Here is a 56,462-nt window from a genome sequence, read left to right on the forward strand (position 1 = left end):
GGCACAGAGAATCGCGTCCAGCCTTCAGGCCGGCCTGCTGTTCCGCTGCGATGCCCAGACAGGAGCAGTCCCGCCCGCCCGGGCGGATCATTGAGCGTCACCTACGGGAGCTTCCCAAATGACACGTTCGCATGCGTACTCCGATCCGGCGGCACCCGCCGCCGGAGGGGCTTTCACCTGCCGTCTCCACGGCCGGTGGGGGCTCGCCAGTCTTGCCGCTCTCGCCCCGACCATCTGGGCGACCACGGCGGAGGCCCACGTCAAGTGGTTCGCGCCCTACATCGTCAACGCCTCGCCAGCGCCCATCGGACGTACGCTGGCGGACATCTGGTTCTGGACCGCGATCGTTCTCGTCCTCGCGTTTTTCCTGGCGACACGCGCCGTGGAGAAAAGCCCGACGGGCGAGGCCATCCTCTCTGGTCTCGACAGGGTGACGGAACCGCTCTGGACGCGGCTTGACGATTTTGTGCGTGCGGTGATCGGCGCCTTCTTCGTGGCCGTCTTCGCCGTGGGCGGGGTCTATCTCACGCCCGATCTGCAGACCCCGGCGGAGTGGGTGTCCTGGCTGCAGCTCCTCATCGCCTTCGGCGTGTTCTCCCGGCGCACCATGCCGCTGTCGGCGGCGGGCATCATCCTACTGTGGGTGCTGGCGCTCAGGGACTACGATCTCTTCCACCTGCTCGACTATCTCGCCCTTGGCGTCGCCGTGGCGGCCTATCTCGTGCTCGCCGCCTCCAGCAACGAGGACTGGCGCAAGCACAGGTTCGAGGTGTTGCGGTGGGGTGTTGCCATCGCCCTGATGTGGTCGAGCCTGGAGAAGTTCGCCTATCCCGACTGGTTCTATCCGCTGGTCGAGGAGAAGCCCTTCCTGACCTTCGGCATGCCGCGTGATGTGTTCATTCCCATGGCGGGCGTGGCCGAATTCACCATGGGCTTCGGCCTCCTGTGGACGCCTCTGGTGCGGCGGCTTTCGGCGATCGCGCTGTTCATCATCTTCAACGCCGCGGTCTATCCCTTCGGCCGGATCGACTTGGTCGGCCATGCGCTGATCATGGCCATCATCGTGGCGATCGCTGCCGATCACACCCGGGAGATGCGTGTGCTGCCGGCGCTGCGGCGGGCTTTTGTGGGCGTTCCGGCGGGGCTTGTCGCGGCGCTGGTGCTCTTCTCCTCCGCCTACTGGGGCCTGCATCTGGCCTTCTATGGTGCGAACTCAGGAGGCGAGCAGGCGGCGCTGATGACCACCCATACGCCCAATGCCGAACATCCGCATGCGACCGACGCAGGCGCGAGCGTGGTGCCCAATCCGTCGGCCATGGCAGCCTATGCCAAGACCATGAGCACCATGCACGGCCCGATGATGGAAGGCATGCAGCATCCGGATCCTGATGTCGCCTTCATCAAGGGCATGATCCCGCACCATCAGGGCGCGATCGACATGTCCGAGGTGGTGCTGCAATACGGCCGCGACCCCACGACCCACGCGCTGGCGCGGCACTTCATCGCGGAGCAGAAGGCGGAGATCGCCGAGATGCAGAACTGGCTGAAGAGCCGGGGCATCGCGGTCGACTGAGGCTCGACCAAAAAATTGAGGATGCCGGCTCAACGCCAGCATCCTTTTCTTTGCCGGGCGCTGCCCTTCGGCAGCGGGCCCGTGGCGGCTCAGATGTTGGATCCGCGAATGGCCTCGCAGACGGCGCGGGTGACCTCCTCGGTGGTGGCCCTTCCGCCCACGTCGGGTGTCAGCACGCCGTCCGCCGTCACGGCCTCCACCGCGCGCATCAGCCGGGTCGCGGCGCTCGCCTCACCAAGGTGGTCGAGCATCTGCGCGGCGGTCCAGAAGGTGGCGACGGGATTGGCGATGCCCTTGCCGGTGATGTCGAAGGCCGAACCGTGGATGGGCTCGAACATCGAGGGGTAGCGGCGCTCCGGGTCGATGTTGGCAGTCGGGGCGACGCCGAGGCTGCCGGCGAGAGCTCCGGCAAGGTCTGACAGGATGTCGGCGTGCAGATTGGTGGCGACGATGGTGTCGAGGCTCTGCGGCTTCAGGGTCATGCGCACGGTCATGGCGTCGACCAGCATCTTGTCCCAGGTGACGTCGGGGAATTCCGCCGCCACCTCGGCCGCGATTTCGTCCCACATCACCATGCCGTGGCGCTGGGCGTTGGACTTGGTGACGACGGTCAGGAGCTTGCGCGGGCGCGACTGCGCCAGACGGAAGGCATAGCGCATGATGCGGGTGACGCCGACGCGGGTGAAGATGGCGACCTCGGTGCCCACCTCCTCCGGCAGGCCGCGGTGTGCTCGGCCGCCGTGGCCGGAATATTCGCCCTCCGAATTCTCGCGCACGATGACCCAGTCGAGATCACCGGGGCCGACGCCCGCCAGCGGCGAGGCGATGCCCGGCAGGATGCGGGTCGGCCGTACATTGGCATATTGATCGAAGCCCTGGCAGATGGGCAGGCGCAGGCCCCAGAGGGTGATGTGGTCGGGCACATCGGGCGCGCCGACGGCGCCGAAGAAGATCGCGTCGAAGGGCTTCAGCTGCTGGATTCCGTCCTCCGGCATCATGCGGCCGTGCTTCTTGTAATAGTCGGAGCCCCAGTCGAACTCCTGGACGCTGAGGCTGAAATCGCCCGAGCGCTGCTGCAGGGCCTCCAGGGCCTGGAGCCCGGCGGCGATGACTTCGGGGCCGATGCCGTCGGCGGGAATGGCGGCGATCTTGTGGGTGCGCATGATGCTTTATCCATTGGTCTGGCGCGGGGCGATGAGCGCGCTGCCGCCGCCCCGCGTAAGGCGTGAAGAGGGAGTTATTGTTTGGCCGAACCGGCGAGCAGCTTGCTCCAGCGTTTGATCTCGGACTGGAAGTGTTCGTCCAGGGCAGCAGGGGTGGCCATCTCGGAGGAGACCGGCTCGGTGCCGAGTGCGGCGAAACGCTCGATGACGGTCGGATTCTTGAGCGCCTTTGCCAGCGATTCCGCCAGCTTCTGCCGGATCGGCTCGGGCGTGCCTTTCGGCGCCCAGATGGCGTGCCAGGCCGAGATCTCGAAATCCTTCAATCCGCTTTCAGCCAGAGTGGGCGTGTCGGGCAGGATCGAGATCCGCTCCCGCGTCGTCACGGCATAGGGCTTGATGTCGCCGCCCTTGATCTGGTTGGCGGTGTTGGTGGTCTGGTCGCACATGAGGTCGATCTGGCCGCCAAGAAGGTCGTTCATGGCAGGGCCGGTGCCCTTGTAGGGAACCACATTCATCTTGATGCCAGTGGCGTTCACGAGCAGCTTGCCGCAGAGGTCGGACACGGCACCGACACCGGCGGTGCCAAAGGTCGCGTTGGCGCCTTCGCCCTTCAGCCAGGTGAAGAGCGCCGCCACGTCACTGGGGGCGAGATCCTTGCGGCCCACCAGCGTCATCGGCACCTCGGTGACCAGGCCGACCGAGGCCAGATCCTCGCCGGGGTTGTAGGGCAGTGTGGGGTAGAGCGCACCGAAGGTGGCAACGCCGATGTGGTAGAGCAGCAGCGTGTAGCCATCGGCTTCGGCCTTGGCGACACGCCCGGTGCCGAGCGAGCCTCCCGCGCCGCCCGCGTTCTCGATCAGCACCTGCTGGCCAAGGTCGGCCTGCATGGCGTCCGCCACCAGCCGCGCCACCGTGTCGCTCGGTCCGCCAGCAGCGGCGGGCACCACGATGGTGATGGGGCGCTCGGGATATTTGTCCTGCGCGGCCGATACGGTGGGCAGGGCGATGGCTGCTGTCATCACTGCAGCCGCAAACAATCGCTTCATGTCTTCCTCCTGGGATCATCTCTCTTTGCGGCAGCCTTCTCGGGGGCTGTTGTCTTGCATGGTATCTTGCATGCAAGATGGAATGCAAGTGGACATGGCCTGCGTCTTTTGTCAAAGCTCACATCTGTGAAGGCGAAAGGAATGGCATGAGCAACGGCAGGCAGCCGGCGGCATCGCGCTGGGACGTGACGGAGGGCAGGGTGGCCGGGCGAGCGGAAGCCGGCGCTCCGGAGGGGCGAGCGGAAGCCGCCTACCGCTATCTCAGGGACGCCATTCTCTCCGATGTTCTGCCGGCTGGTTTTCAGGCCGCGGAAAATGAGATCGCGTCAAAGCTCGGGATGAGCCGCACGCCGGTCCATGAGGCCATGGCCCGCCTGCAGGAGGAGGGGCTGGTCCAGATCCTGCCGCGCAAGGGCATTCTGGTGCGCGCCCTCACGCCATCGGACCTTCTGGAGATCTATGATGTGCTGATCGCGCTGGAGGGCGCGGCCGCTGAACTTCTGGCGGAGCAGGGCGACAAGGCGCCCGTCCACGCGGAGCTGCAGGCGGACACCGATGCCATGGCCGCGGCTCTCAAGGCCGGCGATCTCGAAGCCTGGCGCGCCGCAGACGAGCGCTTCCACGATGTGCTGGTCGATGGCTGCGGCAACCGCCGCATCAAACGCATGGCGGCAACGGTCACGGTCCAGTCGCACCGTGCGCGGCGGCTGACGCTGCATCTGCGTCCGACGCCTGCCGCTTCAACTGCGGAGCATCAGGCCATCATCGATGCCATCGGCGCGGGGAATGTCACCGCCGCCGGAGAAGCCGCGCGCGCCCACCGCCGGCACGCGCGCAGCCAGTTGGTCCCCATCCTAAAGCGCATCAACTTCCAGCAGTTCTGAGGAGAGACCGTCCGCTCAGTTTCGGCTGCCGGCCTCGATCAGAGCGGTGAACGCGCGGACCGAGCTGAGGTTCTCAAGGTCCATCAGCATGTCGAAGGCGCGGTCGGCCGTGGCGGCGTCGAGGCTGCGGGCGGCGCAGTCGGTGAACTTGGCGCGTAGCATGCCCGGCGGCAGCGGCGCCTTCGGGCCCATGCCCAGCGGCAGCGGCACCTCCTTGTGGAGGCTTGTTCCATCGGCTCGCGTCACCGTCACCTCTGCACCATAGTCGTTGCTGTCGTCGTCATGCGGCTCGGTCTCGACGAGGCCCACCAGCCGCCGCACCTCTTCGTCTCTCAAGGCACTCTCCTCGAAATGATCCAGCCGCACCGCGCCGTCCTTGAGCGCCCGGGCCATGGCATAGGCCAGCGAAAACTTGGCGCTGAGCGCGCTGTCGGGGCGCTGGAGCACATGGGGCAGCAGCCGTCGGCGGTACATGCGCACCTTGATGCCGGTGATGTCGCCGGCCGCGCCTAGTCCCTCGCCATGGAGCGCGATGGCGGCGTCGATGGCGGCATGGACGCTGTAGACGCAAGGGTATTTCTTGATGGACATGCCGGGATCAAGCAGGTCGAGCGGCTCGCCCCAGCCCTCCATCATCCGCGCGGCGTCATGGGTGCCGGGGCCATTGAAGACCTCCAGGAAGCCCTGGCCATGCTCGAAGGCGACGGGCGAGCCCACGATGCCTTTTTCCGCCATGAGCGCGGCAAAGAGGCCGTTGCGGGCGGCAAGGCCGGCGTGGAGCGGCTTCACCGGCGTGCCGAAGTTGGCCTTGATGCCCGACGCCATGGAGGCGGCGATGGCGAGCGCGTGACCGATCTTCTCCGGGGGCAGATCGAGCAGGCGGGTGGCCGCCGCGGTGGCGCCGAAGATGCCGAGCGTCGCCGTCGGATGCCAGCCCTTCTCGTAGTGATGGAAGTTGACGCCGCGCGCGATGCGCGTCGCTGCCTCCAGCCCCACGATATAGGCCTCCAGCATGCGCGCGCCGGAAAGATCCAGCGCCTCGCTCAGTGCCAGGATGCCGGGCACGATGATGACGCTGGGGTGGCCGGCCATGGATTTCGAGGTATCGTCATAGTCGAGCGCATGGCCTGCCGTGCCATTGGCGAGCGCGGCCTCGAGCCGGTTCACCCGCCTGCGGTGGCCCAGCACCAGGCAAGGGCCGGGCGCCGGCTCCTCGACCGTCAGCACCGCGCGGGTGATCTCGGCATCGGCGCCCAAGAGGGCGCAGCCGATGGTGTCGGCGATGGCATCTTTCGCCCAGCGGAGGGCTTCCGGCGGAAACGAGGGGTAGTGAAGCGCGGCGATACGGCCGGCAAGGTCTGCGGCGACAGGCATGGTTCCTCCCGTTGGCGGCCTTCTGGTGGGCCGATGCTGCGGACAATCTACAATGTGGAGACGAACCGCAAGCCTGCGGATTTATGACAGGACATCGAACAGGCGCAGGATCCAGGTGATCTGATAGATGATGCCGACGCTGACGAAGATGGCCTGGAAGGTCTTGCCCGGCATGAAGATGGCGATGACCGCGCAGAGTGCGAAGGCGGCCTGGCGGATGGGATATTCGATGCCGAGCGCCTCGAAATGCGCGATGCCTTTGATGCGCGTGTCGATGACATCGAAGATGAACATGAGGCCGAGCAGGCCATAGAACCAGCGACGGCGGGACTGGAAGTAATCCTCAAAGCCCTTGTATTCGTCCATGCGATCAGGAAACAGCAGCGCCGCCAGCATGACGAAGATCATCGCGTAGAGGATCAGGAACAGATAGATCTCGAAGGTCCAGTGGCGCAGTCCGGACAGGCCGAATTCAAACCACCAAAAATGGACGATCGCCAGCAGCAGGAACAGCACCCAGCCGAGATGGATGAGGTAGATGCGTTCCCGTTTGGGATGCTGCAGGAAACGCGTCAGCCCGGTGACGAGCCGCGCCAGGCTAAGACCCAGCACCATGCCGATGATGATGCGGACATGGACGAAGACATCCGAATGCGGGAGCGGATTTTCCATCTCGAAAGCTCATGCCAGATTCGCGCTGCGGCGGGTGGGCAGACACACCTTCGCTCGTGTCGGTTGTCGAAAGATCAACAGACAGGCCCCGGCGCTGTTTGAAGGAACATAATCCACCTCAGGAACTGCACGCGTGAGCCTCGCGTTGCGCTGGATGTGGTTTCTAGCTGGGCGGGAAAAGCGCGCCAGCGGATGAGAGGGAGGCAGGAGCATGCGGGCGCTGGTCTGGCACGGCAAGGAAGACATTCGCTGCGATACGGTCTCCGACCCGGAGATCGAAGATCCGCGCGATGCCATCATCAAGGTGACGAGCTGCGCCATCTGCGGCTCCGACCTGCATCTCTTTCACAACATCATCCCCGCCATGCTGCCCGGCGACATCATGGGCCATGAGACCATGGGCGAGGTGGTGGAGGTCGGCAGCGGCGTCAACGGCAAGCTGAAGAAGGGCGACCGCATCGTGGTGCCCTTCACCATCTGGTGCGGCGACTGCGACCAGTGCAAGCGCGGCAACTATTCGGTCTGCGAGCGCTCCAACCGCAAGAAGGAACTGGCCGACACGGCCTTCGGTCATTCCACCGGCGGCCTCTTCGGCTACACCCATCTCACCGGCGGCTATCCCGGCGGCCAGGCGGAATATCTGCGCGTGCCCTTCGCCGACACCACGCACATCAAGGTGCCGGACAGCCTGACCGACGAGCAGGTGCTGTTCCTCAGCGACATCTTCCCCACCGGCTGGCAAGCCGCCGTGCAATGCGACATCCAGCCGACGGACACGGTCGCCATCTGGGGCTGCGGCCCGGTGGGACAGATGGCGATCCGCAGTGCCGTCCTTCTCGGTGCGAAACAGGTGGTGGCCATCGACTGTCTGCCCGAGCGGCTTTCCATGGCCGAGGCGGGCGGCGCCATCACCCTCAACTTCAAGGAAGACAGCATCATCGAGCGGTTGAACGAACTGACCGATGGCAAAGGGCCTGAGAAGTGCATTGACTGTGTCGGCACCGAAAGCCACGTCTCCTTCGCCCAGCCGGATACGCTCTACGACCGCGCCAAGCAGATGATGATGATGGAGAACGACCGACCGCATGTGCTGCGCGAGATGATCTATGTCTGCCGTCCGGCAGGGGTCCTGTCCATCCCCGGCGTCTACACCGGCCTCATCGACAAGCTGCCCATGGGCCTTGCCATGAACAAGGGGCTGACCTTCCGCATGGGCCAGACCCATGTGAACCGCTGGACCGAGGATCTCCTGCGCCGCATCGAGGAAGGCCAGATCGATCCCTCCTTCGTCATCACGCACACCGTCGGCCTCGAGGATGGGCCCGAGATGTACAAGGTGTTCCGCGACAAGCAGGACAGCTGCATCAAGGTCGTCCTGAAACCATGAGCCCGGAAAGGCGAGACCCATGACCTATATGACCAACATCGCCCGCTCCGAAGGAGACCCTGAGGTTCTGGAGACGGGACACAGTTCTCTCGGCGCATCGGACCGGCTGGCGCGCGGGCTCGGCTGGTTCAGCATCGCGCTCGGCGTCGCCGAGCTGGTCGCTCCGCATAGGTTGGCCGACATGCTCGGCATGCAGGGCAAGGAAAGCCTCATCCGCGCCTATGGCGTTCGCGAGATCGGCGCCGGCATCCTGACGCTGTCGGTGGACAAGCAACTGGGCCTGTGGAGCCGGGTGGCTGGCGACGGGCTCGATGCCGCAACGCTCATCGCTGCTGCGGGGGAGGATAATCCGAAGCGTGACAATGTGGGCCTCGCCCTCGCCGTCGTGCTTGGTATCGGCCTGCTCGACCTCATCTGCGCCCAGGCGGTGACGTCGCAACACAGCCGCAGCTACCAGCCACGGATCGCCCGCGTCGAGGGCCGTCGGCGCCGAGGTCACGGCGAGGTCCGCAACTATGGCGACCGCAGCGGCTTTCCCGGCGGCATCGATGCCGCGCGGGGGCGAGCCAAGGACCTGCAGACGCCGCGCGACATGCGGGCGGGATTTCCTGATGTTGGACGTGAGGCACAGGCCTAGGGGCAGCCTTCGCGGTCGAAGATATTGCAGTTCTTCCGGGTTCTTGGGATAAACGGCCCCTGAACATTCGAGAAGATGGAAAAGTTGAGCAATCCCGGCACGCCCACCTTCGACCAGCTGCGCATCTTTCTCACCATTGTCGACACCGGCAGCTTTGCGGCTGCCGGCCGCAGGCTGAACCGTGCTGTGTCGGTCATCAGCTATGGCATCGCCAACCTTGAAGCGCAGCTCGGGCTGACCCTGTTCGAGCGGGAGGGCACGCGCAAGCCGAAGCTGACGGCGGCGGGCCGGGCGGTGTTGGCAGAGGTCCGCTCCGTCTCCATGGGCATCGATGGCCTGCGGGCGAAGGTGAAGGGGCTTCTCGACGGGCTGGAGGCGGAAGTCGATCTGGCGGTGGACGTCATGCTGCCGGCGGAACGGCTGGGGCGGGTGCTGCGTGCCTTTGCGCAGGAATTCCCCACGGTGCAGCTCAAGCTCCATATGGAGGCGCTCGGTTCCATCACCGCCATGGTGCTGGAGGGCGGCGCAGGCCTCGGCATTTCCGGGCCGCTCGCCGCCGGCGTCGAAGGTGTCGAATGCGTCGCCGCCGGCTCCGTCGCCATGGTTCCCGTTGCCGCGCCCCATCATCCGCTGGGGCAGATGGAGAGGATCGCGCCGGGGGCGGGGCGCGATTACACCCAGTTGGTGCTGACCGACCGGTCACGCTTTACCGACGGCCGCGACTTCTCGGTCATGAGCCCGCGCACCTGGCGCCTGGCCGATCTCGGCGCCAAACATGCGCTGCTGCGCGAAGGCATCGGCTGGGGAAACATGCCGCTGCCGATGATCGCACAGGATCTGACTGCAGGCACCCTGGTGCGCCTTGCCATGCCGGATCATCCCGGCGGCACCTACCGCTTCGCCGGGGTGTGGCGGCGGGATGCGCCTCCCGGCCCCGCAGCCTCCTGGCTGCTGGATCAGTTCGTCGCGCTGGGGCGCGACGATGTGGAGGAGGTCGGCCTCATCGACATCTAGGCTGGCCGCAGCCGTGTGGCGGGGCTGATGAGGTGGCGCACCAGCGGCACGTCCTTGCCCATGTGGAAGGCGCGCGCGGCGTCCTGTACCGCCCGATCGTCCTTGGTGATGCGGTGGTGCTGGCGCAGATGTTCCAGCCAACTTTCGACGACAAAGCTTTCGACGACGACGCCGGGTGCTGCGGCATCCTCGTAGAGGCCCCAGTGGATCGCGCCATCACGCCGGCGGATGCGCTGCATGGGCTTCATCGCGCGCTGGAAGTCGGCCATGCGCGCGGGATCGATGCGATATTCCACCGTCACCATGACAGGCCCGGCATCCGGCGCCGCTTCGCCCTCCACTACCGGCATCGGCCAGTGCATGGAAGGGCTGAGATCAGGCGAGGCACTGCGCCCGAGAGGAAAGAGCCAGGCCAGCAGCGGCGTGGCTATGGCAAGAGCCAGCGCCGCAAGCTCCAGCGCCGGTGCGACGCCGATCCGTCCCGCCAGCGCACCCCAGAGGGTGGAGCCCGCTGTCATGGCGCCCTGGAAGACAAGAAGGTAGATGGCCAGCGCCCGCGCCTTGACCCAGCCGGGAGAGGCCGCCTGCGCGCCGCCGTTCAGCGCGGACATCATGGCGATCCAGGAGAGGCCGGCAATGGCGAGCGCCGCCGCGGCCGGCCAGAAGCTGGCCGAAAGCGCCAGCGCCACCATGGAAAAGGCGAGGAGGAGGGAAGCTGCAAGCGTGAGGGCATTGCCGGAGAGCCGGCCGCGCAGATGCGGCAGAAGCAGCGCTCCGGCGATGGCGCCAAGGCCCATGGCGGTGAGGAGCGCGCCGTAACCGGCGGGCCCGAGGCCAAGGTCACGCCGCGCGACGATGGGGAGCAGTGCCCAGAGTGCGCTGGCGAAGAGAAAGAAGCCGATTGAGCGGATCAGCACCATCTGCAGGTCCGGGGCTCGCAGGGCATAGCGCAGCCCGGCCCTCAGCGCGCCGACGAAATGTTCGGGCGGCAGGTGCTGCTCCGGCGTCTCGCGCTGCCAGCGCAGGAGCACCCAGAGGACGGCGACGACCGAAAGCGAATTGAGCGCGAAAACCGCGGCGGGGCCGGCCGCGGCGATGACGACACCGCCGAGCGCCGGGCCGATGGCACGGGAGATGTTGACGCCAAGGCTGTTGAGGGCAACAGCCTGCTGCAGGGCCGGTGCGGGTACGAGTTCCGGAACGATGGCCTGAAACGCCGGTGCGGAGAGGGCCGCGCCGATGGCGATGATCGCAGTGAAGCCCAGCAGGATCAGCGGGCTTGTGAGGCCGAGAAGCGTGGTTGCCGCCAGAAGCGCGGCCCCGATCAGGCTGAGCACCTGCGCGCCCAGCAGCAGCTTGCGGCGGTCCACGATGTCGGCCAGCGCTCCGCCGGGAAGCGCCAGAAGAAACATGGGCAAGGTCGTCGCCGCCTGCACGAGCGCCACCATGAGCGGCTCCGCCGAGAGCGAGGTCATGAGCCAACCCGCGCCCACGTCATGCATCCAGGTACCGACGTTGGAGATGATGGTGGCGACCCAAAGGGCGCGGAAAACAGGAAGCGACAGCGGCTTGGGCGCGGGTGGCAATGTCATGGGCGGATCCTCGATGCTTGGTCAGACGGCCCAGCAGCCGCAGCCGAAAGCGCCCCAGAAGCTGCGGGCATCGGCGGCGGGCGCGGAGCGGCCGTAGGCGGCGGCATGGTTGTGGCCGTGCACGGCGCAGGCCGACTGACAGCCGCAGGCCGAGGCGAGGCGATAGGCGCCGTCGCTCCTGCGGGCGATGCCGCCGAAGGTGGCAACGGGCGACCAGTCGGGCATGGCCTTGGGCAGTGCGGGAGCCAGCGGGGCGAAACTGCCGTCGCCGTGCACGATCCTGCCGCCCAGCATGGTCAGGATCGAGCGCAGATGCGCGATCTCCACCTCCGGCACGCTGAAGTAGTCGTCGGAGAGAATGGCGAGATCGGCAAGTTGGCCGGCCTTGATCTGCCCCTTCTTGCCCTCCTCGCTGGAAAACCAGGTGTTGGCATGCGTCCACAGGCGCAGGGCCGTCTCCCGGTCAAGACGATTGCGCGGTGGATAGAGCGTGGTGCCGCCCACGGTGCGGCCCGTCACCAGCCACGACAGGGAGACCCAGGGATTGTAGCTGGCAACGCGGGTGGCGTCGGTGCCGGCGCCCACGGGCACGCCGGCTTCCATCATGCGGCGGATCGGCGGGGTCGCCTCGGCGGCACTGGCGCCATAGCGCTCGACGAAATATTCGCCCTGGAAGGCCATGCGATGCTGGACCGCGATGCCGCCGCCAAGCTCCGCGATGCGGTCGATGTTGCGATGGCTGATGGTTTCGGCATGGTCGAAGAACCAGTTGAGGCCGCTGAGCGGGATGTCCCGGTTCACCTTCTCGAAGACATCGAGCGCGCGGCCGATGGTTTCGTCATAGGTGGCGTGGAGCCGCCAGGGCCAGCGCCGTTCGGCGAGGAGGCGGATGACGGGCTCGAGATCGGCCTCCATGTTCGGCGGCATCTCCGGACGCGCCACGCGGAAGTCCTCGAAATCGGCGGCGGAATAGACCAGCATCTCGCCGGCGCCGTTGTGGCGGTAGCTGTCGTCGCCATCGCCGGGCTTCACCTGGGTCGCCCAGGTGGTGAAGTCCTTCAGCTCTTCCTTCGGCTTTTGCGTGAAGAGATTGTAGGCGATGCGTAGCGTGAGCTCGCCGTCGCGGTGCAGCTTCTCGACGATCTCGTAATCGTCGGGATAGTTCTGCGCACCACCTCCCGCATCGATCACGCTGGTGACGCCGAGCGCGTTGAGCTCGCGCATGAAGTGCCGCGTCGAGTTGAGCTGATACTCCGGCGGCAGCTTCGGCCCCTTGGCCAGCGTCGCATAGAGAATGGTCGCATTCGGCTGGGCAAGGAGAAGCCCGGTTGGATTGCCGGCGGCGTCACGCACGATCTCACCGCCGGGAGGGTTCGGCGTGTCTCTTGTGTAGCCGACAGCGCGCAGGGCGGCGGCGTTGAGCAGGGCCCGGTCATAGAGGTGCAGGATGAAGACCGGCGTCTCCGGCGCCACGGCATTGATTTCGTCCAGCGTTGGCAGGCGCTTTTCAGCGAACTGGTGCTCGGTGAAGCCGCCCACCACGCGCACCCACTGCGGCGGCGGCGTGATCGCCGCCTGGCGCTTCAGCATGCTCATGGCGTCGGCGAGGGTAGGGACGCCCTCCCAGCGCAGCTCCATGTTGTAGTTGAGACCGCCGCGGATGACGTGGATGTGGCTGTCGATGAGCCCTGGAATGAGGCGGCGGCCACCGGCATCGATGACCTCGGCATCGGGTGCCGAGGCTGCCCGGACCTCCTGCTCGGTGCCGACGCTCAGGAAGGTGCCGCCGCGGGTAGCGACGGCGGCGGCGACGGGGTTCTCGCGATCCAGCGTCGTGATCTTCGCATTGGTGATGATGATGTCCCGGGGGTTCATTGCGCGCCTTTCCCTCGAAGAGCTAAAGCGGAGCCGGCGACAAAACCGACCCCGCATCGCGTTCTATTAGTGACCGCCTTCCGAGGCGTTGAACATGGTCTTGGCGTAGGTGATGCCGAGGCCATAGGCGCCGCCCCACTTGCGGGCGATGCCCGTCGTCATGTCGTACGTCTCGGTGCGGGCCCAGTCGCGCTGCAGCTCCAGGAGATATTGCAGCGAGGTGATGGGACGGGCACCGGCTTGGATCATGCGTTCAACCGCCCGCTCATGCGCCTCTTCGGAGATGTCGCCGCTGGCATCGGTGATGACGTAGACCTCGAAACCCTGCTCGATGGCGGAGAGCACCGGGCCGACGATGCAGACCGAGGTCCAGAGCCCGGCGAACACCAGCCGTTCCTTGCCGATGCGGCTCACCTCTTCGATGACGGCGTCGTCTTCCCAGGTGTTCATGGAGGTGCGGTCGAGCAGCGGCTGGCCGGGGAAGGCGTCCGTGATCTCGCTGAACATGGGGCCGGAGAAGCTCTTTTCCGCAACGGTGGTCAGGATGGTCGGCACCTTGAAACCGGCGGCGGCATTGGAGATGAGAGCCGCGTTGTTGCGCAGGAGCTCCGGCGCGATGGACTTGGTGGCAAAGGCCATCTGCGACTGGAAGTCGATCAGGATCAGGCTGTGGTTGGAGGGTGAGAGAAGAGCCTCGGCGGGGGTGGCGGTGGCGGTGATGGTCATGACTGCTTTCCTTCCTGAGCGAGTGATCCGGCGCCGATGCGCTCGGCGTGAGAGAAGGATTACGCCCGTCTCGCTTTGCGAAACAGAAGGATAAAATCGCACTGAACGTTCTATTTTTTAGAAAAGCGTCGAGACGTCAGCTTTTCAGCGAAGGAACAAGCCGAAGCTTCGTCCGTTGACGCTGGACATACGAACAGGAGCGATGAAATGGCCTATGTGGAGACCAAGGATGGCGTGCAGCTGCATGTGAAGGATGTGGGAGAGGGGCGGCCCGTCGTTCTCATCCATGGTTGGCCTCTGACAGGCGATATGTTCGAATATCAGAGCCTCGCCCTTCTTGAGGCAGGCTACCGGGTCATCACCTATGACCGGCGGGGCTTCGGCCAGTCGGGTCATCCCGCGCGCGGCTATGACTATGACACTTTTGCCGACGATCTGGCGGCGGTGCTGGAGGACCTCGACCTCTCCGGAGTAACCCTCGTCGGCTTTTCCATGGGCGGCGGCGAGATCGCCCGCTATCTCACGCGTCATGGCGCGAGCCGCGTTTCAAAGGTGGCGCTGGTGAGTTCGGTGGTGCCTTACCTTCTGAAGGATGACAGCAATCCCGATGGTGTCGACCAGAGCGTGTTCGAGGAGATGAAGGCCGATATCCGCAAGGACCGGTTCGACTTCCTGCAGACCTTCGGCAAGCAGTTCTATGGCGTCGGCTTTGTGACCAAGCCCGTCAGCCAGGCGCTGATGGACTGGACCTTCACGCTTGCCCTGATGGCGAGCCCCAAGGCCACGCTCGACTGTGTGGACGCGTTCGGCAAGACCGACTTCCGGTCAGACCTTGCCTCCTTCACCATGCCGACGCTGATCATCCACGGCACGGATGACAAGACGGTGCCCATCGACCCCGCGGGCAGGACTGCGGCCAAGGGCATCGCCGGCGCGCAGTTCATCGAATATGACGGCGAGCCGCACGGCCTCTTCGCCACAGATCCCGAGCGGCTGAACCGGGACCTGCTGGCCTTCATCGGGTGAGGTGAGGTCTGCTCTTTAGCAGAAGGTTCGATAGTTATTCCTCCGCTCCTTCGGCGGACTCCGCCGAGGGGGTATGTCTTGTGGAACCTTTTGCTGCCTTCTAGAGTCTGAGGACCGGGACAACAGGAACTTAGAAGGTCGGATAACGTCTGTGGCGAGTGATGGGATGGATCAGGCGCAAACGAGCGTCGAAGGTTTAGATGATGTTCTGGGGGGCGGGTTTGAACGGGGGCGGGTGTTCCTGCTGGAAGGGCAACCCGGCGCGGGCAAGACCACGATCGCGACCCAGTTCCTGATTGCCGGCGCAGAGGCTGGCGAACGTGGCCTCTACATCACTCTTTCCGAGACCGAGAGCGAATTTCGATCCAGCGCCCGCGCCCACGGGTGGGATCTGTCGGGCATCGAGGTCTTCGAACTGGTGCCGCCGGAAAGCCTCATGGACGAAGAGCAGCAGCAAAGCTTGCTCTACTCTTCCGATCTGGAACTGGGCGAGGCCACGAAACGCATCTTCGAGATATTCGAAAGCGTGAAGCCGCACCGGGTGGTGCTGGACAGCCTGTCCGAAATCAGGCTGCTCGCGCAAGGTTCGCTGCGCTACCGCCGCCAGATCCTCAGTCTTAAACATTACTTCGCGCGCCAGAGTGCGACGGTTCTCCTGCTCGACGATCTGACGTCGGAGCTCAGCGACAAGACCGTCCACAGCATTGCCCATGGTGTGATCCGGCTGGAGGAGGTCGCTCCGGAGTATGGGGCTGAGCGACGACGGCTGCGCGTGGTCAAGTATCGCGGTCGGCGCTTCCGGGGCGGGTTTCATGATTTCAAGATCGTGACGGGAGGAGTCCGCGTGTTTCCCAGGCTCGTGTCCGCCGAGCACAAGGCCGGATTTACCCGCAACGTGCTTCCTAGCGGAACGCCGGAGTTGGATACCCTGCTGGGCGGTGGTGTCGATCGGGGGTCGAGCGTTCTCATTCTGGGGCCGGCCGGCACCGGAAAGTCCCTGCTCACCCTCACCTTTGTGCAAAGTGCGATCAACCGTGGCGAGCGGGCGGCGATGTTTGTCTTCGACGAAGAGATCGGGCTTTTGTTCGAGCGCGCCAAAGGGCTCGGCATCGATCTCCAGGCCATGGTCGAATCCGATCGCCTCGTCATCGAACAGGTCGACGCCGCCGAGCTTACGCCGGGCGAATTCTCCGAGCGCGTGCGCCGATGCGTCGAAACCTATCGGGCACAATCGGTCGTCATCGACAGTCTCAATGGCTATCAGGCCGCCATGACGGGCGAGCATGCGCTGGTGCTGCACATGCACGAACTGCTGCAATATCTCAATCGAAAGGGTGCGACCACATTCCTGACGGTGGCACAGCACGGTCTCGTCGGCGACATGAAGTCGCCGGTGGACGTCACCTATCTGGCCGATACGGTGGTGCTGCTGCGTTACTTTGAGGCGGCGGGCCGTGTGCGCCGCGCCATCTCGGTGATCAAGAAGCGCACCGGCGCTCATGAGGAGACGATCCGCGAATATCGGATCGGCAGTCGCGGCATCACCTTGGGCGAACCGCTCACCAACTTCCAAGGCGTGCTGCGCGGTGTGCCCACCCTGGTAGGCTCGGGGGCGGCCCTACTTCGTGCGGAGGACGCGTGAAGCGGACAACCCTGTCGGAGCGGGCGCTTGTCCTCGCGCCGCGCGGGCGGGATTCGGCAATCGCGACGGCCATGCTTCAAGAGGCCGGCATCGAGGCCGCGATCTGCTCTTCGCTGCCTGTCTTGATCGACAAATTGAATGAAGGGGCAGCTCTTGTCATCGTCACCGAGGAAGCGCTGACCACCAGTGATCTCGGTCCCCTGTCCAAGTGGCTCGGCGACCAGGAGGAGTGGTCGGATCTGCCCTTCGTGCTTCTGACGAACCGCGGCGGCGGACTGGAGCGCAATCCGGCCGCGCATCGCTTTCTAGAAGTACTTGGCAACGTCACCTTTCTGGAGCGCCCGTTCCATCCCACGACGCTTGTCAGCCTTGCCCGCTCGGCGCTCCGCAACCGGCGCCGCCAGTATGATGCGAGAGCCCGCCTGCACGAGCTTCAAGCCGGCGAGGAGCGCTACCGCTCGCTATTCGAGGCCATAGACTCCGGTTTCTGCATCGTGGAACTGCGCTTCGACGATACCGGCGAAAAGGCGCAGGATCTTCGCTTTGTCGAGGTCAATCCCGCCTTCGCGGAACAGACCGGCTATGTCGATGCCAAGGGCCGATGGATGAGTGAGGTGAACCCCGATTTCGAGCAGAAGTGGCTCGACCTTTATGGGGATGTGGCGCGGACGGGCGGCTCCGTCAGATTCGAGCGATCCTACCTGCACCTCGGCCGCCTTTTCGATGTCCACGCCTATCGTGTCGGAGGTCCGGCGCAGCGCCGCGTGGCCATTCTCTTCAACGACATCACGGCACGGCGCCATGTGGAGAAACGCCTGCGCGAGAGCGAGGAGCGCCTGCGTCTTGCAACCGAGTCGGCCGAGGTCGGCTTCTGGGACGTCGATGTGATCAACGACATCCTGTTCTGGCCGCGACAGGTCAAGGCGATGTTCGGCATCTCGGCGAATGTGCCGGTCTCCATGGCGGACTTCCACACCGGCCTTCATCCGGAAGACCGCGAGCCGACGAGAGCTGCCTTCGCCGCGGCCTGCGATCCCGATGTCCGCGCCCTTTACGACGTCGAATATCGCACCATCGGGAAGGAGGACGGCGCGATCCGCTGGGTGGCCGCAAAAGGGCGGGGCATATTCGATGATGACGGGCGCTGTGTTCGTGTGCTCGGCACCGCCATCGACATCACGGCGCGCAAGCGCACGGAACAGGCTCTCAAGGAGCTGAACGAGACGCTGGAGCGCCGCGTGGCCGAGCGCACCGCCGAGCTGGTGGAAAGCCAGCGCCGTTTCCGGGGTATCTTCGATTCCGCGCTGCAGTTCATGGCGCTGCTGACCCCGCGGGGAACGGTAGTCGAGGTCAACCAGACGGCGCTCGACTGGAGCCAGATCGGGCTTCGCGACATTGTCGGCAAGCCATTCTGGCAAACCGCTCCCATGCGCGGCAACACCAGGCTCCAGGAGGCGATCCGGTCCGGCATCCGCCGTGCGGCGGCGGGCGAGATCGTGCGCGAGGAGCACGAGATGCGGGGTGCCGGTGAGGTGCGCGCCATCGTCGACTTCTCGCTCAAACCGGTCATCGGCGAGCGCGGCGAGACCACATGGCTGGTGGCGGAGGGGCGCGATATCACCGACCTCAAACGCGCTCAGGACGCCTTGCGCCAGGCGCAGAAGCTGGAGGCCGTGGGGCAGCTCACCGGAGGTGTTGCCCATGACTTCAACAATCTCCTGACCATCATCCGCTCCTCCACCGACCTCTTGCGCAAGCCCGATCTCTCCGAGGAGCGGCGGCGACGCTATGTGGACGCCATCGCCGAAACAGTGGACCGCGCCGCCAAACTCACCGGCCAGCTTCTCGCCTTCGCACGGCGCCAGGCGCTGAAGCCGGAGGTGTTCGATGCTGCCCAGCGTGTGGAGGCCATCACGGATATGCTGCGCACCGTGGTGGGCGACCGGATCGAGGTGACGACTCACGTGTCCTGCGACGACTGCTACGTGGAGGCGGACCTCAGCCAGTTCGAGACGGCGCTGGTCAATATCGCCGTTAACGCGCGCGACGCCATGAATGGCGAGGGCCGGCTCACTCTGCGACTATGGGAGGCCGAGGCGCTGCCGTTCTTTTCCGGCGACGGAATAGGCGCGGGGCGCTTTATCTGCGTCTCGATCGCCGACACGGGCTGCGGCATCCCGCGTGAGCGGTTGGGTGAGATCTTCGAGCCCTTCTTCACCACCAAGGAGATCGGCAAGGGCACCGGTCTCGGCCTGTCGCAGGTCTACGGCTTCGTCAAGCAATCGGGCGGCGACGTGACCGTGGAAAGCGAACTTGGCCGCGGCACCACCTTCACGCTTTACCTACCCCTCGTAGAGCTGATGGAAGGGGCCGCACCCGGCCTCTCCGACGTCAAGGCGAGCCTCGCCTTCGCGGAAGGTCGAGGCCACCGCGTGCTTGTGGTGGAGGACAACGTCGACGTAGGCGCCTTCTCCACTCAGCTCCTGCAGGATCTCGGCTATCACACCACCTGGGCCGCCAGCGGTTCGGAGGCACTGCGTCTTCTGGCGGAGGAGGGGTGCTTCGATATCGTCTTCTCCGACGTGGTGATGCCGGGCATGAGCGGCGTGGAACTCGGCCAGGAGATCCGCCGCCGCTACCCCCAGCTGCCGGTGGTGCTGACCTCCGGCTACAGCCATGTGCTGGCCGAGGAAGGGCGGCATGGCTTCGAACTCCTGCAGAAGCCCTATGCGGCGGAGGAGCTGTCGCATGTACTGCAGCGGGTGATGCAAGGGTGAGACGGCTGCTGAACTGTCGTGATCAGGCGTTTGCCCCTTCAGCGGTGCGTTCCATGTAGTTTTTGAGCGCCACCGCGTTGTTGCGCTCAAGATCGCGGGCGCCGAACAGCAGCGTGACCGTGCCTTGCTCCATCAGATGCGTCAGAGGCGCCTGCGCCTCCGGGTTGGCGTCCAGTTCGGCTGCATAGCGTCGTTGGAACTCCGCCCAGTGCTCCGTGCGGTGTCCGAACCATTTTCGCAAGTTCGTGCTGGGCGCCAGGTCCTTCAGCCAGGCCGCAAGCGCGGCCTTGTCCTTGGCGATGCCGCGCGGCCAGACGCGGTCGACCAGCACACGCGCGCCGTCCTGTTCCTCGGCTGCATCATAGATGCGCTTGATCTTCAGCGATGAGCCCATGCCTCAGCGCTCTCGATCCTCAAAGCTCGTACTGCCCGATCTGGGACATCGAACAATGGTCCTGAACGGCCTTCACTCCCGCGACGTTGCCGGCCGCGACGCGAACCGCATGCCGCTCCTCATCGGATGCCACGATCCCGAACAGATGGACCACGCCATCCTGCACCACGATGTTCTTGGCAGCCAGATTTGCCCAGGGTTGCTCGCCCAGAACATCGTGCAATCGCTCGCTGATGATGGCATCCGCGACGCTCACCGGTTCGGCTTCCTCGGCCGCTGCCAGCAATTTGATGAGGTTAGCTCGTGTCACGATGCCAACCATCTTGTCGTCCCGCACCACGGGAACACTCTTGATGTGATGCTCATCGAGCAAGCGCGCCGTTTCCGCGATCGTGGTCGTCTCGGATACCGTTATGACATCGGTCGTCATCACGTCGGCGGCGGTAATCCCATGGGTTTTCGCGTATTGATGTGCGAGCACCGATGGACCTGCGACAAATCTCTGCCACCAGGACAGCTGCCGCTCTCCGGCCACCTCGGCATGGCCTATCAGATCGCCCTCCGATACTATTCCGATCACGCGCCCGGTTCCGTCGATGACGGGCACGCAGCTCATTCCATGGGTGTAGATCAAGCCCGCTACCTCATGAATGGAAGTGTCCGATGACGCGGTAACGGCGGCGTGCATCATGACATCCGCTGCGGTAAGCACCTGTGCCTCCTGTTGCTTCTGCGGGGGCGCCCGCTTCTATAGCATTTCGAGACGCTCCGCGATTCATCGAAGTAATGATGGATCCGAATGTTCGTTTAGGCAAACGAATACATTTGCTGGGCAGGTTCTGTTTTTTTGCACTTGCTGCCCAGCGGGTTTGCAGATTTGCGAACCCATGTTTCCGTTAGCGTTCAACCGTGCCGGGCATAGCGGTGTCCGGCGAGCTCGATGTGGCGCCGGAGGTCAGACAGGTTGATCAACTGGAAAAGGTAGAAACCGTTCAGCTTGGTGCTGGGCTCGGTGGTAGGCCGATGCGCGCTTAAGGCATGAACCTTGGATTCTGCTATCCGGCCAACGAAGCCCCAGGCCGGGGTCGTGATGAACGCGGGCAGGGGCTGATCTTCTGGGACGGCGCAAACCAGTTCCGGCAGATCGGCCCGGCAAAACAGGTTGACCTTGCGCATATCGATCTCCGCCTGTCGGTGGCGGCGTATCCCGGGTGGCGGGGTCACCGCGTTCTTAACCAACAGCCTCGCCCTGATCGGCGGCCATAACAATTGAAATCTTTTGCTCGTCATCTGTAAGGAAGCTGCATCCATCCGGGCTTATCCGGGATGACGAACACCCACGGGCACTCACCCCTCGATCCCTGCCGCCGCGATCGCCCGCAAACCCTCGAGTGCGATGCCGAGCAGCCCTTCATCGGCATGGGCCGAGCACACGGCATAGATCGGATAGGAAAAGCTTGGCGCGCCATCGACAAGATGGAGCTTGCCCGTTGCCAGATGAGGCGCGACGGCCCTTTGCCGAAAATAGCCCGAGCCGCCCGCCTCCAGAATGTACCCCAGGGCCAAGGGGCCGAGGCCGACGAAGAGGCCGGGATCGGTGACCTCGGGCAGGCTCAGCCCATGATGAAGCGCGAAATCGGGACCCCAGTCGACGTAAACATAGCCGGCCGGATCAGCACGCGCTGTCGTGGGGTCCGTGGTGACCAGAACGAGTTTCTCCTCCAGCAGGAGTTCGACCCGAGATCCGGGGCGGTGTTGCGGCGCATACATGACGGCAATGTCGAGGACACCCCCGGCGACCTGGCTTGTCAGTCCTTCCGGAACGCCGACCTGCACCCGCAGGGCGATATCCGGCGCCGAGTGCCGCATCCAGTGAAGCCATTCCAGCAACCAGGGATGCCACAGGCTCAGCTCCGCACCGATGGTGAGCACCGCTCGCCGCCCCGATGGCACCGCGACCTGGTGGCGTGCACGCTCCCAAAGCTGGACGAACATCGGAGCGTAACGCAGGAACTGTTCCCCGGCGGGGGTCAGCGAGGCTCCCTTCTTGTTGCGCACGAACAGCGGACGGCCGAGCTGGTCTTCAAGGGAACGAACCCGAGCGCTTACCGTGGTCTGGCTGACGTTGAGATGCTCGGCGGCACGGACAAAGCTGCGCGTCGCGACGATCTCCAGAAACGTCCGGGCAAGCTCTATGTCCATGGCTTGTCGTCTTGGCTCCCGCAGGTAGGCAACAAAGATATCCCATCCGGGCGGCGATGAAATCGATTTGCCGCCGTTCAGCCCGATGTTCTTGCCTTCCCGTTGCCCCCCACAACGGCAAGCCTGCGCCTCAACTCGCGCAGTTCGTCCATGCGCGCGGTGACATCCCGGAGAATGGCGGCCATTCCATCGCCTTGGCCCGCCGCGTCCCGCAGCAGCATGATCGTGAACTCGACCGAGATCCGGTCACCATTGCGCGTCATGGCCGGTACCGACAGGAGTTCAGCGGGGCCGTAGCGGGTCTCCCCGGTCGCCATGACGCGATGGTAGCCATCCCAGTGCCGGTCACGCAGCTTTGGCGGGATGATCAGATCCAGCGATTGTCCCACCGCTTCTTCGACCGGGAAGCCGAAGATGCGCACCGCTCCGGGGTTCCAGAACCTGATGACCCCGTCACGATCGGTGACGATAAGGGCATCGGCGGAACTGGTGCGGAGCGCGGCGGCAAGCTGATCGGCAAGTCCCGCCGCTGTTGAGGGTCCCGTCACGGCTGCCTGCGCGAAGACACCGCCGCGAGCGCCGTTTCAATGTCGTTCAAGAGATCGGCTTCCGCCTCGAGGCCGATGGAAAGCCGGAGCAGGCCGTCGCCGATCCCCGCATGTCGCCGTGCCTCGGGGGCCATGCTGGCATGGGTCATCGTTGCGGGATGGACCACGAGGCTTTCCACACCGCCGAGCGATTCCGCCAGCGTGAAAACCTGAACCGCTTCCACAAAGCTCCTTGCCGCCTCAAGGCCGCCGGCGAGCTCGAAGCTGAGCATGGCGCCGAAACCGCTTTGCTGGCGCGCGGCCACGGCATGGCCGGAGTGCGTTTCGAGGCCCGGATAGTGAACGGCGGCAACCTGCTGCTGCCTGGTGAGGAAGTCCGCCACAGCCCCGGCGTTCGCCTGCTGGCGTTCGATACGGGGGAACAGGCTGCGCAGGCCTCGCAGCGTCAGATAGGCGTCGAACGGAGCGCCGGTCACGCCGGTGGTGCTTGCCCAGGCCGAGAGTGCCTCGACATCGGACTTGTCAGCCGCGATGACGGCGCCGCCCACCACATCGGAATGGCCGTTGAGATATTTGGTGGTGGAATGGATGACGAAATCGGCACCAAGGCTGATCGGCCGCTGCAGGGCGGGCGACAGGAAGGTGTTGTCCACCGCCACCTTGGCTCCGGCGGCTTTGGCGCGTTCGGCGATGGCGGCGATGTCGACCACGCGCATGAGCGGATTGCTTGGCGTTTCCAGCAGCACCAGCGCGGGCGCGCGCTTGAGCACGGCGGACAGCGCTTCGGCGTCGTTCTGGTCGACGAAGGCGACGTCGAAGTGCCCCCTGTCGCGCCGTGCCGCGAGCAGGCGGTAGGTGCCGCCGTAACAGTCATGCGGTGCGACCACCAGGTCGTCGCGGCCCAGCTGCGACAGCACGAGGTCTATGGCGGCCATTCCTGACGACACGACGACGGCGCCGGCTCCACCCTCCAGCCGCGCAAGCGTGTCGGCGAGCAGGTCGCGGCTCGGGTTGCCGGCGCGGCTGTAGTCGTAGCCGCGGGAATGCTCGAAATCTTTGAAGGCAAAGGTGCTCGTGAGATAGAGCGGCGGCGTCACCGCTCCGAAGACATCGTTGGAGACGATGCCGTTGGTCGCGGCGACGGTCTGGGGAGCCCTGGCTTTGGATGCAGCCGTTGCTGCTCCCCTCGGTTTGTCTGGTGTTTCATGCAAAATGGAGATTCCTCAGGGGCGTGGCGTTCAATTCTGGCATGCGGTCTTGATGCCGACCAATGAATGATAGTGCGCATCTACAGCAAAAAAATTGCTTTGATTGACGCTGACGCTTTACAGCCATGGTGCGGCGGTCACCCGCATCATGGCTGGCCGTGAAGGTCACGCGGCGGCGGGTCCGGGATCGTCGGGGTCGGGGAAGTCCGTTCCGGTTATCTGCTGTTGGGGTTGCGGCGGACGAAAGGCTATCACCGCTCCGCCGGACGGATAATCCGCCCGCACGGGGCGATCGGCTTCGCCGGGCAGGCAGGCCTTGTCGCGCAGGGCTGTCTCTGGCTGGAAAGCAACGACCTTGACGAGAATGGGCTCGCGGGTTCCGTCGAAATGTTCCACGGTTAGGATGTCACCCTCCTGAGCACCCAGGAGTGCAAGGCCCCGAGGCGTCGCCACGGGCAGGGCCTCTCCGGACGGCGCGTGATCTGCCAGTACGATGGTGCGTGTTTCTTCCGTTCCATCCGCGAGCCGGTAGGTGACACGGCTGTTCAAGGTTACGACACCGGCCGGAATGTCTTCGCGGAACACGACGGTCGCGGACGCCAGCTTGCGCCGCAACAGCGGCACCAGCGGATCGCTGGCCGGCAGGCGCTCCAGCTTCACCTCGATGAGAGAGTAATCCTTCGTGGTCAATTGGCAGCGGCTATTCTCGAACATGGCATATCTCCGCGCGGAACCGGAGCTACCGGTCCGTCAGCAAAGGTTGATTCTGAGGGGCGAAGGCCGTTTGTCCCCCGTTGCCGGCGATCTGGTGGCGAACCACCGGCAACGGGGGGAAGAGCCTGCGAGAAGGCTGCCTGCGTGGTCGAGGAAACGGCCCCGGATCGTGGGACGGAGGCTCCGTCCCGCTCCGTCCGGAGGGCAGTTCCACAGGGCGATGTTGCGCATGGTCAGGCTGCTGACTGAGCTAACCGCCCGGCAGCGGTCATTGCGATTTTCTGCATTTCTGAACCTGTGTGATTGACGTGTTCCGCCGCGGCCATGGCATGCGGCACCGGCCGCGCACGGACGAGCGGTCCTGCAAGGGGTTCACTGCGCTCTGTTGAGAGGTTTGCCCCCAAGCCCGGGGGCACACATGGCCGAGCCGGGGGCTACAGTCCCGCGATCGGGTCTCCCCGGCGGGAAAGCGTGATGCGAAAAACCGTCAAGATCATCATAGCCTCAGCTTGCCTCTTTGCGGGGGGATGTCAAGAGCACGCTGGAGGACGCAAGGAGGGCCGCTTGGCGTCCAAGCGGCTTTCATGTCCCGTCTGAGGCCATGAACTCCAGCACCTGCCCGGCGCATTCCTGTGGCCTCACGACCGCGACGTGATAGGCCTTGCCCGGCATGACCACCAGCCGGGAGTTCGGGATCTTCTCCTGGTAGCCGCGCGCGGTCTCGACCGACTGCAGGCCGCTTTCCTCGGTGGTGATGACAAGGGTCGGCGCGGTGATCGCCCGCAGTTCCTTGTCGAGTTCTTGCATCTTGGCGCGCCAGCCCGATGCGCCCATGGTGGGACGCGCGTCCGATTTTCCCATCAGCTGATGCGTCCACCAGTCCACCTGCGCGTCGGAGGCCTCGGGGCCGAGGCGCGAGCGCTGGGTTTCGCCCGCCCAACCCGCGACTCCGATTTCGCTGACACGCTTGGGGAAGGCGCCCACGCCATCGCCCTTGTGCGGAGCGCCAAGAAGAGACAGCGAGCGAAGGCGTTTGCCAGCCTTGGAAGCCAGCACCATGGAAACCGTGCCGCCATATTTGGCGCCGACCACATGGAAGCGCTCGACGCCGAGCTTGTCCATCAGCGCGATCAGGTCGTCGGCCAGCTCTCCCGCCGACCAGCTGTAGGTCTCGGGAACGGGAGAACGGCCGAAACCGGGAAGGTCCGGTCTCAGCATGCGATAATGGGCGGAGAGCGGAGGCACCCATTCGGTCCAGGCGACGCCGGATTCGGCGATGCCGTGGATCATGAGCACCGTCTCGCATTCCCGCCAGGGCGCGACGAAGCAATGATCCTCATAGTGGATGTCGACGCCATCGCGAATGTGGATCATCGGCATGTTCAGTCCTTTCGAAAGCGGGGATAGCGCGGTCGTTCAGGCGGACTCGTCGATGGCGAGGTCCTTCTTTCGGCGAATGGAGGGAGTGATCATGGCGACGATCACCACGGCCGAGACCAGCAGGAAGCCGGCGCTGATCGGGTTGGAGATGAAGGTGCCGGGATCGCCGCGCGACAGCAGCATCGCGCGGCGGAAGTTTTCCTCCAGCATGGGGCCGAGAATGAAGCCCAGCACAAAGGGCGCGGGCTCACAGGAGAGCTTCATGAAGACATAGCCGAGCACGCCGAACAGGGCGGCAAGGAGGACGTCCGTCGTGCTGTTGTTGATGGAGAATATGCCGATGCAGGAAAGCACGAGAATGCCCGGGTAAAGCCAGCGGTAGGGGATCTTCAGCATGCGGGTCCACAGCCCGATCAGCGGCAGGTTCAAGACGACGAGCAAGGCGTTGCCGATCCACATGCTGGCGATCAACCCCCAGAACAGGCGGGGGTGATCGGTCATGATCTGCGGTCCGGGCGCGATGCCCTGGATCATCAGCGCGCCCAGCATGAGCGCCATGGTCGCGCTGCCGGGAATGCCGAGCGTGAGCGTGGGTATGAAGGCGGTCTGCGCGGCGGCGTTGTTGGCGGCCTCGGGCGCCGCGACGCCTTCGACGGCGCCCTGTCCGAAGGCCTCGGGGCGGCGGCTGACCTTCTTCTCGAACATATAGGCGGCGAAGGAGGAGATGGTCTGGCCCGCGCCGGGAAGGATGCCGAAGAAGGCGCCGATGCCGGTGCCGCGCAGGATGGCGCCGATGGACCGGCGCATGTCCTCGCGCGTCGGCATCAGGCTGGAGACCTTGTTGACGAAGACCTCGCGCTGGCGGTCGTGCTCGAGGTTTGAGATGATCTCGGCGAAGGCGAAGAAGCCCATGGCGACGACGGCGAATTCGACCCCATCGGCAAGACCGGTGATGTTGAAGGTGTAGCGCAGCGCGCCGGAGTTCACGTCCATGCCGATCAGCCCGAACATGACGCCCAGCAGCGCCATGCCGATGCCCTGAAGGACCGAGCCGCGCACGAGCGAGGCTGTCAGAATGAGGGCCATGAGCATGAGCGAGAAATATTCCGGCGCGCCGAACTGCAGCGCCAGACGCGTGATCGGGGGCCCGAACAGGGCAATCAGGATCGTTCCGATGCAGCCGGCGATGAAGGAGCCGACGGCCGCGATGGCCAGTGCGGAGCCAGCGCGCCCCTGCCGCGCCATCTGATAGCCGTCGATGCAGGTGACGACGGACGAACTTTCGCCCGGCAGGTTGACGAGAATGGCGGTGGTGGAACCGCCATAGGCCGCGCCGTAGTAGATGCCGGCGAGCATGATCATCGCCCCCTCCGGCGGAAGGCTGAAGGTGAGCGGCAACAGCAGGGCGATGGTGACCAGCGGGCCGACGCCGGGCAGGACGCCGATGAAGGTGCCGAGCGTCACCCCGACAAAGCAGAACAGCAGGTTGTCGAAGCTGAAGGCGACGCCGAAGCCGAGCGAAAGGTTTCCGAAGAGATCCATCACTGTGCCCAGATCTCAAGGGGAATGCGCAGGCCGTAGATGAAGACGATGATCGGCAGCACCGTGAGGACCACGAGCATGAGAATGAACTCGATCGGTCCGCCCTCGCGGCCGGCCATGCGGCCGAAGACGAGCAGGGCGGCGATGGCGGGGGCGAGGCCCCAGGACCGGATCAGCAGGCCGAAGGCCACCACGCCGGCAAGGATCAGCACCATGGGCCGCAGATGCAGGCGTTCGGCAGGTTCCGATCCCTCCGGAGAGAGATAGGCCCTGATCGCCATAACGAGGCCGATCGCCATCACGACCACTCCCAGCAGGGCCGGGAAGTAGCCCGGCCCCATCTGCGTCGCAGTGCCCATCCGGTAGGTGAAGGCGATGGCGGCAGCGCCGCCGCCGAACACCATGAACAGCAGACCGGCGAGAAAGCCCTTCGTCACGTACATAGGGTCCTCATGAACTCGCGAGAGGGATGACCGCGCCTTGCGCTATTTCTGCGCGAGACCGAGGGACTTGATGAGGGCACCGTATTTCTCGTAATCGCCGGTGATGCGCTTCATGAAGGCATCCGGCGTGCTGCCCACCACCGTCTGGCCGCCCTGTTCGATGGACTTGATGACCTGGGGGTTCTTCAGCGTCTTGGCGATCGCCGCATGCAGCGTCTCCATGACATCATCCGGCGTGCCGGCAGGCGCAAGCAGGCCGACCCATGAGCTCATCTCGTAGCCCGCGACCCCTGATTCAGCGACCGTCGGCACATCGGGAACGCTGCTGATGCGCTCCGACGAGGTAACGGCCAGCGGCTTCAAGCTCTTGGCCGTGATGTGCGGCGTCAGCGCGGGAATGGCGCCGGCGAGCAGGCTGACCTCGTTGGATATGACCGCCGGAATGGCCGCGCCCGTGCCCTGATAGGGAATGGCGGCGATGTCGATCCCGGCCATCTCCTTCAGCAGTTCCATGGCCAGATGGTTGGGCCCGCCGATTCCGGAATGACCGTAGCTGTATTTCCCAGGGTTCTTCTTGGCGAGCGCGATGAAATCGGCCAGCGTGTCGGCCTCCAGCGAGGCGTTGGCGACGATCACCGGAGCGAAACCGACCACTTGTGAGATGGGTGCGAAGTCCTTCAGGGGATCGTAGGGCAGCGCTTCTCCCATATGGGGGGTGATGACAAGGGCGCCTTCCGTGGACATCAGGATGGTGTGACCGTCCGGCTTGGCCTTGGCGACCGAATCCGCACCCACCCGTCCCTGTGCGCCCGGGCGGTTCTCGACGATGACGGGCTGGCCGAGTTCCTGCTGCAGGTGTGGGGCCAGAACCCGCGCGAGAAGATCGGCGGCACCACCCGGAGGAAAGCCGACGATAACCCGGATGGGCTGGTTGGGGTAGGTCTGGGCCGAGGCAGCGGTTCCGGCGCCAAGACCGATGATCGCGCTGAGAGCTGCAAGGGCAAAGGTTCGGGCGCAGGCCGCCCCGAAGGCACCGTTCTTCATGTGATAGTCCTCCCATATGATCGGTCATGCCGATCGCTTGCGGGCTCTTTCCGGCTATCGGTTGCCGGTTCGGCTCGCTTGACGGTCAGTGTGCCGCAGCAAGCTTGCACGAAGCTTTCGCTGCACTGCGGGCCTTGTCAGACCGCGTGCTCCGCCTGCGCCCGCGCAGAGGAGGCGCGGCTTTTCCTGTGCTGAAGCGGCGGAACGCCCCTGTTGGGCAGCCGCACCGTGACGGTCAGCCCCGTGCCCTCATCGGGCGCGGAGAGGGTCACATCGCCGCCGTGGGCCTCGGCGATCTGGCGGACGACGGCCAGGCCGAGGCCGCAGCTGTTGCCGCCATCGTTGTTGATGGTGGCAAAGCGGCGGAACACCAGCTCACGATGCTCGGGCGCGATGCCGGGGCCGTTGTCCATGACCTCCAGCACCGCCCATTTTTCCCGGCGGGAGGTGCGCAGGGTGACCCTGCCGCCCGGGCCGCCGTAATGGACGGCGTTGTCGATGAGATTGCCCACGAGTTCGGCGATGAGAACCTGATCGGCCATGAGCCGGACCGGCTGTTCATCGATCTCCACGCCCAGATCCACCTCGCGGCTCATGGCCGAGGGAACACGCTCGGCGGTGACGCGGGACACCACATCCGACAGGTCGATCACGGCCTTGGGCATATTGGCCCGCGCGTCGATGCTGAGGAGAGCCAGCAACTGATGCGTCAAGCGCGAGGTCTGTTCAATGGTGGCGCGGATGCGGCGGAGGATTTCATGCGTGTCCTCCCGCGTTGGCTGGCGCAGCGCGAGGTCGGTGTTCGCCCTCAGGATCGCCAGCGGCGTCTTGAGCTGATGCGAGGCGTCGGCGATGAACTGTTCCTGGATTTCCACCTCACGGGCCGTCCGCTGCAACAGGTCATTGATGGCGCGGATGAGCGGGCGGACCTCGCTGGGGATGTCCTGCTCGCTGATCGGGGTGCGGTCCCGCTCGCTCCGGTTCTTGATCTGGCGCCCTGTTTCAACGAGGGGGCGCAGCGACCTGTGGACGCCCCACCAGATCACGCCCGCGGCCAGAAGCGCGAGCGGCAGTTGCTGGAGGAGGGTGGTCAGGACAATCCGGTGGGAGAGGATCTCGCGTTCAGATCGGGGCTCGCCGACCTGTACCAGCACGAGCCCCCTTTCCTCCGGCGTCGCGACAGGGATATAGGTGGCGACCCACCGCAGGTTGATGCCGCGATAGACGGCATCGAAGTATTGCGGCCGGTGCGAGACGCGGCTGGGCGGTTCGGGTGCGTCCTTGAACCCGGCGAGCACACGCCCCTCCGGCGACCTCACCCGGTGGAAGATCTGCCGGCCCCGTGTGGATCCCAGCATCTCCAGCGCTACGGCCGGGACCACGACATCAAGCGTTCCGTTGCGCGACACCAGCCCGTTGGCGATGGAGCGGGCCGAGCCGAACAGCGCGCTATCATAGGCGGTGTCGGCGAAATGGAGCGCGCTGGAGACACTGACCACGAGATTGATCGACAGGACAAGGCCGGTGGCAAGCAAGAGCCAGGAGAGCAGCCTGCTTTTCAGGCTGGTCAGGCGCCGCTTCAATGCATGCTCTCGTCGATCATATAGCCGAGGCCGCGGATGGTATGGATGCTGAGCCCCGCCGTCTCCAGCTTGCGCCTGAGCCGGTGGATATAGATCTCGATGACCGACGGGCCGGCCAGGTCGTCGCAGTCGTAGATCCGGTCGAACAGGCTCTGCTTGCTCACAACGCGGCCGATGCGCATCAGCAGCAGTTCCAGGACCGCGAGTTCCTTGGACGGCATGATCAGGGGCTTGCCGTGAAGTGTCGTGACCCGGTCGACCGTGTCGAAGGTGAGCGCGCCAAGCTGGATGACCGAGGAGTTGCCGAACATCCCCCGCCGCAGCAGGGCGCGCACGCGCGCTTCCAGCTCCGGCGTCTCGAAGGGCTTGCCGACAAAATCATCGGCCCCGAGGTTGAGCCCTTTCACCCGCTGGTCCAGCGTGTCGTGAACGGAGAGGATGAGGACCGGGACGCGGGATTTGCGCATGCGCATGCGGGTCAGCACTTCAAAACCGTCCAGCTCCGGAAGCTGGAGGTCGAGGATGACCAGATCGTAGGGGGTGCATTGCTCCAGATGATTGGCATCGGCGCCGGTGGATGCGATATCGACGGTGTAGCCACTCTGGAGCAAGACACCTTCGAGGGCCTGCGCCAGCATCCGGTTGTCTTCGGCAATCAGCAGACGCATGGCAGCAGCCTCGCGTGATCATCGATCGTACGGTTAACGAGTATGCGATCACGCGGCGGACTGCACAAGCACGTGCAGAGAAGCCGCCGCGTGACTGATCAGCGGCTAGTTGGCCGTGATGCCGGCGGTTTTCGCCACCCGCTCCCATTTCTCGATCTCGGCCGCAACATAGCTGGTGAAATCCTCCGCGGATTTGGCGCTCGCCGTCATACCCTGCGCCGTGAGCTGGTCCTGAAGGCCCTTGTCCTTCAGCGTTTCGCCCACCGCCGCGTTCAGCTTGTCGATGATCGGTTTTGGCGTGCCTGCGGGCGCGAAGATGCCATACCAGTTGTTGACCTCGTAGCCGGGAACGCCCGCCTCGGCCATGGTCGGCACATCAGGAAGGCTCTCCAGGCGCTCTGTCGTCGTCACGGCCATGGCGCGCATCTGCCCGGACTTGATGAGCTGGAGGGTCTGCGGCACGCCGGCGAAGGCCAGCTGCACCCGGCCGGCGATCACGTCGGGCATACCCTCGGCGCCCTTGTAGGGAACATGCTGGAGCTTGATCCCGGCCATGGAGTTGAGCAGCTCGCCGGAGAAATGCAGCAGGCTGCCGACGCCTGACGTGGCATAACCGAGTTCCCCGGGCTTCTGCTTGGCCAGCGCGATCAGGCTCTTGATGTCCTTGGCGGGCAGATCGTTGTTGGCCACCATGACCACCGGCGTCGAGGCGATCTGGGCAACACCGGTGATGTCCTTGACTGCGTCATATTTCAGGTCCGGAGCAAGCACCGCCGAGGCGGTGAAGCTGGCGCTGTCGAACAGCAGCGTGTAGCCGTCCGCCTCGGATTCCGCGAGCAGCGTGCGCCCGAGCTGGCCGCCCGCGCCGGGCCGGTTCTCGACCACGAAGGACTGGCCGAGGATCTTGGCCAGCGGTTCGGCCAGGAGCCGTGCCACGGTGTCCGACCCGCCGCCGGGGCTGAAACCGACGATGATGCGCACCGGTTTGGTTGGATAGGACGCCTCACCTGACTGCGCCAAGGCGGGCGATGACAGCCCCCAGAGGCCCAGCAAGCCGGCCGCAAGGAGCGCGTTTATGCCTGTTCTGCGTGTGTGCATTGGTTCCTCCAGAGATTATGTGACCGGCTTTCGCGGTCTTGATTGGCGCATGCATGCGCTATGCATTCAGTCCATCAGTGCGGATGCCCGGCTCAGGCGCGCCACGTCCCGTGCCTTGCCCAGCCATGCCTCGGCCTGATCCGGTGCCCGGTGCGCGGCGACGGCCAGGCGGTAGCGCGCGCTGACCTCCTCCGGCGTGATGGGATTTTCGGGGCAGCCTTTCGGCTTGGGTATGATCTTCTCGATGCTGCGGCCGTTCCTGAGCGTGACCTTGACCCGTGCCGGCACATATTCGGCGGTCATGGCGGCGTCGATGTCGGGGTCGAACACGCATTGGGTGCGTGTGGCGACGCCGCGGATGACGGGATCGTGCACATAGGTCGCGAAGTCGTCGAGACCCACCACCAGTGGCGCCGGGCGGCGCGGCGTGAGCCACAGCGCCAGTGCGACCGCGAAGGGCGCGCTGACGAGGGCCGCCTGCTGATCGATGGGGTCGTTGTAGGTCAGCTTGTTGATCAGGAGACGCGGAACGCCGATCTCGATCCGCTCGATCTCGGCAATGTCCACGCCCTCCCGGGCCAGAGCCTCGCCGGCTTCTATAGCGGCCTGGAAGCGCACGGTGCCCGCATGGACCTTCAGCGAGATGCTGTTGATCCAGTAGCGCGATCCGAGCCCTTCGGTGATCCTGGCGGCGTCGAAACTGTCGGACACGGCCTGTCCGAAGCCTTGGCTTCCTTCGATCGCATCAGGCGGCCCCGTCAGCCCCGCGCGCGCCAGGATGGCCGCCTCGAGCCCCTGCGCCGCGGCCTTGCCCGCATGAAGGCGCTTCACGTCGGAGCCGGAGACGAAGAACTGGGCAAGCCCGCTGGCGTAGCTTGCGGTGAGGCCCAGCGCGTTCTGGATGCCGTCGGCATCGAGGCCAAACAGGCGCGCGGCGGCAACGGCGGCGCCGAACACGCCGCATGCAGGCGTTCCCTGGAAGCCGCGCAGCGAATGATCTGGCTGCACGCTGATGCCGATGCGGATTGCCACCTCATAGGCGGCGGTCACCGCCTCGACCAGGGCCCGGCCGTCGGCGTCCACCATCTCGGCGGCCGCGAGAGCGGCGGGCCAAATCACCACGCCCGGGTGAACGATCGCCGCGATGTGGGAATCGTCCCAATCGAGGCTGCCGGCGATGACACCGTTGAGATAGGCGGCACGGATGGGATCGGCCTTGCGGTCGCTGTAGAACAGTGACGCCGCCGGCGCGCCGCCCAGAGATGAAAGCGTCTTTTCGGCCTGCGCCACCCAGGTCGTGTTTCGGCCCACGGCGGCGACACGGAAGAGGTCGATGAGCAGCGTCGGCATGAGGCGCTGCACTTCGGCGGGAATGTCGTCGTACGACAGCGCCGCGGCGAACTCCGCCAGCCGCCGCGTCGCGCCCGTGGTCACGGCGCTCATGCCCGCTCCTCCGCCCGCGCCGGAGCGGGCCCTGCGATCCGCAGGGTCATGAGATCGGCCGCCGAGGCGATGCGATCGGGATGGCGGACCAGCGACAGCCAATCGGACAGCGCCTCGCCCGGGATCAAGCCCTCGGTCACGACCCGGAACCGCGAGGCGATGTCGTCGAACATCATGGGCCGTTCCGCCGATCCCGCCGGAACTGGCGTGATATGGCTGCGGGTGGTGCCGTCGCGCATGTGCAGCGTGACGCGGGCCGCCACATATTCCGTGGTGCTGGCGCTCTCGATTTCCGCGTCCGGTTCGCAGGCGATCCGGTCGGTGAGGGCGCGGATATCTGTGTCCTTCAGGCTCGCCTCGAAATCCTCGACGCTCAGCACGAGAGGTTTCGGCCGCCCGGCCGCCAGATGGAGCGTCATCGCCACCGCGAAGGGCACGTTCATCTGCGACTGCTGCAGATCCTGCAGGGCATTGCCGGTGAGACGGCCTATGATGACCTTGGGGACGCCGACGGTTGCGCGCTCGACCTCCTCCGGCCGCACGCCCTGATAGACGAGCTCTGCCGTGGACTCGATGGCGGCGAGGATGCGCGCGCTGACCGCGTGGGGCTTCATCTGCAGGCGCATGATGTGGAAGTGCTCGCCCAGCCCCTGGTGGATCTGGGCGGGGTTGAATTCATCCGCCAGAGCGCGGGCAAAGCCCTGGACCCCCTCGATGGCGTCGTGCGGCCCGGTGAGGCCGGAGTGGGCGAAGAGCGCCGCCTCCACCCCGGCGGCGGAGGCTTTCCCGGCGTGCAGGCGCTTGACCTCGGAGCCGGACACGAAGAACTGCGTGATGCCGCCGGCGTAGCTCGCGGCGATGCCGAGGGCGTCGCGGATGCCCTTGGCATCGAGCCCGAGCAGCTTGGCGGCGGCTGTCGTGGCGCCGAAGACGCCGCAGGTCGCGGTGGATTGAAAGCCGCGGCGGAAATGGCTGGGCTGCACGCTGAGACCGATGCGGATCATCACCTCGTAGCCGGCGGCAGCGGCGGCGATTACCTCCTTCCCGCTGGCACCGGTCAATTCGCCCACCGCCAGCGCGGCCGGCCAGACCGTGACGCCGGGGTGGAGCATGGCGCCCACATGGGTGTCATCCCACTCCAGGCTGCCCGCGATGACGCCGTTCAGATAGGCCGCGCGAACCGGGTCGGCGCGTTGATCGGAGAAGAGGATGGATGCATCCGGACTGCCGCCGAGGGGCCGCATGGCGGCGTTGAGCTTTTCCAGCCAGGGCGTATCGGTGCCGGCGCAGCCCACGCGGAAGTAATCGACGAGCAGTTCCTGCATGCGCTGCTGAACCTCGCCCGGCAGGCGGTCATAGCTCAGGTCGGCGGCAAACTGGGCAAGCGTGGCGGTTGCAGGCCTGTCGGTCGGCAGACCCGTGGCGTGCCGTGTCTCTGAATCCAAGGCGTCCTCCCATCGCGACGCGCGGCCTTTTGGCCGTTCTGAGGGCCTTCGCGGCCCTTATGGCGAGCATGCGCCGGGAAGCTTTCATGAAGCTTTCGCGCCAGCCCGCCTCATGGGAGGGGCGAGTTCGTTCCTACTGGTTGATTTCAGGCTCGACGAGCCTTGCGAGTTTCTGCAGGGACTCCTGCCAGCCGAGATAGCAGGCCTCCGCAGGGATCACATCCGGCACGCCCTGTTGTTCGATGTTCACCTCAGTGCCGACAGATACGGCCTTGAGGTTCACCGTCACCGTCATCTCGCCCGGCAGGTTGGCGTCATCGAAGCTGTCGCTGTAGACGAGGCGCTCGCCGGGAACGAGCTCCAGATAGGTGCCGCCAAAAGAATGGCTGTCGCCTGTCGTGAAATTCCGGAACGACATCCTGTGATGGCCTCCAGCTTTCGCGTCCAGCTCATGCACGGTGCAGGTGAAGCCGTAGGGAGGAAGCCAGCTCGCAATGGCATCGGGTTCGACGAATGCGCGATAGAGCTTCTCGGGTTTAGCGGCAATGACGCGGTGCAGACGGATCGTGCTGGGCATGTTTCCTCCTCGCGGACGTCGGGTTGTTCATCGTCCCGAGCGGAAGGGCAGGGATGCCAGCCTCCGCTTTCTGCGGATCGTAACGATTTTGACGCTGGAAGCCTACAGGGAAGGCATACGCCCTGGACGCCGTTGACGTCGATCATTCCGGCTGCCGCCTGTCAGGACACGCGGCGGATTTCGGGCGCGAAGGTGCTCAAGGCGAGCCATTTCTGAACGGCGCTGGCGATCGGCCGGTCGCCCGTCAGTTCCAGGCGCCCGGCCTCCAACTCCTGCGGGATGCGGGTGAAGCCCATCCAGATGGCGGTCATGGTGCGCAGCGACGAGCGGACGAGGAGGTTCACCTCATAACCGGGATCGAAGCCGCAGAGATCGACCTTGCCGCCCTCGATCACCATCCACCAGTTGCGCTGGGCGTGTGGCAGTTCGGGATATTGAAACTGAATCGTGCAGCGGCCGGGGGGAAGAGGCTCCGGGTTCAGGTTGCGGCGGATGTCCCACATCAGCAGCGAGGGATCGAGGTTCTTGAGCGAGAGGCTCGATTCCACCCAGCGCTGGCCCCAGAAGCCCATGCCGAGGATGATGGGTCGGAGTTCCTCGCCGGCGGGGAGAGGTGATATTCCACGGTGCCCGCCCCGCGCGGGACGGTGATGATCACGCCTGACTTCTCAAGCTCGCGCAGGCGTTTCGACAGAAGCGCCGGAGACATGCGGGGCACGCCGCGGCGCAGGTCGTTGAAGCGGGTGGTGCCGCAGAGAAGCTCGCGGACGATGAGGGCGGTCCAGCGCGTGCAGAGGATTTCGGCCGCCATCGAGACCGGGCAGAACTGTCCGTATCCGCCACGCACCTCCATGCCAGCATCCTCCGAAATATCACGCGCGAGCATGAGGATACGCCCGCGCGTGGGTGCTGCCAAGGACCCGGAGCGGGACATTAGCGGGCAGTACAGTTCCTGAACTGGAACGCGGTGGGGGGCGGGAGGATGGTGGAGCCTCTTCAGGAGAGGAAAAAAGCCATGACCACCACGCAACCGAAGGCCGAAGCCCCCGGCCTCATCACCGAAGATCTTGTCGCCGTTGCCCGGGCGCTGGGCGCGGAGTTTGCCGGGCGGGCGGCGGAGGCCGATGCCAGTGACCGCTTCGTGGCGAAGAACTATCAAGCGCTGAAGGAAGCCGGCCTGGTTGAGGCCGGCGTGCCGACCGAACTCGGCGGCGGCGGCGCGGATGTGCGCCAGCTTGCAGGCATGTTGCGGGAACTCGCGCATCACTGCGGCTCGACCGCGCTCGCTTTTTCCATGCACACGCATCAGGTGGCCATTCCCGCCTGGCGCTGGCGCCACCAGCAGGTCGCGGCCGTCGAGCCGCTGCTGAAGCGGGTGGCGGCCGAACGCATCATCCTGCTCTCCAGCGGTGGGTCGGACTGGATCAGCGGTTCGGGCTGGGCGGCGAAGGTGGAGGGCGGCTACCGCATCACTGCGCGCAAGAGCTTCACGTCAGGCGCGGAAGCGGGCGATGTGCTCATGACTATGGCGGTGCTGCAGGCTGAGGGCCAGCCCGACATGGTGGTGCACTTCCCCGTCTCCATGAAGGCGCCGGAGGTGAAGGTGCTCGACACCTGGCGCACGTTGGGCATGCGCGGCACCGGCTCCAATGACGTCGTGATCGAGGGGCTGTTCGTGCCTGACGGCAGCGTGGCCGTGACGCGCAGATCCGGCGAGTGGCACCCCCTGTTCCAGATCATCGCCACCATCGCCTTCCCGCTGATCTATTCGGCCTATCTCGGGGTCGCCGAAAGCGCGCGCGATATCGCCGTCGGCATAGCCCGGAAGAAACGGCAGACGCATCACGCCATGAATCTTGCCGGGCGGATGGACACGGCGCTGCGCGCGGCGCAATTGGCGCACGGCTGGATGCTCGATGTGGTGGACCGCAACGCGCCCTCGGCCGACACCGTCAACGAGGTGATGATCGGCAAGGCCCTCGTGGCCGAGAATGCGCTGAAAGCCGTCGAGCTGGCCATGGAACTGGCGGGTGGCCCGGGCTTCTACCGCGACAACGGGCTGGAGCGCCGCTTCCGCGACATCCAGGGCGCGCGCTACCATCCGCTGCAGGCCGGCCCGCAGGCGGAATATGCCGGTGCAACGGCGCTGGGCCTGCCGACCGCGCATATCTTCTGAGATGTGAGTGCGCGCAGGACGAGGGGCGGCCGGTCCTGCGCGCACCACAACGGGATGGGGGAAATGGAAGCCATATGTCCTCACAACCTCCCGGTCGAACCTTGACGCGTGCATGCCCTTGCGACTATAGGAACCGCAACGTCGCGGGAGCAGTCTCGCGTGTGCGGCGCGGTTCGCCAGACGAGCCCGCGCCGTTCTCTTTAGAGCCACACGAATTCAAGGGAGCACGGCGATGTCGCGTCGTTGCGAATTGAGCGGCAAGGGCGTCCAGTCGGGCCACCTCGTCAGCCACTCCAATCACAAGACGAAGCGGCGGTTCCTGCCGAATCTCGTCAATGTCACGCTGATCTCGGACACGCTGAAGCGCGCTGTCGGTCTGCGCGTGTCGGCCCATGCCCTGCGCTCGGTCGAGCATCGCGGCGGCCTCGATGCCTTCCTGGCCAAGGCCCGTCCTGACGACCTGTCGCCCAAGGCTTTGGAGCTGAAGCGCCAGATCGCCAAGGCGCAGGCTGAAGCCAAGGCTTCCTGAGTACGGCCATGAGCCACGCGCGGCCCTATGCGGCGCGTGACCTCGTCCTGCCGGTCGCGGGCATGGCGGTGGTGGTTGCCGCCTCCAATGTGCTGGTGCAGCATCCCGCCACGGTCCTGGGACTTGAGGATTACCTCACCTGGGGTGCCTTCACCTATCCGGTGGCCTTCTTCGTCAATGACCTGACCAACCGCCGCTTCGGCGCCGATGCCGCGCGGCGCGTTGTGGTGGGCGGCTTCCTCATCGCCGTCTTCATTTCGGTCTGGCTGGCCAATCCGCGTATCGCGCTGGCCTCTGGCGCGGCCTTCCTCATCTCTCAGCTTCTCGACATCACCGTCTTCAGCCGGCTGCGGCGGCAGGCCTGGTGGCGTGCACCGCTGGCGGCCAGCCTGTTCGGTTCGGTGGTGGATACGGCCATCTTCTTCACGCTGGCTTTCGCCGGTTTCCTCGTGCCGCTCCTCGGCCATGCGGAAGACTTCGCGCTGGCGGCGGTGCCCTTCTTCGGCACGGCGCTCGAGGCCCCGCGCTGGGCCGCCTGGGCTTCGGCGGATTTTCTGGTGAAGGTCGCCATGGCGCTCCTGATGCTGGTGCCCTATGGCGCGCTGCTCCGGGTGGTGCGGCCGATGGAGACCGTGGCGCCCCGGCGCTGATCAGGTGGCGGCTTCCTCCACCACCGTCAGCAGTCCATAGAGCGCCCAGAAGGCGCCTGACGAAACCACGAAGCCCAGCAGCATGACAATGCCGTCGCGCGCCACAAGGCCGAGCCCGAAGAGGGCGATGGCGGCCATGGGGAAGGACGAGGCGAAGGGCACCAGTTCCAGCACCGGCACGGTGGCGCAGAGCGCAAGGCACATGGCGGCCGCGCCGTAGACCCAGGGCGGGCGCGTCGCCCATTTCAGCCGCGGCTGCAGCACATGATCGACCCAGCGGGTGGTCTTGCGGATGCGCGCCATGCCGCGGGCGAATTTCTTGCCGTCGATGCTGCGATGCTCCAGAAAATCGGGCAGCCACAGGTGCTTGCGCCCCATCAGGATCTGCACGGCGAAAAGGCTGATGATCACTGCAAGCACGGTGGGCAGGCCCGGGATGCCACCGATGGGGCTGATCTCGATCAGCGCAGGGATCAGGAGAAAAGGACCGAAGGAGCGCTCGCCGATCTTCTCGCGGATGTCGGTCACGGAAACCGGGGTGCCGTCGTGGCCGAGGTCGCACATATCGCAGATCAGGCCGGAGAGAGTGCGGTCCGGCGCATCGATCCTGCCGGTCCTGCCGGCAACGGCGTTTCCATCATGCAGCACGCGCATCACTCTCACCTTTTGCGGTGCATCCGGGCTCCGCGTCGTCGGCCATCCCTGACCAACGGCATTGAATGCTAATCAACAGCGGGTCGCGCTTTCGGTTCCAGGACCAAGGGCCGCAGCGCCAGCGCGCTGGGCGCCCGAAGAATCTGCCGTGGCCATGAACCTCGAGCGTGCCGGGACGCGTTGTCGTATGGACGACACCCGAAACGCTCATGAAGAGGCTCATCATGCTCACCCGGTTGATGACCGCCGCCGCGCTCCTCGGCGCAAGCGCGACCCTGGCGCTGGCGCAGCCGCGCCCGGATCACGACGGCCCCCGCCATTTCGGACAACGTGGCGACGGGCCGCCCCATCACATGCGCCATGGCAGGGGGGACCGCGATATGGATCACGACAGGGACGACCGCGAGAGCGGCAAGGGCTTTGCCCTCAGGCTCGGCCCCGGAATTGGCCTGCGCATCCGCTGCGGCGACGAGCCGGTCAAGGCCTGCGTCGACGCCGCGGTTCCGCTGATCGACCGCATGGCCGAGGTCGCCAAGGGCACAACATCATCACCGCCTCCGCCACCCCCGCGCCACAGCCGGCCTCTGCCGCCGCCTCACGGCGAGCGTGCCTCGCCGCCTCCGCCTCCTGGCCGGGCCGATGACATGCCGGCCCCGCCGCTGCCTTCGGGCGAGACGGTGCCGCCGCAGCCATCAGGCGATGCGGCTTCGCCAACCCCTGATGATGGCGGGCAGGTCCTGCCGCGACCACCCGCGAATTGACTCTGGCAATGGGCCGGCGTCGCTTGTCCCGCCGGCCCTCAGTCCGCCGCGTCGAGTTCGGCATAGTGGCGAAAGATGCCGTTTTTGTTGAAGGGCAGGCGGCGGTTGCTGGTGCAATAGGCCGCGATGTTCGGCCGCTGCCTGATCTTGGAAGAGAGCGCCATGGCTTTTGGCCAGTCCTTTGACGAGGCTTTCATCAGCCTGGGGAAGGCGTAGTTCAAGCCCTCCACGATCTGGAACAGCGACAGATCCGCATAGGAGAGCGCGCTGCCGACGAGATATCCGCTTTTGTCATTCTTCGACAGGATGCGCTCGAACCAGCCGAGAAACTTCGGGATACGGTCGGCGCGGAATTCCTCCGCGCGCCGCGCGGCCTCCTCTTTCTGATCCTCGTAATAGGCGCCGACGCCGATGGGATGGTGCACGTCGTGGATCTCCGCCACGAAGTCGGTCATGGTGAGCTGGATCTGATGGGTCCAGAGCGCCTCGACGGGATCGGCCGAGACGAGACCCAGCTTCGGCCCGAGATAGTGCAGGATGAGCGCGACCTGGCCCACCAGCACATCGCCATCACGCAGGAACGGCGGCGCGAAGGGAGGCGTTTTCGCCTCCTTCATCAAAGGCATGAGGACGTCATCGCCCTTTTCACGGGCGACATCAGTGTAGTCGGCGCCGGCCTCTTCCAGGGCAAGCCGAACGAATTCGCCGCGCCCCTGGATGCCGGTCCAGTAGAAGAGTTCATAAGCCATAGGGCGGCAATGCGGGGAGGCGCATCTGTGTTCCGGGGCACGGGAAGCTCGCTGCAACCATCGTGAGGTTTGGTGACCCCAGGAGCCGACTGCATCGGCGGCGCTCATCGCGGGTCGATAAAATCCTTCAAGTTGCGGGAAACGGGACGCGCGGCAAGACGCCACTCTTCGGCCTAGACCTTGCCACCATTCGCCGCCTAAAGTCCGCCCTCATGGAAACGCCATCAGTCAGAACCTCTGAAGAGGTCATCGCCGCCATCGTCGATCGTGTCGCCGCCCGCTCGGTGGCGCCCGATGACACACTCCAGACCGCGGGTCTCTGCCTGATCGACGCGCTCGGCTGCGCGATGGGCGCGCTGGCGACGGGAGAGCCGCAGTATCTGCTCGGGCCCTACGCGCCGGGCACCATGACGCCGCGCGGCGCGCGGGTGCCGGGCACATCCTTCGTGCTCGATCCCGTCAAGGCGGCCTTCGACACATCGGTGCTGATCCGCTGGCTCGACATCTCCGACACAAGCCCCGTGGGCGGGCACCCCTCCGACAACATCGGCTCCATCCTCGCGGTGGCCGATCACATGAGCCGCGCGCGCGGGCCGGGCGAGAACCCGCTCACCATGGAGGATGTTCTTCTCGCCATGGTGGATGCCTATGAGGTGCATTGCAGCCTGGCGGCGGCGAACCGCTTCGACATGCCGGCTATCGGGCTTGATCATGTGATCTATGTAAAGTTGGCATCCGCCGCGGTTGGATGCCGGCTCATGGGCGGCTCGGCCGACCAGATCCGCGCCGCCGTCAGCCAGAGCTTTCTTGATGGCGCCGATCTCAACGCCTATCGCCATGTTCCCAATGCAGGGCCGCGCAAGGGCTGGGCGGGCGGCAATGCGGCAAGCCGCGGCGTCATCCTCGCCTGGATGGCCATGCGTGGCGAGCCGTCGGCGCCGCAGCCACTTTCCGCCAAGACCTGGGGCTTCAATCAAGTGATGCTTGATGATGGCGCGGTGAAGCTGGAACGCGAGCTCGGCACCTTCTTCATGGACAATGTGATCTTCAAGCTGGTGCCGGCGCAGCGCAACGCCTCCACCGCCATCGAGGCCGCGATCCGGCTGCACCCCTGGTTCATGGAGCATCGTGACAAGATCTCGAAGATCCACATCGCCACGCATGACGAGACCATGCGCCGTGTGGTCAAGGAAGGACCGCTGCCGAATCGCGAGGCGCGCGACCATTGCCTGCAGTACATGGTGGCGGTGGCGCTGACCAAGGGCCGCCTTGCCGTGGAGGACTACTCGGACGAGGCGGCGGCAGACCCGGAGATCGACCGGCTGCGCGGCCTCATGGTGGTGGAGGAGGACGAGCGCTATACGGCCGACCATCACGACCTCGCCAAGCGCTCCTGCGCCAATGCGATCGAGATCACCACCGAGGACGGCGAGACGTCGGAACGGGTGGAGGTGCTTTATCCGGTGGGCGATGCCGCGCGCCGCGACGAGGCGCTGCCGCAGCTTCGCGAGAAGTTCATTGGCATGACCGGCCACGCCTGGACGACGGACCGGCAGGAGCGGGTGCTGGGGCTTCTGTCCGACCTCCCGCGCCTGAGGGAGACGCCGGTGCCGGAGTTCATGACGCTGGTGTCCGAGAGCGACGTGCTCTAGCCGCCCTCGGGCACGATAGGCCGCACGGGGATGACCTCCAGTGGCGTCACCTTCAGTGCCGTGATGCGGTTGCGCTCGCGGCGCAGCACCTGGAAGCGGTAGCCGTGGAAGGTGAAGGTCTGCTTCGGATCGGGAATGATCTGCGCCTCGTGGATGACGAGACCTGCGACGGTGGTCGCCATATCATCCGGCAGCTTCCAGCCGGTGGCGCGATTGAGATCGCGGATCGGCATGCCACCGTCCACGGTGACGGAACCGTCGGGCCGCGGTCTCAGGCCCTGGATCAGGACATCATGTTCGTCGGAGATGTCGCCCACGATCTCCTCGATGATGTCCTCCAGCGTGACGATGCCCATGACCTCGCCGTATTCGTCCACCACCAGCGCGAAGTGCATCTTCTTCTTGAGGAAGGCGCGGAGCTGATCGGAGAGCGTGGTGGAATCGGGCACGAACCAGGTCGGCCGCGCCAGCGCCACGGCGTCGACGCTGTCGGCCTTGCCTTCCGCCGCGAGCATGGCGCGGAGCAGGTCTTTGGCATGGAGGATGCCGACGATGTTCTCCGGCTTGCCGCGCCAGAGCGGGATGCGGGTGTAGGGCGCTGCCAGCATTTCGCGCACCAGCTCGCGCGGCGGCATGTCGGCGTCGAGGCTTACCATCTGGGTGCGATGGATCATGACATCGGAGACGACGAGGTCGCTGAGCTCCAGGAGGGCGGCCAGCATGCTGCGATCGTCGTTGCGCTCGGTGCCGCCGCCTTCCTCCTGAAGGAGGAGTTCCATGGCGCCGCGCAGTTCCTCGTCCGGCGACAGCGCCTTGACGCCCATGGTCAGGAGCTTGCCGGAGAGGCGCAGGCGGCGGCCGATGCGATGAAAGCGGGTCTGGGACATGATGAAGGCAACGAGGGTGGCAAGGGCAAGGACGGCGGCGAGCGCCGCGATCCAGGCGCCCGGGGAAATCAGGATGATAGCTCTGAGGTGAGGAAGGAAAGCACGTTTTCCGGCGCGACGTCATTGGCGATGAAGCTTTGACCCACGCCGCGCGCGAGAATGAAGGTGAGCTTGCCCGCCTTGACCTTCTTGTCCTGTCCCATGAGATCGAGCAGGCGCCTGGCATCGCCGAGGTCTCCCGGCACGTCCTGTATGCGCGTGGGAAGGCCCACCGCCTTCAGATGCGCGGCCACACGGTCCGCCTGGTCGGCACCCACCAGGCCGAGCTCCGCTGAAAAGCGGAAGGCCAACGCCATGCCGATGGCGACACCCTCGCCGTGGACGAGGCGTTTGTCGTCATAGCCGACGGCGGCTTCCAGCGCGTGGCCGAAGGTGTGGCCGAGGTTGAGAAGGGCGCGCTCGCCGGTCTCGAACTCGTCGCGGGCAACGACGCCCGCCTTGTTGGCGCAGCTCGCGGCGATGGCCTTGGTCCGCGCCGGACCGCCCTCGAACACCTCCTGCCAGTTGTCTTCCAGCCAGCGGAAGAAGGCGGCGTCATTGATGAGTCCGTATTTGGCGACCTCCGCATAACCGGCGCGGAAGTCGCGCAGCGGGAGGGTGCTCAAGGCGTCGGCGTCGGCGAGCACGAGGCTCGGCTGATGGAAGGCGCCGATCAGGTTCTTGCCATGGCGTGTGTTGATGCCGGTCTTGCCGCCGACGGAGGAATCCACCTGCGCCAGCAGCGTCGTCGGCATCTGCACGAGGCGAACGCCACGCCTGAGGATGGCCGCCGCGAAGCCCGCGAGATCGCCCACCACGCCGCCGCCCAGCGCCAGCACCAGGTCGCCGCGCTCGACCTTGCTGGCGAGCAGCGCGTTGGAGACCTCTTCCAGCACCGCGAAGCTCTTCGACGCCTCGCCCGCCGGCACCACCGTGGAGGAGGCGGCAAGGCCCCCCGCCTCGAGTGAAGCCATCAGCGGATCGAGGTGGAGCCTGGCCACATTCTCGTCGGTGACGACGCCGACCCGCCGCGCGCCCAGCGGCACCAGGAGGCGCCCGGCGCCCGCGATCAGCCCCGGCCCGATCTCGACGTCATAGCCGCGACCTTCCAGTGCAACATGAACTGTGGAGCGGGGAGCAGCGAGGGCGGTGTCGGACATGAAAGTCTGAGTCTTTCGAATCGGATGCGGGATGGATGTGATCTGAGAGATCAGGTGAGGCGATAGCATAAAAACGGGCTTTGTGGGCTGTTCCATTCTGGACGAGGCTGTGAAGCGCCGCGAGGAGGAAGGCGGCAAAGAGGATCCACTTCACACGGCGCATCAGGGCGATGACGGCGCGCAGCAGCCGGTCGGTGAAAAAAGATGATGTTGTTGGTGTCGAGCTCCGCCGCTGGTCTCATCGCCGGGCTCCACTGCCGTCACCGGCCCAAGGTATCCGCCACCACAGCGCCACGTTCACCCATGGGCTCATCGGGGCCCGTGGTCGTGTCCCGCGCGGTCTGGTGCTCCATCTCGGCGTTAAGTTCGGCGCCCAAGAGGAGAATCGTCACCGATAGCCAAGTCCAGACCATGAAGCCGATGATGGCCCCGAGCGAGCCGTAGGTGGCGTTGTAATCGGCGAAATTCTGAAGGTAATAGGAAAAGCCCACGGAGGCCGCCGCCCATACGACGGTTGCCAGCAGCGCGCCCCAGGTGAGCCAGCGCCATTTGGCGCGCTCGCGGCTCGGGCCATAGCGGTAGATGAGCATGATGCCTGTGGCGATTGCCGCGAACATCAGCGGCCAGCGCACCAGAGACACCAGGATCTCCGACCAGGCATCCAGCCGCGCGAAGGCAAGAATGACGGGGACGACGCCGACGGAGACGATGAAGAAGATGCCGATGAGGATGGCACCGAGGGTGAAGAGGCCGGACGTGATGTTGAGCATGAAGAAGCCACGCTTCTCGCGCTCCTCATAGGCAACGTTGAGTCCGTCGAACAGTGCCTTCACGCCCTTGTTGGCGCTCCATAAGGCCAGGACGAGGCCTGCCAGGAAGCCGATGCTGAGGGCCTCCTGGTCCTGCGATACCAGCGCGTTGAGCTGGCTCTGGATGATCTCGATGCCGCCGCTGGGAAGGACGCCTCCCAGAAAGGCGATGTGATCGGCGATGGTGCGGGGGTCGGCGACGAAACCGTAGACGGAGACGAAGGCGGTCAGGGCCGGGAAGAGGGCCAACAGCAGATAGAAGGTGACGCCCGCCGCCACCAGCATGATGCGGTCCTCCTCGACCTTCACCCAGACCCGTTTGGCGACATCCCACCAGCCGTGCAACGGGATCTCCGACGGACTGTCTGCATTGCGTCCATGGCCACTCTGCCGGGCTGCGGGGCTGAAGGTGCGGTTGCCGGGAAGATCCGTGCCGGTGTCTGCGATGCTGCTCACTGCGATGTCCGTGTCGAAGTTACCTGTGAAGGTAACGCTCATGGTCACACATGTGTTGCACGCGGGGCGGAATGGCGACGACGCGGTTCGCCAGGAGCGTGCGGCTTATCCTTCGAGACGCCGCTTTCAGCGGCCCTCAGGATGAAGTCAATGGTCTTGGCTGGCTCTGTTAAGAGGGAGCTCTACCCACTTTCTCATGCTGAAGAGGCCCGCAGGGCCGTCTCGAAGCATCAAGCCAAGACCATCGGTCATCACTCCGCCGTCTGTTCCACCGGGGTGACATGCGCGGCTATGGCGGTGAGGGTCTCCAGCACCATGGTCTCATGCGGCACATCACGCGAACCGACGGTCACATCGGCCTGCGCATAAACCGGATCGCGCAGCGCCAGGAGGTGCCGGAGCGTCGCCTCGGGGTCCTTCGTCTTCAGCATAGGCCGGTTGGAGCGCCGTTTGACGCGCTTCAGCAGGACCTCCGGTTCCGCCTTCAGCCATACCGATATGCCGACCCGCGAGGCGTGGGCGCGGGTGTCGGCATCCATCCAGGCGCCGCCGCCCGTCGCGAGCACGCAGGGCGCGCCGTCGAGAATCCGGGAGATGACGCGCACCTCGCCATCGCGGAAATAAGCCTCGCCATGGGCTTCGAACATGTCGGGGATGGTCATGCCGGCCGCCCGCTCGATCTCGGTGTCCGCATCGATGAAGGGCAGGTTGAGCGCCTTTGCCAGCAGCCGGCCGATGGCGGATTTGCCCGCGCCCATCATGCCGACCAGCACGATGGAGCGTTGTCCCAGCGCCGTGCGCACCACACCGGCCTGTTCCTCGATCCGCTCCATGATTTGTTTTTTGTTGGCACCCGTCATATTAGCCTCGCGATTTGACCGATGCTTTTCACGAAATCGGCCCCTGCGGCAAGTGTGCCATTGCGTTGGCAGGCCCTTCCATGGTGGAACAGGCCTGTGCCGGTTAACCGAGGGAGCTGCGCCCCGTGCCGACATTGACCCGATATGCCACCATCGTGGCCATCGTCGCGGGGCTTGTGTACACCTGCCTCTGGTCGCTTGCGACTTTTGTCGCGCCGGATCATCGTAGCATCACAATTGACATCCCGATCGAGGAGGGACGCAGGTGACGAGCGTGAGGCAGCATGTGGATGCCTTCCTGGATATGCTGACCGCCGAGCGCGGTGCCGCGCGCAATACGATCGAAGCCTATAGCCGCGACCTCGACGATTACCTGGTCTACCTCATGGATCATGGGGGTGATCCTCTGACGTCGGATACCGACGATCTCTCCGCCTGGATGGCGAGCCAGGCCAAGCGCGGCTTCTCGGCCAGCTCCTCGGCGCGCCGCCTCTCCGCCGTCCGCCAGTTCCACCGTTTCCTCTATGCCGAGGGCCTGAGGCGGGATGATCCAACCTCGGCCATGACAGGCCCCAAGCGCTCCCGCCCTCTGCCCAAGGTGCTCACCATCGAGGAGGTGGACCAGCTTCTCGCGGTGGCGGGGCAGGGCGTGGATGATCCGCGCCGACCGCTGACGCGCCGTCTCAAGGCTGCCCGGCTCTCCTGCCTGCTCGAGATTCTTTATGCCACGGGACTGCGCGTCTCCGAACTCGTCACCCTGCCGCTTTCGGCCGCGCGGCGCGACGCCAAGGTGCTGACGGTGCGCGGCAAGGGCGGGCGGGAGCGTCTCGTGCCACTGACCGATGCCGCAAAGCGCGCCACCGATGTTTATCTGGAACTGCTTCTCGCCGCCGGCCGCACCATCGACGGGCGCTGGCTCTTCCCCGCCGACAGCGACGCGGGGCATCTGACGCGGCAGGCGTTCGCGCGCGATCTGAAGGATGCCGCCATCGCCGCGGGCATCGATCCCGCCAATGTCAGCCCCCATGTGCTGCGCCACGCTTTTGCCAGTCACCTTCTGCAGGGCGGGGCGGACCTGCGCGCCGTGCAGCAGCTGCTCGGCCATGCCGACATCGCCACGACGCAGATCTATACCCATGTGCTGGATGCCCGCGTGGCCGCCATGGTGCGCGACCTTCACCCCTTGGGCGATAGCGACAAGGCTTAGCAGCGGTGCGCGTCTGTTCCCTCGCCACAAGGGTGAGCATGACGGGTCATCCGCGATGCCCCATCCGTATCGCAACCGCACACTCGTGTGAGCAGGTGGAGAAAACTTGACACCGGTAGACGCCTTGCGCCTAACTCCGCCCAATTCCGAGGGCCCTATGGGCCGGTCAAGGGCAGGGTATGCGTAGTTATCTCGATTTCGAAAAGCCGGTCGCCGAACTTGAAGCCAAGATCGCGGATCTGAAGGCCCTTGCCGAGAACGGCGATGAGACCGTCTCCATCGACGACGAGGTCAACCGCTTGAAGGAGCGGGCCGACGAAGCCCTGGCGGCGCTTTATACCCAGTTGACGCCCTGGCAGAAGACGCTGGTGGCGCGCCATCCCAACCGCCCGCATTTCACCGACTACATTTCGGCGCTCTTCACCGAATTTACGCCGCTCGCCGGCGACCGCGCCTTTGGCGAGGACGAGGCCATCATGGGCGGCTTCGGCCGGTTTCGCGGCCAGCCGGTGATGGTCATGGGCCAGGAGCGGGGTTCCGACACCGAGAGCCGCCTGCGCCACAACTTCGGCATGGCGCGGCCGGAAGGCTATCGCAAGGCCGTGCGCCTGATGGAGCTTGCCGATCGGTTCGAGGTGCCGGTGGTCAGCCTCGTGGACACGGCAGGCGCCTATCCCGGCATCGGCGCCGAAGAGCGCGGCCAGGCGGAGGCCATCGCCCGCTCCACGGATGCCTGCCTGGGGCTGGGCGTGCCCAACATCGCCATCGTGATCGGCGAGGGCGGCTCGGGCGGCGCCATCGCCATCGCCACGGCCAACCGGGTCTACATGCTGCAGCATGCGATTTATTCGGTCATTTCGCCCGAAGGCGCGGCTTCGATTCTGTGGCGGGACTCAACGCGCGCGCCTGACGCCGCCGCCAACCTCAAGATCACGGCGCAGGACCTGGAGCGCCTGAAGATCATCGACGGCATCATCCAGGAGCCTGTCGGCGGCGCCCACCGCGACCGAGCCGCCGTCTTCGCATCCGTCGGCGAGACCCTGGCCAATGCGCTTGACGATCTTGGAGGCCTGTCGCGTGAGGATGTCCGTGCCGAGCGGCGCAGGAAGTTCCTGGCGATCGGCCGATCCCTTTGATGCCGTTGCCGGCGGCGGCGCTGTAGGAACCGGCCGAATGGAAACGCACGGCCGCCACCTCCGTCCAATAACGGACGTAGCTGGCTTCAAGATTTTGTGGTAACGGCTTGGTAACGCTATGGGGCCTTAATCAGGTTCCCCAGCGTATCGGGGACGTGTAAACGGGATCACCATGATCAAACGCGCTTCTTCCCGCCTTGTGCTCGTGCTGGCCGCAGGCCTGGCCCTTGCCGGCTGCGAGCAGCAGGAACTCGCCAGCACCCGGCACCTCCAGCCCATTCCGTCGCAGACGATGGCCCTGATGGAAGAGAAGGGCATGCGCAAGCAGGACCCGATCCTGGTGCGCATCTACAAGGAAGAATCCAAGCTCGAGGTCTGGAAGAAAGCTTCCAACGGCCGCTATGCGATGCTGAAGGATTACGACATCTGCCGCTGGTCCGGGACGCTCGGGCCCAAGCAGCGCGAGGGCGACAAACAGGCGCCGGAAGGCTTCTATGCCGTCGCGCCGGGCCAGATGAACCCGAAGTCGAGCTATTACCTGTCGTTCAACATCGGCTATCCCAACGCTTTCGATAAATCCTACGGACGTTCGGGCAACCACCTCATGGTGCATGGCGACTGCCTGTCGGCGGGCTGCTATGCCATGACCGACGAGCAGATGGCCGAGGTCTATGCTCTGGCGCGCGAGGCCTTCTCCGGCGGCCAGCGCTCGTTCCAGGTCCAGGCGATGCCGTTCCGCATGACGGCCGAAAACATGGCCCGCCGCCGCAACGACCCCAATTTCGCCTTTTGGAAAAACCTGAAGGAAGGTTCCGACCACTTCGAAGTGACAAAGCTGGAGCCGAAGGTCGACGTCTGCAGCCGCCGCTATGTGTTCAACGCCGATGCGGGCGGCTCGCGCTTTGATGCCTCCAGCACCTGTCCTAATTATTCCGTGCCGGTACAGATCGCCTCGGCGGTCGGCGCCAAGCAGAAGCAGGACGAGCGGCGCTTTGCCGAACTGGTCGGCGGCGGTTACACGCTGGCGTCTGCCTATGTGCCGCAGAACGGCCGCGTCCGCCGGTCGCTGGATCAACCGATCGTACAGGTCGCCGCCGCCGAGCGTGCGCCTGCAACGTCAACATCCGCGGCTTCTCCCGTGCGCATAGCCGGTGCCGTCCCGGTTCCGGCGCCGCGCCCAGTGGCTCTCGCGGCAAATGCCCGTTCGACGGAAGAAGCCCGCTCCAGCCGGTTCGCCTGGCTGCGCGGCAGCCGCGATGAGGCCAGGGCCGAAGCACCGGCGCCGCAGGTGGTCATGACGGAGCAGCCCGCCGCGGCCGTGGCCGCTCCCGCGCCGATCACGCCGGTGCCGCAGGTGGTGGAGGCCAGCGCCTCGGGCAATCGACCGTTCTACAAGCGTATCCCGGGCCTTGGCTGGCTGGGTGGTGATCGGTCGGAGACGGGCGCGCCCGCGCAGGTTTCTCCGGCCATCACGGGCGCCGTGCCCGCGCCGTCCCCGCGTCCGCGCACGGCCTACGCCGGCAACTGACGCCGCGGCACATCTTGTGATTATCTAAGGGCGATGCGGCACTCCGCGTCGCCCTTAGTCTTTTCCGGAGGAACTCTCATGGCCAGCACACCGCGCCGCCCCACAAACGCCCTCGACGCTGCCGAGGCCCTGTTCCGCAAGCCCGCGCCCAGGGCGGAGGTCGCACCGGCCCGCACAGCCGCTCCCGGCGCCCGCGAGGCCGTCACGCTCAAGATCGACCAGGCGGTGTTGGAGCACTTCCAGAACGACGGCCCCGGCTGGCAAGACCGCATCAACGATGTGCTGCGCACCTATGTGGAGGGGCAGCCCGAATGATCCACAGGCGGACGTTTGCCTGCGATTATCTATCCTGAAAACCGGGTGCTCGGGGCACCGGCAAACAAAAAACGCCCGGGAGCCCGGGCGTTTTCATGCAGGTAAGCTTTAGAATTCAGTCCAGCTTGCCGTGGCAGTGTTCAGTCCAGCTTGCCGTGGCAGTGCTTGTACTTCTTGCCGGAGCCGCAGGGACAGAGCGCGTTGCGCTGGACCTTGCCCCAGGTGGAGGGATCTCTGGGATTGATGTCGCCGACCGCGAGCTCCCGCACGGAGGGTGCTGCCAGCGCCATCTCGTCCTCACCGGTGTTCGGATCGAAATGATGCGCTTCCATGGCGGGAAGCTGCTGCTCTTCCAGCGGCGGGGCCTGAACCACTTCCACCCGCATGAGCTGGGCCGTGGTGGCTTCCTGCAGGCGCGCCATCATGGCCTGGAAGAGCTCGAAAGCTTCGGTCTTGTATTCGTTGAGCGGATCGCGCTGGGCATAGCCGCGCAGGCCCACCACCTGGCGCAGATGATCGAGCGTCACTAGATGCTCGCGCCACAAGCCATCGAGCGTCTGCACCAGGATCGCCTTTTCCACATGGTGCATGACATCGGGGCCGTAGCGCTCCACGCGCTCACTGGCGGACTTGTCGGCCGCTTCCGTCAGGCGTTGAAGGATGTCGTCCTCGGCGATGCCTTCCTCCTGGGCCCAGGCGACCACCGGCACGTCGAGATTGAGCTTCTCGGCCACCTCGGTCGCAAGGCCCTCGGTGTCCCACTGCTCCGGATAGGCGTTGGCCGGGATATGGCGCGAGACCATTTCCTCGATCACGGTATGGCGCATGTCGCGCACGGTGTCGGCCACATTCTCCTGCTCGATGAGCTCGCGCCGTTCCTCAAAGACCACCTTGCGCTGGTCGTTCATGACGTTGTCGTATTTGAGGAGGTTCTTGCGGATATCGAAGTTGCGGGCCTCGACCTTCTTCTGCGCCTTTTCGATGGCCTTGTTGATCCAGGGGTGGACGATGGCCTCGCCCTCCTGCAGGCCGAGGCGCTGCAGCATGCCGTCCATGCGGTCGGAGCCGAAGATGCGCATCAGGTCATCCTGCAGGGACAGGAAGAACTTGGAGCGGCCGGGGTCACCCTGGCGGCCCGAGCGGCCGCGCAGCTGGTTGTCGATGCGGCGGCTCTCGTGGCGCTCGGTGCCCATGATGTAGATGCCGCCGGGCTTCTGCACGGTTTTCGCGGGCCTTGAGCCCTTGGCCGGCTCGATCTCCTGCAGCTCACCTGAGTTCAGCACCACCTCCCGGAAGGTGGCGATCTCGGCCTCCACCTTCTGGATGATCGCGGCGCGTTCGGCCTCATCCTCGACGCCCTGCGTCGCCTCGGCGATACGCATATCGGCGTTGCCGCCGAGTTTGATGTCGGTGCCGCGGCCGGCCATGTTGGTGGCGATCGTGATGGCGCCAGGGATGCCGGCCTCGGCCACGATGAAGGCTTCCTGCTCGTGGAAGCGCGCGTTCAGCACGGCGAACTGGCGGCTCGGCTTGCCCGACCGGGCGGAAGAGTAGAGCTTCTCGATGGAAGAGGGATCGGTGAAGTCGATCTGCTTGAAACCGGACTTCTTCAGAAGATCGGCCAGGAGCTCGGACTTCTCGATGGATGCCGTGCCGACCAGAACCGGCTGCAGCCTCTCATGGGCGCGCTCGATCTCGGAAATGACGGCCTTATATTTTTCCCCCGCCGTGCGGTAGACCTCATCGTCCTCGTCGACGCGGGCGATGGGCAGGTTGGTCGGAATCTCGACCACGGGCAGGTTGTAGATATCCAGGAACTCGTCGGCCTCGGTGGCTGCCGTGCCGGTCATGCCGGCCAGCTTCTTGTAGAGGCGAAAATAGTTCTGGAAGGTAATGGAGGCGAGCGTGCGGTTTTCCGGCTGGATCTGCACGTGTTCCTTCGCTTCCAGCGCCTGATGCAGGCCCTCGGAGAAGCGGCGGCCCGGCATCATGCGGCCGGTGAATTCATCGATGATGATCACTTCGCCGTTGCGGACGATGTATTCCTTGTCGCGCTGGAACAGCGTGTGGGCCTTCAGCGCCTGATTGACGTGATGCACCAGGGTGACGTTCTCGATGTCGTAGAGCGTACCCTCCTTCAGGACGCCGGCATCGCGCAGGAGCTGCTCGATGTGCTCGTTGCCCTCCTCGGTCAGGGTCACGGTGCGCTGTTTCTCGTCAAGCTCGTAATCGGCCGGCACCAGCTGGGGGAGGAACTTGTCGATGGCGACATAGAGCTCCGACTTGTCGTCCATGGGACCGGAGATGATGAGCGGGGTGCGCGCCTCGTCCACCAGGATGGAGTCCACTTCGTCGACGATGGCGAAGCCATGGCCGCGTTGCACCATGGAGCCGACGTCATACTTCATGTTGTCGCGCAGATAGTCGAAGCCGAGTTCGTTGTTGGTGGCATAGGTCACGTCGCAGGCATAGGCGGCGCGGCGCTGCTCATCGTCCATGCCGTGCACGATGATGCCGGTGGAAAGCCCAAGGAAGCTATAGACGCGGCCCATCCATTCGGCGTCGCGGCGGGCGAGGTAATCGTTGACCGTGACGACATGGACGCCCTTGCCGAGAAGGGCGTTGAGATAGACCGGCGCGGTGGCGACCAGCGTCTTGCCTTCGCCGGTCTTCATCTCGGCGATGGAGCCGCCGTGCAGCACCATGCCGCCGATGAGCTGTGTGTCGAAATGGCGCTGGCCGAGCACGCGGCGAGCCGCCTCGCGCACGGTGGCGAAGGCGGGGACGAGGAGATCGTCGAGCGTGTTGCCGTTGGCCAGCCCGCGGCGGAAGTGCTCGGTGCGGGCGCGGAGTTCATCGTCGGTAAGCTTCTGCAGCTCGGGTTCCAATTCGCCGATCGCCGCAACCTTGGAGCGATAGGAACTGACGATCCGATCATTGGAACTGCCGAAGACGCGACGGGCAAGAGCGCCGAACATGCGAAATCCTAACGTTTTGCGCGGGGCTCCCCCACGCGGGACGATTATCATTCTAGCGTCGTCACGGGACCTGGACACGGGCGGAATGGTGTTTCCCATTCTCGCCATGTTATTCGGACATGGTGCGCACGCAGAAATCATCGCGCAGCCTGTTGAACAGCTGCGCCGGGCGAGAGATAAGAACCGCCCCAAGGGTTGTCAATCAAAGGGGGCGCACCAAGCTCTCCCGCCAGCGACCGGGACCGAAGGCCCCGCCACGAAAACTCATCTCAAGGATGGCTCATATGCGTTTTATCCCCCGGCATCTTTTGGCTCTGCCCCTGACGGCCTGCCTGATCGCCTCGCCGCTGGCGGCCGTAACGGCGCTGGCGCAAGAGAACAAGGTGGTGGCGCGTGTCGACGGCGCGGAGATTACCGAAGCAGATGTCGAGCTCGCCATGAAGGACTTCGGCCAGGCGCTGGGCGCCATGCCGGAGGAGCAGAAGCGCGAAGCGGTGACACGCCTCCTGATCGACACCAAGCTCATCGCCCGCGCGGCGGAGAAGGATGCGGTGCAGGAGAGCGAGGACTTCAAGCGCACCATGGGCTACCTGCGCGACAAGGCGCTGATGGACACCTATCTCACCGCCAAGGGGGACGAGGCCGTCACCGAGGATGAGATCAAGAAGGTCTACGAGGAGACGGTAAAAAGCACGAAGCCCGAGCAGGAGGTGCGAGCCCGCCATATCCTGTTCCGCGCCGAAGACGAAGCCGGCATGGCCGAGGCCGAGAAGAAGGCCAAGGATGTTGCCCAGAAGCTGAAGGAGGGCGGCGATTTCGAGGCGCTGGCCAAGGAGCTGTCGGAGGATCCGGGCTCCAAGGAGAATGGCGGCGATCTCGGCTATTTCACCAAAGAGACCATGGTGCCGGAATTCGCCGAAACCGCCTTCAAGCTGGACAAGGGCCAAGTTTCCGACCCTATCAAGACCCAGTTCGGCTGGCACGTCATCAAGGTTGAGGACAAGCGCGACCAGCCGGTTCCGTCGATCGACCAGGTGCGTGACCAGATCGTGGTCTACCTGCAGCGCAAGTCGCAGCAGGACACCATCGAAGGGCTGCGCAAGGACGCCAAGATCGAGCGTATCGGCGGTCCGGTTGCTCCCGAAGCTCCGGCCGAAGGCGGCAAGCCGGCGGCACCGGCACCGGCCAACTGATCTTTCGGCCGCGCCTCGGTCGGTGTGACCCGGCGCGGCCTCAAGCGGCACCTCTTCCTTCGCCTCAACAGGGCCTTCATCATGGCATCGAAAGTCTCTCCCCTGGCGCCCACGGGTTTTCCTGCGCTGCCCGCCATCGAGGGCGTGCGCATCGGCACCGCCGAGGCCGGCATCCGCTACAAGAACCGCACCGATGTGCTGCTGATGGCGTTTGATCCCGGCACCAGTGTCGCCGGCGTCTTCACCCGGTCGCGCTGTCCTTCCGCACCCGTGGAATGGTGCCGCTCGGTGCTGCCGGGAGGAATGGCGCGGGCGCTGGTGGTGAACTCGGGCAACGCCAACGCCTTCACCGGCGCCAAGGGCCGGGAGGCGGTGGCGTTGACGGCGCGGATCGCTGCCAATGCGCTCGATTGCGGGGAGGGCGAGATCTTCCTTGCCTCCACCGGCGTCATCGGCGAGCCGCTCGATGCTTCCAAGTTCGAAGGAGTTCTCGATCGCCTCGCCGGCGAGCTGGCTCCCGACCGCTGGGAAGCGGCGGCACGCGCTATCATGACCACCGACACCTTCCCCAAGGGCGCGGTGCGCCGGGCGGATCTCGGCGGCACAGAGGTCACCATCGTCGGCATTGCCAAAGGCGCAGGCATGATCGCGCCCGATATGGCGACCATGCTGTCCTTCGTCGCCACCGACGCCGAGATCGCGCCCGAAGCGCTTCAGGCGCTGCTGGCCCGCGGCACCGAGAAGAGCTTCAACTGCATGACGGTGGACGGCGACACGTCGACCTCCGATACGCTGATCGCCTTCGCCACCGGCGCGGCGGCAAAGCGGGGCGCGCCCGCCATCACCGATGCCGCCGATTCGCGCCTTGGGGCTTTTGCCGAAGCCTTGGACGATCTCCTGATCGATCTCGCCCAGCAGGTGGCGAAGGACGGCGAGGGCGCGACCAAATTCGTCACGGTCGATGTGGCTGGCGCCACCAGCGACGAGGACGCCAAGCGCATCGCGCTCTCCATCGCCAATTCACCGCTGGTGAAGACGGCAGTCGC

The 56,462-nt window shown here is 65.4% G+C and carries 54 protein-coding genes (2 of these 54 running past the window's edge); 21 read left to right on the forward strand and 33 right to left on the reverse strand.

All coding sequences use genetic code 11. The annotated features are described in order from the left end of the window. Positions 1-94: the 3' portion of a group III truncated hemoglobin gene (locus IEV58_RS15885; protein WP_188410802.1), read on the forward strand. The gene continues 314 nt to the left of window position 1, outside the view; only the last 94 of its 408 coding nucleotides appear in the window; its start codon lies off the left edge, out of view; it ends in the stop codon at positions 92-94. 24 nt (positions 95-118) lie between these two features. Continuing rightward, positions 119-1,573 (forward strand): CopM family metallochaperone, encoded by a 1,455-nt coding sequence (copM, locus tag IEV58_RS15890; RefSeq protein ID WP_188410803.1) that lies wholly within the window; start codon positions 119-121, stop codon positions 1,571-1,573. An 89-nt stretch (positions 1,574-1,662) separates the two neighbouring features. Here the strand turns inward: copM and IEV58_RS15895 are convergent, their stop codons facing one another. Together IEV58_RS15895 and IEV58_RS15900 are read right to left on the reverse strand one after the other, a co-directional pair. Continuing rightward, a complete protein-coding gene (locus IEV58_RS15895) occupies positions 1,663-2,736 on the reverse strand; it encodes a tartrate dehydrogenase (RefSeq protein ID WP_188410804.1) in 1,074 nt (357 codons plus the stop codon). A 74-nt stretch (positions 2,737-2,810) separates the two neighbouring features. Beyond that, positions 2,811-3,782, reverse strand: a complete 972-nt coding sequence (locus IEV58_RS15900) for a tripartite tricarboxylate transporter substrate-binding protein (RefSeq protein ID WP_188410805.1) — start codon at positions 3,780-3,782, stop codon at positions 2,811-2,813. Positions 3,783-3,928: 146 nt separating this feature from the next. Here IEV58_RS15900 and IEV58_RS15905 point away from each other — a divergent pair, with 146 nt between their 5' ends. Then, positions 3,929-4,666, forward strand: coding sequence for a GntR family transcriptional regulator (locus IEV58_RS15905; protein ID WP_188410806.1), 738 nt, complete (start codon positions 3,929-3,931; stop codon positions 4,664-4,666). Positions 4,667-4,681: 15 nt separating this feature from the next. On the opposite strand, the gene IEV58_RS15910 is transcribed toward IEV58_RS15905, so the two are convergent. Beyond that, complete coding sequence (locus IEV58_RS15910) at positions 4,682-6,040, reverse strand: MmgE/PrpD family protein (RefSeq protein ID WP_188410807.1); 1,359 nt, start codon at positions 6,038-6,040, stop codon at positions 4,682-4,684. Positions 6,041-6,121: 81 nt separating this feature from the next. Next, positions 6,122-6,712 carry a hypothetical protein gene (locus IEV58_RS15915; protein ID WP_188410808.1) on the reverse strand — a complete coding sequence of 197 codons (591 nt, stop codon included), beginning with the start codon at positions 6,710-6,712 and terminating at the stop codon, positions 6,122-6,124. A 211-nt stretch (positions 6,713-6,923) separates the two neighbouring features. Here IEV58_RS15915 and IEV58_RS15920 point away from each other — a divergent pair, with 211 nt between their 5' ends. The 3 genes from IEV58_RS15920 (at position 6,924) to IEV58_RS15930 (ending at position 9,750) form a co-directional block, all read left to right on the forward strand. Next, a complete protein-coding gene (locus tag IEV58_RS15920) occupies positions 6,924-8,099 on the forward strand; it encodes a zinc-dependent alcohol dehydrogenase (protein WP_188410809.1) in 1,176 nt (391 codons plus the stop codon). Between the two features lie 19 nt (positions 8,100-8,118). Beyond that, complete coding sequence (locus IEV58_RS15925; protein WP_188410810.1) at positions 8,119-8,736, forward strand: hypothetical protein; 618 nt, start codon at positions 8,119-8,121, stop codon at positions 8,734-8,736. A 75-nt stretch (positions 8,737-8,811) separates the two neighbouring features. Further along, a complete protein-coding gene (locus IEV58_RS15930; RefSeq protein WP_229729520.1) occupies positions 8,812-9,750 on the forward strand; it encodes a LysR family transcriptional regulator in 939 nt (312 codons plus the stop codon). On the opposite strand, the gene IEV58_RS15935 is transcribed toward IEV58_RS15930, so the two are convergent. The 3 genes from IEV58_RS15935 to IEV58_RS15945 all read right to left on the reverse strand — a co-directional run bounded on the left by IEV58_RS15935 (position 9,747) and on the right by IEV58_RS15945 (position 13,943). Then, positions 9,747-11,342 carry an MFS transporter gene (locus tag IEV58_RS15935; RefSeq protein ID WP_188410811.1) on the reverse strand — a complete coding sequence of 532 codons (1,596 nt, stop codon included), beginning with the start codon at positions 11,340-11,342 and terminating at the stop codon, positions 9,747-9,749. The genes IEV58_RS15930 and IEV58_RS15935 overlap by 4 nt on opposite strands. Before the next feature lie 21 nt (positions 11,343-11,363). Beyond that, the gene (locus IEV58_RS15940; protein WP_188410812.1) at positions 11,364-13,217 is read right to left on the reverse strand and encodes an amidohydrolase; all 1,854 of its coding nucleotides are present in this window, start codon (positions 13,215-13,217) and stop codon (positions 11,364-11,366) included. 66 nt (positions 13,218-13,283) lie between these two features. After that, complete coding sequence (locus IEV58_RS15945; RefSeq protein WP_188410813.1) at positions 13,284-13,943, reverse strand: hydrolase; 660 nt, start codon at positions 13,941-13,943, stop codon at positions 13,284-13,286. A gap of 207 nt (positions 13,944-14,150) precedes the next feature. Here IEV58_RS15945 and IEV58_RS15950 point away from each other — a divergent pair, with 207 nt between their 5' ends. From IEV58_RS15950 to IEV58_RS15960, 3 genes are all read left to right on the forward strand, one after another. Beyond that, complete coding sequence (locus tag IEV58_RS15950; RefSeq protein ID WP_188410814.1) at positions 14,151-14,969, forward strand: alpha/beta fold hydrolase; 819 nt, start codon at positions 14,151-14,153, stop codon at positions 14,967-14,969. 166 nt (positions 14,970-15,135) lie between these two features. Continuing rightward, positions 15,136-16,611, forward strand: coding sequence for an ATPase domain-containing protein (locus tag IEV58_RS15955; protein WP_188410815.1), 1,476 nt, complete (start codon positions 15,136-15,138; stop codon positions 16,609-16,611). Continuing rightward, complete coding sequence (locus IEV58_RS15960; RefSeq protein WP_188410816.1) at positions 16,608-19,388, forward strand: PAS domain-containing hybrid sensor histidine kinase/response regulator family protein; 2,781 nt, start codon at positions 16,608-16,610, stop codon at positions 19,386-19,388. Before IEV58_RS15955 ends, IEV58_RS15960 begins: the two co-directional genes overlap by 4 nt. 22 nt (positions 19,389-19,410) lie before the next feature. Here the strand turns inward: IEV58_RS15960 and IEV58_RS15965 are convergent, their stop codons facing one another. The 19 genes from IEV58_RS15965 to IEV58_RS18285 form a co-directional block, all read right to left on the reverse strand. Continuing rightward, positions 19,411-19,782: a DUF488 domain-containing protein gene (locus IEV58_RS15965; protein WP_188410817.1), complete on the reverse strand. Its 372-nt coding sequence runs from the start codon at positions 19,780-19,782 to the stop codon at positions 19,411-19,413. Positions 19,783-19,801: 19 nt separating this feature from the next. After that, positions 19,802-20,494, reverse strand: a complete 693-nt coding sequence (locus IEV58_RS15970; RefSeq protein WP_188410818.1) for a CBS domain-containing protein — start codon at positions 20,492-20,494, stop codon at positions 19,802-19,804. A 191-nt stretch (positions 20,495-20,685) separates the two neighbouring features. Further along, positions 20,686-20,958: a hypothetical protein gene (locus tag IEV58_RS15975; protein ID WP_188410819.1), complete on the reverse strand. Its 273-nt coding sequence runs from the start codon at positions 20,956-20,958 to the stop codon at positions 20,686-20,688. A gap of 171 nt (positions 20,959-21,129) precedes the next feature. Continuing rightward, positions 21,130-21,984 carry a LysR family transcriptional regulator gene (locus IEV58_RS15980; protein WP_188410820.1) on the reverse strand — a complete coding sequence of 285 codons (855 nt, stop codon included), beginning with the start codon at positions 21,982-21,984 and terminating at the stop codon, positions 21,130-21,132. A 77-nt stretch (positions 21,985-22,061) separates the two neighbouring features. Beyond that, positions 22,062-22,532, reverse strand: coding sequence for a PAS domain-containing protein (locus tag IEV58_RS15985; protein ID WP_188410821.1), 471 nt, complete (start codon positions 22,530-22,532; stop codon positions 22,062-22,064). Beyond that, positions 22,529-23,743: a cystathionine gamma-synthase gene (gene metB / locus IEV58_RS15990; protein WP_188410822.1), complete on the reverse strand. Its 1,215-nt coding sequence runs from the start codon at positions 23,741-23,743 to the stop codon at positions 22,529-22,531. Before metB ends, IEV58_RS15985 begins: the two co-directional genes overlap by 4 nt. 162 nt (positions 23,744-23,905) lie before the next feature. Beyond that, positions 23,906-24,454 carry a GreA/GreB family elongation factor gene (locus IEV58_RS15995; protein ID WP_188410823.1) on the reverse strand — a complete coding sequence of 183 codons (549 nt, stop codon included), beginning with the start codon at positions 24,452-24,454 and terminating at the stop codon, positions 23,906-23,908. 582 nt (positions 24,455-25,036) lie between these two features. Continuing rightward, positions 25,037-25,834, reverse strand: a complete 798-nt coding sequence (locus IEV58_RS16000) for an alpha/beta fold hydrolase (RefSeq protein ID WP_188410824.1) — start codon at positions 25,832-25,834, stop codon at positions 25,037-25,039. A 36-nt stretch (positions 25,835-25,870) separates the two neighbouring features. Further along, complete coding sequence (locus IEV58_RS16005; protein ID WP_188410825.1) at positions 25,871-27,376, reverse strand: tripartite tricarboxylate transporter permease; 1,506 nt, start codon at positions 27,374-27,376, stop codon at positions 25,871-25,873. Beyond that, positions 27,376-27,819, reverse strand: coding sequence for a tripartite tricarboxylate transporter TctB family protein (locus IEV58_RS16010; RefSeq protein ID WP_188410826.1), 444 nt, complete (start codon positions 27,817-27,819; stop codon positions 27,376-27,378). The genes IEV58_RS16005 and IEV58_RS16010 overlap by 1 nt, the downstream gene beginning before the upstream one ends. 42 nt (positions 27,820-27,861) lie before the next feature. Beyond that, positions 27,862-28,863, reverse strand: coding sequence for a Bug family tripartite tricarboxylate transporter substrate binding protein (locus IEV58_RS16015; RefSeq protein WP_188410827.1), 1,002 nt, complete (start codon positions 28,861-28,863; stop codon positions 27,862-27,864). Between the two features lie 137 nt (positions 28,864-29,000). Continuing rightward, the gene (locus tag IEV58_RS16020; RefSeq protein ID WP_188410828.1) at positions 29,001-30,446 is read right to left on the reverse strand and encodes a sensor histidine kinase; all 1,446 of its coding nucleotides are present in this window, start codon (positions 30,444-30,446) and stop codon (positions 29,001-29,003) included. Next, on the reverse strand, positions 30,443-31,114 hold the full coding sequence (locus IEV58_RS16025) for a response regulator (protein WP_188410829.1): 672 nt from the start codon (positions 31,112-31,114) through the stop codon (positions 30,443-30,445). Before IEV58_RS16025 ends, IEV58_RS16020 begins: the two co-directional genes overlap by 4 nt. Before the next feature lie 105 nt (positions 31,115-31,219). After that, positions 31,220-32,212 carry a tripartite tricarboxylate transporter substrate binding protein gene (locus IEV58_RS16030; protein ID WP_188410830.1) on the reverse strand — a complete coding sequence of 331 codons (993 nt, stop codon included), beginning with the start codon at positions 32,210-32,212 and terminating at the stop codon, positions 31,220-31,222. 66 nt (positions 32,213-32,278) lie between these two features. Further along, positions 32,279-33,655: an MmgE/PrpD family protein gene (locus tag IEV58_RS16035; protein ID WP_188410831.1), complete on the reverse strand. Its 1,377-nt coding sequence runs from the start codon at positions 33,653-33,655 to the stop codon at positions 32,279-32,281. Next, a complete protein-coding gene (locus IEV58_RS16040) occupies positions 33,652-35,100 on the reverse strand; it encodes an MmgE/PrpD family protein (protein WP_188410832.1) in 1,449 nt (482 codons plus the stop codon). Before IEV58_RS16040 ends, IEV58_RS16035 begins: the two co-directional genes overlap by 4 nt. Positions 35,101-35,233: 133 nt before the next feature. Further along, positions 35,234-35,677, reverse strand: coding sequence for an SRPBCC family protein (locus IEV58_RS16045; RefSeq protein ID WP_188410833.1), 444 nt, complete (start codon positions 35,675-35,677; stop codon positions 35,234-35,236). Between the two features lie 161 nt (positions 35,678-35,838). Beyond that, a complete protein-coding gene (locus IEV58_RS18280; RefSeq protein WP_229729521.1) occupies positions 35,839-36,225 on the reverse strand; it encodes a sterol carrier protein domain-containing protein in 387 nt (128 codons plus the stop codon). After that, on the reverse strand, positions 36,180-36,563 hold the full coding sequence (locus IEV58_RS18285; RefSeq protein ID WP_229729522.1) for a winged helix-turn-helix transcriptional regulator: 384 nt from the start codon (positions 36,561-36,563) through the stop codon (positions 36,180-36,182). Before IEV58_RS18285 ends, IEV58_RS18280 begins: the two co-directional genes overlap by 46 nt. A gap of 129 nt (positions 36,564-36,692) precedes the next feature. Between IEV58_RS18285 and IEV58_RS16055 the strand changes: the two genes are divergently transcribed. From IEV58_RS16055 to IEV58_RS16065, 3 genes are all read left to right on the forward strand, one after another. Further along, positions 36,693-37,853: an acyl-CoA dehydrogenase family protein gene (locus tag IEV58_RS16055; protein ID WP_188410834.1), complete on the forward strand. Its 1,161-nt coding sequence runs from the start codon at positions 36,693-36,695 to the stop codon at positions 37,851-37,853. A gap of 232 nt (positions 37,854-38,085) precedes the next feature. Beyond that, positions 38,086-38,382 carry a 50S ribosomal protein L28 gene (gene rpmB, locus IEV58_RS16060; RefSeq protein ID WP_188410835.1) on the forward strand — a complete coding sequence of 99 codons (297 nt, stop codon included), beginning with the start codon at positions 38,086-38,088 and terminating at the stop codon, positions 38,380-38,382. Between the two features lie 8 nt (positions 38,383-38,390). Beyond that, on the forward strand, positions 38,391-39,032 hold the full coding sequence (locus tag IEV58_RS16065; protein WP_188410836.1) for a queuosine precursor transporter: 642 nt from the start codon (positions 38,391-38,393) through the stop codon (positions 39,030-39,032). Here IEV58_RS16065 and IEV58_RS16070 read toward each other — a convergent pair whose 3' ends face one another. Next, complete coding sequence (locus IEV58_RS16070; RefSeq protein WP_188410837.1) at positions 39,033-39,686, reverse strand: exopolysaccharide biosynthesis protein; 654 nt, start codon at positions 39,684-39,686, stop codon at positions 39,033-39,035. It lies immediately after the preceding gene. A 209-nt stretch (positions 39,687-39,895) separates the two neighbouring features. On the opposite strand from IEV58_RS16070, the gene IEV58_RS16075 reads away from it, so the two are divergent. Beyond that, the gene (locus tag IEV58_RS16075) at positions 39,896-40,447 is read left to right on the forward strand and encodes a hypothetical protein (RefSeq protein WP_188410838.1); all 552 of its coding nucleotides are present in this window, start codon (positions 39,896-39,898) and stop codon (positions 40,445-40,447) included. A 38-nt stretch (positions 40,448-40,485) separates the two neighbouring features. Here the strand turns inward: IEV58_RS16075 and IEV58_RS16080 are convergent, their stop codons facing one another. Beyond that, positions 40,486-41,196 carry a glutathione S-transferase gene (locus tag IEV58_RS16080; protein WP_188410839.1) on the reverse strand — a complete coding sequence of 237 codons (711 nt, stop codon included), beginning with the start codon at positions 41,194-41,196 and terminating at the stop codon, positions 40,486-40,488. A 212-nt stretch (positions 41,197-41,408) separates the two neighbouring features. On the opposite strand from IEV58_RS16080, the gene prpD reads away from it, so the two are divergent. After that, positions 41,409-42,848 carry a 2-methylcitrate dehydratase gene (gene prpD / locus IEV58_RS16085; protein WP_188410840.1) on the forward strand — a complete coding sequence of 480 codons (1,440 nt, stop codon included), beginning with the start codon at positions 41,409-41,411 and terminating at the stop codon, positions 42,846-42,848. Here the strand turns inward: prpD and IEV58_RS16090 are convergent. The 4 genes from IEV58_RS16090 to IEV58_RS16105 form a co-directional block, all read right to left on the reverse strand. Then, entirely contained in the window at positions 42,845-43,735 is an 891-nt protein-coding gene (locus IEV58_RS16090) for a transporter associated domain-containing protein (protein ID WP_188410841.1), read from the reverse strand. The genes prpD and IEV58_RS16090 overlap by 4 nt on opposite strands. A 68-nt stretch (positions 43,736-43,803) precedes the next feature. After that, positions 43,804-44,934 (reverse strand): 3-dehydroquinate synthase, encoded by a 1,131-nt coding sequence (gene aroB, locus IEV58_RS16095; RefSeq protein WP_188410842.1) that lies wholly within the window; start codon positions 44,932-44,934, stop codon positions 43,804-43,806. 260 nt (positions 44,935-45,194) lie between these two features. Further along, positions 45,195-46,241 carry a YihY/virulence factor BrkB family protein gene (locus tag IEV58_RS16100; RefSeq protein WP_188410843.1) on the reverse strand — a complete coding sequence of 349 codons (1,047 nt, stop codon included), beginning with the start codon at positions 46,239-46,241 and terminating at the stop codon, positions 45,195-45,197. A 209-nt stretch (positions 46,242-46,450) separates the two neighbouring features. Next, entirely contained in the window at positions 46,451-47,059 is a 609-nt protein-coding gene (locus IEV58_RS16105; RefSeq protein ID WP_229729523.1) for a shikimate kinase, read from the reverse strand. Positions 47,060-47,184: 125 nt separating this feature from the next. Between IEV58_RS16105 and IEV58_RS16110 the strand changes: the two genes are divergently transcribed. The 5 genes from IEV58_RS16110 to IEV58_RS16130 all read left to right on the forward strand — a co-directional run bounded on the left by IEV58_RS16110 (position 47,185) and on the right by IEV58_RS16130 (position 51,245). Continuing rightward, entirely contained in the window at positions 47,185-47,328 is a 144-nt protein-coding gene (locus IEV58_RS16110) for a hypothetical protein (protein WP_188410845.1), read from the forward strand. After that, the gene (locus IEV58_RS16115; protein ID WP_188410846.1) at positions 47,325-48,266 is read left to right on the forward strand and encodes a tyrosine recombinase; all 942 of its coding nucleotides are present in this window, start codon (positions 47,325-47,327) and stop codon (positions 48,264-48,266) included. Before IEV58_RS16110 ends, IEV58_RS16115 begins: the two co-directional genes overlap by 4 nt. A gap of 179 nt (positions 48,267-48,445) precedes the next feature. After that, positions 48,446-49,402, forward strand: a complete 957-nt coding sequence (locus tag IEV58_RS16120) for an acetyl-CoA carboxylase carboxyltransferase subunit alpha (RefSeq protein WP_188410847.1) — start codon at positions 48,446-48,448, stop codon at positions 49,400-49,402. Between the two features lie 172 nt (positions 49,403-49,574). Then, complete coding sequence (locus IEV58_RS16125; protein ID WP_188410848.1) at positions 49,575-50,930, forward strand: L,D-transpeptidase family protein; 1,356 nt, start codon at positions 49,575-49,577, stop codon at positions 50,928-50,930. Between the two features lie 78 nt (positions 50,931-51,008). Then, positions 51,009-51,245: a BrnA antitoxin family protein gene (locus tag IEV58_RS16130; protein ID WP_188410849.1), complete on the forward strand. Its 237-nt coding sequence runs from the start codon at positions 51,009-51,011 to the stop codon at positions 51,243-51,245. A gap of 140 nt (positions 51,246-51,385) precedes the next feature. Here IEV58_RS16130 and secA read toward each other — a convergent pair whose 3' ends face one another. After that, complete coding sequence (secA, locus tag IEV58_RS16135; RefSeq protein ID WP_188410850.1) at positions 51,386-54,223, reverse strand: preprotein translocase subunit SecA; 2,838 nt, start codon at positions 54,221-54,223, stop codon at positions 51,386-51,388. 284 nt (positions 54,224-54,507) lie between these two features. Between secA and IEV58_RS16140 the strand changes: the two genes are divergently transcribed. Both IEV58_RS16140 and argJ read left to right on the forward strand, forming a co-directional pair. Next, on the forward strand, positions 54,508-55,416 hold the full coding sequence (locus IEV58_RS16140) for a peptidylprolyl isomerase (RefSeq protein ID WP_229729524.1): 909 nt from the start codon (positions 54,508-54,510) through the stop codon (positions 55,414-55,416). A gap of 81 nt (positions 55,417-55,497) precedes the next feature. Next, a protein-coding gene (gene argJ / locus IEV58_RS16145; protein ID WP_188410852.1) for a bifunctional glutamate N-acetyltransferase/amino-acid acetyltransferase ArgJ crosses the window boundary here: on the forward strand, positions 55,498-56,462 show its 5' portion. It continues 277 nt past the right edge of the window; the window shows 965 of its 1,242 coding nt (coding positions 1-965); it begins with the start codon at positions 55,498-55,500; the stop codon falls past the right edge of the window.

Source organism: Agaricicola taiwanensis, assembly GCF_014635245.1.
In the GTDB taxonomy this organism is placed as follows: Bacteria; Pseudomonadota; Alphaproteobacteria; order Rhizobiales; family Methylopilaceae; genus Agaricicola; species Agaricicola taiwanensis.

Coding starts and splice junctions, on each gene's coding strand:
- IEV58_RS16120 (WP_188410847.1), top strand. CDS start 48,446: ATGCGTAGTTATCTCGATTTCGAAAAGCCGGTCGCCGAACTTGAAGCC.
- IEV58_RS15965 (WP_188410817.1), bottom strand. CDS start 19,782: ATGGGCTCATCGCTGAAGATCAAGCGCATCTATGATGCAGCCGAGGAA.
- rpmB (WP_188410835.1), top strand. CDS start 38,086: ATGTCGCGTCGTTGCGAATTGAGCGGCAAGGGCGTCCAGTCGGGCCAC.
- IEV58_RS16130 (WP_188410849.1), top strand. CDS start 51,009: ATGGCCAGCACACCGCGCCGCCCCACAAACGCCCTCGACGCTGCCGAG.
- IEV58_RS15910 (WP_188410807.1), bottom strand. CDS start 6,040: ATGCCTGTCGCCGCAGACCTTGCCGGCCGTATCGCCGCGCTTCACTAC.
- IEV58_RS16010 (WP_188410826.1), bottom strand. CDS start 27,819: ATGTACGTGACGAAGGGCTTTCTCGCCGGTCTGCTGTTCATGGTGTTC.
- IEV58_RS15925 (WP_188410810.1), top strand. CDS start 8,119: ATGACCTATATGACCAACATCGCCCGCTCCGAAGGAGACCCTGAGGTT.
- IEV58_RS15915 (WP_188410808.1), bottom strand. CDS start 6,712: ATGGAAAATCCGCTCCCGCATTCGGATGTCTTCGTCCATGTCCGCATC.
- IEV58_RS16075 (WP_188410838.1), top strand. CDS start 39,896: ATGAAGAGGCTCATCATGCTCACCCGGTTGATGACCGCCGCCGCGCTC.
- IEV58_RS15950 (WP_188410814.1), top strand. CDS start 14,151: ATGGCCTATGTGGAGACCAAGGATGGCGTGCAGCTGCATGTGAAGGAT.
- IEV58_RS16080 (WP_188410839.1), bottom strand. CDS start 41,196: ATGGCTTATGAACTCTTCTACTGGACCGGCATCCAGGGGCGCGGCGAA.
- IEV58_RS18285 (WP_229729522.1), bottom strand. CDS start 36,563: ATGCTCGCGCGTGATATTTCGGAGGATGCTGGCATGGAGGTGCGTGGC.
- IEV58_RS16125 (WP_188410848.1), top strand. CDS start 49,575: ATGATCAAACGCGCTTCTTCCCGCCTTGTGCTCGTGCTGGCCGCAGGC.
- IEV58_RS15900 (WP_188410805.1), bottom strand. CDS start 3,782: ATGAAGCGATTGTTTGCGGCTGCAGTGATGACAGCAGCCATCGCCCTG.
- IEV58_RS15905 (WP_188410806.1), top strand. CDS start 3,929: ATGAGCAACGGCAGGCAGCCGGCGGCATCGCGCTGGGACGTGACGGAG.
- copM (WP_188410803.1), top strand. CDS start 119: ATGACACGTTCGCATGCGTACTCCGATCCGGCGGCACCCGCCGCCGGA.
- IEV58_RS16065 (WP_188410836.1), top strand. CDS start 38,391: ATGAGCCACGCGCGGCCCTATGCGGCGCGTGACCTCGTCCTGCCGGTC.
- IEV58_RS15920 (WP_188410809.1), top strand. CDS start 6,924: ATGCGGGCGCTGGTCTGGCACGGCAAGGAAGACATTCGCTGCGATACG.
- prpD (WP_188410840.1), top strand. CDS start 41,409: ATGGAAACGCCATCAGTCAGAACCTCTGAAGAGGTCATCGCCGCCATC.
- IEV58_RS15930 (WP_229729520.1), top strand. CDS start 8,812: ATGGAAAAGTTGAGCAATCCCGGCACGCCCACCTTCGACCAGCTGCGC.
- IEV58_RS15945 (WP_188410813.1), bottom strand. CDS start 13,943: ATGACCATCACCGCCACCGCCACCCCCGCCGAGGCTCTTCTCTCACCC.
- IEV58_RS16015 (WP_188410827.1), bottom strand. CDS start 28,863: ATGAAGAACGGTGCCTTCGGGGCGGCCTGCGCCCGAACCTTTGCCCTT.
- IEV58_RS15980 (WP_188410820.1), bottom strand. CDS start 21,984: ATGGACATAGAGCTTGCCCGGACGTTTCTGGAGATCGTCGCGACGCGC.
- IEV58_RS16005 (WP_188410825.1), bottom strand. CDS start 27,376: ATGGATCTCTTCGGAAACCTTTCGCTCGGCTTCGGCGTCGCCTTCAGC.
- IEV58_RS16030 (WP_188410830.1), bottom strand. CDS start 32,212: ATGCACACACGCAGAACAGGCATAAACGCGCTCCTTGCGGCCGGCTTG.
- IEV58_RS16045 (WP_188410833.1), bottom strand. CDS start 35,677: ATGCCCAGCACGATCCGTCTGCACCGCGTCATTGCCGCTAAACCCGAG.
- IEV58_RS15935 (WP_188410811.1), bottom strand. CDS start 11,342: ATGACATTGCCACCCGCGCCCAAGCCGCTGTCGCTTCCTGTTTTCCGC.
- IEV58_RS16055 (WP_188410834.1), top strand. CDS start 36,693: ATGACCACCACGCAACCGAAGGCCGAAGCCCCCGGCCTCATCACCGAA.
- IEV58_RS15975 (WP_188410819.1), bottom strand. CDS start 20,958: ATGCGCAAGGTCAACCTGTTTTGCCGGGCCGATCTGCCGGAACTGGTT.
- IEV58_RS16035 (WP_188410831.1), bottom strand. CDS start 33,655: ATGAGCGCCGTGACCACGGGCGCGACGCGGCGGCTGGCGGAGTTCGCC.
- IEV58_RS15995 (WP_188410823.1), bottom strand. CDS start 24,454: ATGTTCGAGAATAGCCGCTGCCAATTGACCACGAAGGATTACTCTCTC.
- IEV58_RS16090 (WP_188410841.1), bottom strand. CDS start 43,735: ATGTCCCAGACCCGCTTTCATCGCATCGGCCGCCGCCTGCGCCTCTCC.
- IEV58_RS16100 (WP_188410843.1), bottom strand. CDS start 46,241: ATGAGCGTTACCTTCACAGGTAACTTCGACACGGACATCGCAGTGAGC.
- IEV58_RS15940 (WP_188410812.1), bottom strand. CDS start 13,217: ATGAACCCCCGGGACATCATCATCACCAATGCGAAGATCACGACGCTG.
- IEV58_RS15895 (WP_188410804.1), bottom strand. CDS start 2,736: ATGCGCACCCACAAGATCGCCGCCATTCCCGCCGACGGCATCGGCCCC.
- IEV58_RS16000 (WP_188410824.1), bottom strand. CDS start 25,834: ATGCCGATGATCCACATTCGCGATGGCGTCGACATCCACTATGAGGAT.
- IEV58_RS16070 (WP_188410837.1), bottom strand. CDS start 39,686: ATGCGCGTGCTGCATGATGGAAACGCCGTTGCCGGCAGGACCGGCAGG.
- aroB (WP_188410842.1), bottom strand. CDS start 44,934: ATGTCCGACACCGCCCTCGCTGCTCCCCGCTCCACAGTTCATGTTGCA.
- IEV58_RS16140 (WP_229729524.1), top strand. CDS start 54,508: ATGCGTTTTATCCCCCGGCATCTTTTGGCTCTGCCCCTGACGGCCTGC.
- IEV58_RS16105 (WP_229729523.1), bottom strand. CDS start 47,059: ATGACGGGTGCCAACAAAAAACAAATCATGGAGCGGATCGAGGAACAG.
- secA (WP_188410850.1), bottom strand. CDS start 54,223: ATGTTCGGCGCTCTTGCCCGTCGCGTCTTCGGCAGTTCCAATGATCGG.
- IEV58_RS16025 (WP_188410829.1), bottom strand. CDS start 31,114: ATGCGTCTGCTGATTGCCGAAGACAACCGGATGCTGGCGCAGGCCCTC.
- IEV58_RS15955 (WP_188410815.1), top strand. CDS start 15,136: ATGGATCAGGCGCAAACGAGCGTCGAAGGTTTAGATGATGTTCTGGGG.